Source organism: Frischella sp. Ac48 (genome assembly GCF_019641635.1).
Lineage (GTDB): Bacteria > Pseudomonadota > Gammaproteobacteria > Enterobacterales > Orbaceae > Frischella > Frischella japonica.
Genome location: NZ_JAETXP010000002.1, coordinates 57,672 through 115,342, shown reverse-complemented (window position 1 = coordinate 115,342; position 57,671 = coordinate 57,672). Strand labels below are relative to the sequence as shown.

Sequence of the window (57,671 nt, the reverse complement as noted above, 5' to 3'; positions counted from 1 at the left end):
ACCTTATGAATTAACTATTAAAAAAAATAAAGCACTTATTTTTATTGATGGTGAAGAAAGAGCTAAACGACATTTCATTATGAGTTATTTCTTTCATGAAGAGTCGATTAACTTTTTACAACGGTTAACTTATTTGAATAAATTTAGTGATATCATTAGTTTTGATATGCTTACGATCATTATTTTAGATGAGTGTCGTGAAGCAAAAATAAAGCTATCTGATGTGATGATGCAAAATATCGTTTTGCATCTTTCTTTAAGTATTAAACGCATTCAATCAGGTCTTTCAATTCAAAATTTGCATATGCCGGCATCGACAAAAATGGCATTGGAATATCGCGTTGCAGAGAAAATAATTGAACGAATAGAAACTGTAACGGGCTTTCATTTTCCGAAAGAAGAGCAGATGTATTTAACACTACATTTGATGAGTAAATCAAACGTTATTCAGCATAATTTAGATTCACAACTCTATTCATCTTTAACCAACCTATTGATAAAAATTCAACAAGAAACCGGCTATCTCTTCTTAAAAGATGAACAATTAAAAAACGGTATTCTGCAACATCTCAAACCGATGTTAATACGGTTAGAACAAAACATTAAATTAGACAATCCATTACTTGATGAAATTAAGCGTAAATATCCCGAAGTGTTTGCTTTAGTCAAACATTATTTTCTTGAACTTCCTAGTTTGAGTCAATTTACAGTTCATGATGATGAATGGGGTTATCTAACGTTACATTTTCTTGCTTCAATAGAAAAATTGAAAAATGAGCAAAAGGCAAAAGTGCTAATTATTTGTGCTACTGGATTAGGCAGCGCTCAACTGCTAAAAAATCGCGTTGAAAGTGAATTTGATGAACGAATTAAAATTGTTGCGACCAGAGGTTATTATGAAATTGAACCAGAAATGTTAAATGAAGTTGATTTAATTATTTCTTCAATTGATCTCTCGGCAAAAGTGTTTAAAGTCCCTGTTTTTCATGTTTCAGTCTTTTTTACTGAAGAGGATGTGCAAAAAATTCGTCATTATTTTGCTTCGCGCAAAATGCTTATAACACCGTGTACAGATCCTTTATTGGCACTTTCAGCTGCAAATTCATCTCAACCGACAACGCATTTGGAACATATTGTCGATGATTTAATCGCTGATCAGTTTGTGATTTGTCAAACGTTACCAGCACGAGAACGAGTATTAGAGCAATTATTGGATTTACTCGCGGTTAATGAAGCACACAATTATAAAACGGAAATGAAACAACAAATGCAACACCGCATGAAGTTAGGTGAAATCTTTTTCAGCTCAACCATTGTGGTACCCCATCCAGCAATTCCTGTAGGTAAATTATCTAAAATAGGTATCGCAATGATTCCGCAGGGATTATTTTGGGATGTAAATTACCCGGCGGTGCAGTTTATTTTTATGATTTCACCATCTATTTATCAAAACCCAAATTTAGCCATGATGACAAAAGCGATCGTGGCGCTGATTGATGACTTACAGATGCAAAGTGACATGTTGCAGTGTCAAAATTTTGCTCAATTTAAACCACTTTTTATCCAACTTATTGAAAAAGGAGCCTAGCAATGAATGAAAAAATGACCTCAGAGGATATTCAACTCGTTGCTTTTACTATTATTTTGCATAGTGGTAATGCCAAAATGAAAATTCACAGTGCTTTTGAAGCGATGCGCAAGGCTGATTTTATAGCGGCTAATCAGTTACTGGAAGAAGCGAATGAAGAAATATTACAAGCTCATAAATCGCAAACAGAATTGCTCCAAAATTATGCCAATGGGACAAAAATTGACATGGAAATTATTATGGTTCATGCACAAGATCATTTAATGACAACGATGACCCTACGCGAAATGGCGATCGAAATGAGTTATTTGTATGAACAAAACGCTCAACTGGCAGTAAAAATGCGAGGATAACCAATGAATAGCCCAATGACTGATGCGCAAAAAATCAGCTTTAATAATCTTTATTTTAACCGTTTTTTAGCAATACGTTATAGTACAGCATTTTTTCTATTTCTTAATCTTTATTGGACAATATTTCTGCTAGGTTCATTATCTGTAACGGCGATTTTATCATTCATTTTATTTATAATGGGTGGATTCACTGCTTTTGAGCAAATCAAGCTTTATCGCAATCATAGTAATCGCTTACCTTATGCCAATCTTTTTTATCGTGCATTATTGATAATCCATATTATATCAATGGTTGCCATTTATACTCCTTTGTTTCATGCCTTCTTTCCCTTTTTAAAACATTCACAAGATGCTTTATATATGCTAACGGTTTTATGTGTAACGAATTTATTAATTGTTTTATTAATATTAAAAAAACTAAATAAAATTCAACGTAATGAGGATAAACACTACCAAAGAATCCGAGCTTACGAAGAAATCATTAATTAAATGAGGAAAACAAAATGAATACGGGATTTGTAATTTTACAGAAGTATTTAATGACGCCGATGGCCAAGATTTCACAATTTAAAATTGTGCGAGCGGTTATGGCAGCTGGGATGGCTTCAGTACCTTTTTGTATTGTTGGATCGATGTTTTTAGTTTTTAATACGTTGCCAATGACCTTTACGAGTTTAGAAGGTCTTTTCGAAAAGACAATTTTTAGAATAAGTGATCTTTATATGATTGCAAATACTGCAACCATGGGTATTTTAGCACTGTATTTTAATATCATTGTTGGTTATGAACTCACTAAAATCGAAGCTGAAGAAACAGGATTAAAAGTTAATGCACTTAATGGTGCGATGCTCTCTGTTTTTGCTTTCTTTATGACTTTGCCACAACTAGTTATGCACAATGGCTCAATGGTATTACAAAATGATCCTGATAAATCAGTGTTTAATGGCTTAAGCTTAACACCTTTTATTTCCCGACTTGGTACATCAGGTATCTTTATCGCCATCATCATGGCGATTGTTGCGACCCAACTCTACTTTATGTGTGTGAGACGAAATTGGATAGTGAAAATGCCTGAAACTGTTCCATTAGGCGTATCTCGCTCATTTACGGCACTTATTCCAACCTTTGTGATTGCTTTTACGATTATCATTATAAATGGCATCTTAATTTATTTGGGTACTGATATATTTTATATTATTGGTGTTCCATTTGCGTTTGTTACTGACTTAACCAAAAGCTGGTTAGGTGTTATGGTTATCTTATTTTTGATCCATGCTTTATGGGTTGTCGGTATCCATGGTGCGAGTATTATTGGGGCTTTTATTACACCGATTATGCTTGCAAATATGGCGGAAAATACGGCAGGTGCTGGAATACCCTTTGCAGGTGAATTTAATAATTCATTGGTAATTTTGGGCGGTTCGGGTTCAACCTTATTAATGACCTTCTTTATCGCGTTTTTCGCCAGATCCAGTCAATTGAAAATATTAGGCCGTGCTTCGGTAGTACCCGCTATTTTCAATATTAATGAGCCGATAATCTTTGGTATGCCAATTGTATATAATCCTTATTTAGCGATTCCATTTTTATTAGCACCTATGGCTTGTGGTACACTCGGTTATTTTGCAATAAATACTGAGATTATGAATCCAATCATTGCTTTGGTTCCTTGGCCATCGCCAATGGGATTAGGGGCCTTTATTGGTACTGGCGGTGATTATCGCGCGGCGATTGTGGCAATACTTTCAGCGATTTTAGCGTTATTAATTTATCTGCCTTTTGTGAAATTATATGATAATAAATTGTATAGAGAAGAACAAAATAAACAAGCTAATGAAGCAGTAACAGAATAACGATTTTAAATAATAGAATAAAAAGGAACGTTAATGGATAACCGCATTAGTGTTCCTATTATTTCCGCCAATAATAACTTCGATAATTGACTTATTCTACGTTTGTTTATGATAAATTATGTACGACTCTATCACTCATTAAACAGTTCAATTACAACATAGGATTAAAGATCAAGGTTATAATTGGTTTGACTAATGACTTGTAACATGTCAAATAGCAAATTGTTAACGGGTAAATCACGTTAACAAGACCAGTATGCTAACTATTGTGGATTCCGTGGTTAAAGGGAATTACTAACGTGAGGTAAGCAAATAATCTTACAATATATAAACAAATCAATATTAAACGCATAATAAAAAATTTTATAATCGTGCAAACGGTGACGTTGCAAGAGAATAAAAAAACATATGCGTGATAGCATTTAGCGTTGCTTGCAGATATGTTAGGTATTAAGAATCAAATCTAAGTGTACAGCTAATGGATGCATTCCCATAAAAATTGCTTAAAAACCTTGCCAAAAAGCAGGGTTTTTAAGAGGATTTTTATTGCTGATTTATTATTAGGCAAATCCGTAAACCAGAATAACGATAACGGCAATAGGAATGATAAATTTAGTTAATATAGACCATACTTTAAACCAGAAAGAATCTAAATTTAACTCTTTACAGATCAGCTTTTGGTTCATCATCCACGCACCAAAAATAACCGTTCCTAATCCTGTGATAGGTAACATAATTTTACTGGTCAAATAATCGAGTAAATCAAAAATATTTTTATTAAATAGTTTCACTTCAGCCCATTCATTAAATGAAAGGATACAAGCAATACCTAATGCCCAGATGACCACACTACTTACCACGGTTGCAGTTTTACGGCCCATATGAGTTTTTTCTTCTAATAATTCAACCGTTGGTTCAAGTAATGAAATAGACGAAGTTAACGCGGCAAACGTTAAAAAGATAAAGAATAAAATACCTAAAATACTACCACCGGCCATATTACCAAAAGCAATTGGAAGTGTTACAAAGATCAGGCCAGGACCTTCACCGGGTTGTAAACCATTAGCAAATACCAGTGGGAAAATAGCTATGCCTGATAGCATTGCCACAATAACATCCAAAATAACCACAGTACTCGCAGTTGATAATAAGTTCACATTTTTACCAAGATAAGAACCGTACGCCATCATAATTCCCATACCTAAAGAAAGGCTGAAAAATGCATGTCCTAAAGCGGCTAATATCGCCTTACCACTAATTGCTGACCAGTTTGGCGTAAATAGGAATTGAATCGCATCATAAAAAGCTGAGCCGCTAACATATTGTGCATAACCTACCAATACTAGCAGTAAAACACCCAAACCTGGCATCATGACTTTACAACCACGCTCTAAACCAGCGCCGACCCCCATTGCTACAATAAATGCTGTCGCAAACATAAATACCGTGTGCCAAATTAACAGACTATTAACGTTACCGAGGAAATCAGTGAATAGCTGTCCAGTAATTTCACCATTAGCACCTTCAAATGCCCCTTGAGCGGCAAGAACAATATAATCTGTGGCCCAACCACCAATTACACTATAAAAGGAGAGAATTAAAAATGAACCTAGTACTCCAATGATCCCCACCCAACGCCATGCTTTCGAACGGCCTTCAGAAATAGCAACATCTTCCATCGTATGAATGGGATTTTTTTGCCCACGACGACCAATTAACCATTCTAAAACTAAAATCGGTAATCCAATAATGAACATGAAAAGCAAATACGTGAGCACAAATGCTGAGCCCCCCATTTCACCTGCCATATACGGGAATTTCCAAATGTTACCTAACCCAACAGCAGAACCAGCCGCAGCAAGCATGAATCCCATGCGTGAACTCCACTGTGAGTGATTTTCTTTCATTGTACCTTTACTCATGAATAAGTTTCCTTGATTCTTTTTAATAAATAGATTATTGCAATTAATAAAAAAGATGCTGTTAAAAGACAATTTTTAATCTTGCCATGAAATGATTCTTTAAACAATAAATGATTATTTTTAATGATAATAAGAATTTTAATTTGGCTTATCATTGGTTAATAGAATATAAGTATCTAAATTACGTTATATTAGTAAAAAATTATTAAAACAGATGTTTAATTATATGATTTTTAATTTATTCAATCTATGAAAAACCTGTTATAGAATCATTAACAAAAATAAGCATAACCTAATTAAGTTAAGTTTTTATTTAACTCATTAATCTTATACTTTACATTTGCTGTAAATGACAATATAGTCATTTAATATATATGTTGTCTAATTAAAATAATTAACGAAATCCAGAATGGAAACCACATCTAAAATTCGTCAATGCATCAAAATTGCTACTCAAGGTTTTATTGGTCGTGAACAACTTGCTGAACTTATTATTTTAGCCGCCATTGCTAAAGAACATTTATTAGTTATTGGTCCGCCTGGTACGGCTAAAAGTGCAGTGGTTCGGCGAATGGCTAAAACATTAAATGGCCAATATTTTGAGTATCTTTTGGGGCGCTTTACTGAACCATCGGAATTATTTGGTACAGTAGACCTTAAAAAGCTTCGAGAAGGAACCGTCGAAACAGATACAGCAGGAATGCTACCCGAAGCCGAAATTGTATTTTTAGATGAAGTCTTTTTAGGTTCGACGGCAATTCTTAATACGCTACTCGGTATTTTAAATGAGCGACAATTTAAACGTGGACATACACAAATCACTTGTCCATTAAAAATTTGTATTGGTGCTTCCAATAGTTTGCCCGATGATGATGGACTGTCGGCATTTGCTGATCGTTTCTTACTTCATCTTTTTGTTGACTCGGTAGCTGATAATTTTATTGAAGATTTGTTGGCCGGGGGCTGGCAAGCGGAATATGCGGCAATTGATACTTCACTTTCATTAGATGAGCTCTCAACACTGAGCGATCAAGTTAAAAAAGTAAATTTAGACAAAATTTTTTCACCTTTTGCTGATGCGATTCGCCTGCTTAGACAAAATGGTATTGTTTTATCTGATCGACGAGTGGTAAAAACATTAAAACTTATTGCCGCAGCAGCATTAGTTAATGGCCGTTTTGTAGCGGATAAACAAGATTTGTGGCCATTGTATTATGTGATACCAACCATGGATATGCAGCAACAAGGACAAGAAATTTTAAAAGATATTTTTATGATTTCGAATAATTCTCAACTTTTTAATGCCGCTGAATCTGCAACGCAACAACCCAATGCACGTTTAGAAAGGTTAATTGAGTTAGCAAAAGGTTGTTTAAATAATGAAGATATACACATTGAAAGTGTATTACGGGAAATTGATGCTAATTATGCCGTAAATACCATACCAGAACCGCTCAAGCAGTTAAGAGCGCAATTAATTAATTTGATAGCTCAAAATGCATAGTCATTCCTATATACAATGGCATTGGCAATCCAATAATGATGCGATTACACCCGTTGCAGTAGTGGCATGGCATGATGTTGTCAGGCGTCTGTTAATTCATCTTAATCAGAATTTGCATAAATATGATTTATCCAAATATCAATTTGTTAAAGGTGATAATTTCATTGTGATTATTGGTGAACCATCATTATTACCATGGATTGATGGTGTACAGTATGCGATGTTTGATAGTCAAGAGCCACAACTGTGGTTACCTTGTCATGCTAAGCCATCGATATCATCGACACTTTTAGCCAGAGCAATAAATTATAAATTTAAGTTTAATCATATTCTGTTGTGGAATGATCCCCAAATGGTAATTCCGTTGGAAAAAAAGTGGCCTTTAACTAAAGAGTTTATTGCATATGCCTTGTAATCAAATACCAAAACCATTTCAAGCTTGGCGGCCTTGGTTATCATGGTTTAATGACAGTCTACAACCGAATATTGCCGATCTTATGTTGCAACTCAATCCATTATTAGGCCCCGTTAAGGAAAGCCAATGGCATGACCAACAGTTATTATCCGGTTTAGGTGATTTACATAAGCGTGGCAGCTACGCAAATTTATTAGCAAGTGAATGGTTAATTGCACAAGAAGAGCCGGACGAGTTTATCCGTCGGGCGGTGTCCTATGAACACTTGTTTTTAGCTCCAACCCAAGAAAAATCGAAAGCAAATGGGGTGATTATTGCCCTGTTTGATAGTGGTATTTTACAACTCGGTGTATCACGGTTAGTGCATTTGATATTAATGTTACTTTTAGATATTCGATCGCATGCGCAGGGTAGCCAATTTTATTGGGGCGTAATTCAATCTTCCCCTAAATTAAAGTTATTTCATGATGTAAATGATCTTAAATTACTATTAAATACGCGCACGACTAAGTTAGTCGATAATAACCACCTAGATGAATGGCATAATTATATACAGCAAGCTAAATTAGATTATGATGAGTGTTGGTTGATAGGCACTAATCATCAAAAAATTGACTTGGTTACTCATCAAGTCAATATCGAAAGGTCTATTGAAGATTATAATAAATTATTAGTTAAGATGACCAGTAATATGATGACAAAATGTTGTCAGTTAACCTTACCTAATGAAATCATTTGCGCCAAAATGGTGTTAGGTCAGTTCATGTTTACAGGTCATTATGCTGAAATAGTTAAAAAATCGATTGTGCCAATTAACGTTAACTTTAAGCCACTCATTTCGGCAAATGGTAATCGTATTTTGACCTATAATGGCGACAATACGCATATCTATTTTGTCAATCTTAGCGATTTGATGAAGGTGAAAAATATTTGTCATATTCATCATTACCATCTAAATTATCCAGTGTTAGGTTTCGATTTACTGGGTAAACATGTTGTTGCTTTAATTCAAGACAATAAAACATTTTTTATATGGCAACCCAATAGACCGCGAATTGAAATAGCTGAAGTCATTCATGTTGATAAAAACAACGTTGTTATCGCTTTATTATGGCTATTTAACGGACATGGTACAGATATTCTATTTGTTGATGCGGAAAATAAACTATATGTTCTTTCATTCCTTCCCAAAAGCCAAGAGAAAATCACCAAGATTTATAAAATTGCTGAAAATGTCATAGCCTTGTTTAAATTGAGTGACCATCAGGCATTATATCTATACAACAATGATAAACAACAACTACTGATTAACGGTCATAATATTAACTGCCATTTTTTCTATTGTTTAACAACGTTGCCAAATTTGTCAAACCAACAGTTTTTTATAACTGCCGAATCATTATGGCTACAAGGATTTGGGCGACTCGCTATAGGGCAGGCACAAGAGTGGCAAATTTATACAGCCGAGAATGATTACCAGAGAGTAGCAATACCTAATGAATGGCAAGTTTTTGGTCTATATTATGATAACAAAACAAATCGTACCGACTTCTTGGTAATTAATCAAGACAGAAAGCAAGTCGCATTATTTGATTATAGCAATAATAATATGGATGTATGCTTTCGATCGCCAAATAAAATTATAAACTATAGTTACAATTCGTTAGCTCAATCCTTTTCTGTAACGACTAATATGGGTGAATTAATTCTATATTCATTTGTATCACAATCCGCACGCCTGAGATTATATAAAGCTAATTAATATATGGAAAATATTGTTGATTTTATACCAAATCCAACCTTAAAAGGTGATCAATACATCGCTGGAATATGGTTTCCTACCCAGTGGTTTGATAGTATACAACGCCGGCGTTTATTGATAAAACATTGGTTTTTAGGTTGCACAATCTATCAATTTGAACATGGTGATTTACTTAGATTTCCAACCTTAAGATCATGTGATTGTGATAATTTGGAAGGTTGGCCATTGATATTAGAAAATGGCATCTTATGTTCAACTCAATTACCTAAAAAACTTTTTGCTAAAGTTGCCGATTATCATTTGATATTAATTATTGGTAATCAAATGGCGATGTATCATTATGATGAAGCTGTCATAATTGATCCTGCGCAGTGGGTCGATTTAGCCGAATATCAATTATGCACAACTGAAACTTATGCTGTTAATGTGGTTTATGATGACGTTCCTGATTTTATGGAACAAAGTAAGCCTCTTGAGCAAATATTTGCTGGTAAAATGCCGTTGTCAAGTCCACTTATGCAGCAGTATATCGAGCAACTACAAAAAAACGCTAAGCAAAAGCAGTCTAATCAACAGACTAATACTCCACCACATTTTCAAGCAGCAAAAAAATTTAGGCTAATATGGATTGCCTATGCATTTTTTGTGTTTTTGATTTTTTCCCACCTATTTAATTTGGATCTTAGTTCACTTTATTATGGTTCTTTTATCGACTTTAATGGTTCAGGTTTTACTTACTTAATTATGTGTGTTATTGGTTTGGTTACTATAAAGGTGATTAGAAAGATCATTAAGTTTATTAATATGGTAAAGCAAGGGGAATTTGATAACGTTATAGAAGCAAAAACATTTTCTTATAAAATTAAAAATAATGATTTACCGCCAAATAATAATCACTCGATAAATTCAACAATACCTGCTCGTCAGCGTCCGAAAATAATTAATCCGAGCAATTGGCGTAAGTATCTCACCGTATTTGCACTAATTACAAAACTTAGTCAATTGATTGCTTTTCGGCAAGGCAAATATCTCGAAACTATGCTGAAAAAGTTTGAGCAAGGCGATTTACAAGATGCATTACGTTATGCCATTCCGATTAATGATAATGCATGTTCAACCGGTCAATCTTTTGGAGTACCTAAACCACGTAGTAAATTATCGTTAAGCGAATCGATTTATGGTGAAGCAAGCTCTATTTATCTGCCACCAGAGTTAATTGAGCATTTAAATGTCCTTTATCGGCAGAGTTTCGATAAATTGGCTAAACAAAATAAAATCGAAGACGCGGTTTTTGTGTTAGTTGAATTATTAAATAATTTAAATGAAGCACTGGAATTTTTAGTGCAGCATAAACGTTATGCACAAGCTATGGAGTTGGCGATTACGCGTGATGCTGAACCCGAGTTGATTGTGAAACTTTGCTGTTTGGCAAATGATTGGAATCAAGCAATAATGATAGCAAGGCGAGATAATGTATTTGCTAATACGATTTTGCTACTTGAACAGGAACAGCCGGCTATAGCCAATAAATTAAGAGTAGAATGGGCTAAAACATTAGCTGACAAGGCAGAATGGTTAGCTGCGATTGATGCGATTTGGCCGTTACCTGAATATCGTTATCTTGCTGAGCAATGGTTTAGCAATACTGAAAAACTCAATGCTAAGACAATTGTCAAACGCTTTATTTTAATGCCTGATTCGATTGCTGAGCTTAAAACCAGTTTATTATCCATAAAAAATAATCCTGACGAACATCAATTAAGATTTGATATTGGTAAACAGATATTGTTGCACCAGCAATATATTGATAAATTACGTGTTTTATTACATATGTTTATTAACATAATCATTGCTGATGCTATTACTTATCCCAATCAATTAACTCGAGCTGACATAGCAAAATTGATTGAACTCACAGGCGAGAAAGCATTAAAATTTGATATTCCCATTTCATCATTAATTATGGTCAAACAGCATTCATTAATGGAATCAATTGATCTTGTTAAATACCATTGTCCTGAGATGGGTTATCGAGCGATTCATGATATGGTTGCTTTAGCTAATGGAAAATATTTAGTTGCTTTGGGAGAAGCGGGGATTTTATTAGTAAGCAAAAATGGCAAACAATTGGCTCATTTTATGATTGCGGCGGAATCATTTGTAATTTCAGACAATCGGTTACAAGTTTTAGCGTTGATAAAACGTGATAGTTACTATCGTATTCATAAAGTTGATTTAACAACCGAAAAATCGGTTGACCTTGGTTTGATCAAATTTCAGTTTTGTCAACGGCAATTTGATGGTATTAACTGGACCATTGTTAATAATAACTGTATTGAAGTAATTAATATTGGCAGTACATTATCTGTTGTATGGCGTGTTGATCTTTCACCTAATAAAATTGAACAGGGTGTTAGGGATGAGCTGCGTGAAATTTATGTAACCCGTGTAATCCGTAATCAAAAAAATAAACTTGAAGTATTTACATTTCGTCTTCCACAGCATCGGTTATCTCGTCGATATGATATTAAGTTTATTGAAGATATTTATGGCACTCCTTATGTTGGAGAATATTATGGCTTTTTTCTTGATGCAGAATTAGACATCGTTTTTTATTTAAAATATGATAAATATAAAAGCAGATTGATGTATAAGCGTGACTATCAGTATCAATATATAGGTATTCCTTTAACGATTTCCCCCGAGCAGTTAAAACATTTAATTGTGCTCTCAAGTGGTTTATTGACAATATTGTTAGTTAAACGAGAAGATGGTTCGGGTTGGGATATTTACTTTTATCATTACAGCACTGGTACGATAAAAGCTACCATTGATTGGTCTGGTAGTTGTTCACTTTCAGGCAGATGCGTAGGTGGTCAATGTTATTTTTATGATGATAAAGGTCGTTTATTGCATGTTAATATCAAAGAAAGCGAAGTAACTTCTTTTTCAATTTAGTTTTGATCTTAATGAAGATAATAAGATTAAATATGGCAATTTGTCAGCCAATATTATCTTTATGTGTTATCAATTCGCAATTATCAAAGATAATAGTGTTTATTAACACCTATTTTATCTGATTAATTAATAATAAATGCTTATAACATTTAATAACTACTTTCCTGACTGCTTTTTTCTAGTAAAAAGTGATAGCCTGTTTTCGGTATGCTTTATGAATTTTCTTTTAAATATGGTAAGGCAATTTACCGATCATCAATCATGATAACTGCATTGTTATACGATGTTATCTCTTTAAAATGAATGCTTTTTATGGCGTCAATTTTGCAATACAAACAAAATACAGCAGCGTTACTTAGTTTATTATTTTAAACAATATTCGTAAATATGCATGCTAATATAAGATTGGATTATCTTATCATATAGTTATGTTCATCCCTATGATGAGCAATGCCATGGATATTATTTGGTAGCAAATCAATTAGTCTCATTTTCTTTAATTCCCTAAAATCAACCCTATCAGATTAGATTGAATTCATTTGAATTATGGCAAATATCAAATGATTTGAATTTGCTAGTTACTTAATGATGGAGGATAAGATGGAGAATGAGTCTAACAATCAATGGTTTTTTAAAGATTTAGTTCTTTTAGATAAAAACTTCCACAATGCGGATCAATTTTTTGATTTTACTTTCCCTATTTTAAGCAAGGGTGGTTATGTGAAAGACTCTTTTTTGACGGCAATTAAATACCGAGAATCTGTCTATCCAACAGCATTGCCGACCGAACCTTATGTAGTTGCCATGCCACATACTGATATTGAACATGTTATTAAACCTTTCATCTTTGTTACCCGGGTTAAATCAGCTGTGCCATGGTGCGAAATGGCAAATAATGACAATGTATTAAAAGCAAATTTTATTTTTTTACTTGGCTTTATAGAAAAAAATGGACACATCGATTTACTGCAAAAATTGATGTCATGTTTTGTTAATCCAAGTTTTTTAGCGTCGCTTTATCAAGCAAAAAATACATCTGAAATTCTTAAACTATTAAAATCAAATATAAATTTTAAGGAGTCATCATGAAAAAAGTTATTGTTGCCTGTGGTAGTGGCGTAGCTACATCACAAACTGTTGCAAGTAAAGTTACGCGTTTATTAAAAGAACGTAATCTTGACGATATCAAAGTAGAAGTCGTCGATCTTAAATCAGTCGATACCCATATAAAAAATAGTGCAGCATATATCGCGATAACAAAAATTGAAAAACAGTATCCGATCCCAGTGATTAATGGAATTGCATTTCTAACAGGAATCAACATGGATGCTGAATTACAAAAAATTATCGAGGCCTGTAAATAGGAGTTTAATTATGGAATTTCTTGGAACGATCATAAATTATATTTTGAATTTAGGAGCACCGGTATTTGTTCCTTTCATAATGTTGATTGCTGGATTAATGGTGAGAATGAAGCTGAGAGATGGTGCTTCAGCGGCAATTACCTTAGGGGTCGCATTTGTTGGAATGAGTATGTTGATTGGCTTTATGGTTGATGCTATTGGTGCGGCTGCTCAAACCATGATGGAGCGAACAGGCATCGAGCTCAGTATTGTTGACGGTGGATGGACTACTATGGCAAATGTCTCTTGGGCATGGCCTTATGCATTTTTAATGTTTCCGTTACAGGTTGGCGTGAATATTTTAATGCTAGTCTTAAAAAAAACCGATACGTTTAACGCCGACTTATGGAATGTTTGGGGAAAAATTTTTACTGCTTTCATTGTTGTCGCGGTTGTAACCCCTATTTTAGGTTCTGTTATCGCACTCATTCTGGCATTTGTTGTTGCCACATTGCAAATCATATTGGAACTCAATTCCGGCGATATTAACCAACATCGAATTGAAAAATTAACTGGAATTCCGGGCGTTACATGTACACATAGAATGTTATTTTTTAGTGCAATTTATTATCCTTTTGACCTCTTACTACGTAAAATCCCGGCATTAAACAAACCCATGGATGCAGCAACATTACGGTCTAAACTGGGTATTTTTGCCGAAAATCATGTGATAGGTTTTTTACTGGGTGTGACTTTTGGCATTATTGCTGGTTATGATGTTGCAGCGATATTAATGTTAGGCATACAAGCGGCTACGGCATTAATGCTATTCCCAATGATTTCTAAACTATTCATGCAAGCCTTATCACCTATTTCTGAAGCGATCAGTGATTATATGAATAAACGTTTTGCCGGACGTAAATTATTTGTTGGTTTAGATTGGCCGTTCATGGGTGGGGCTAGTGAAATATGGTTTACGGTGATTGTCGCTATTCCTTGCACTTTGCTTTGGGCGGTTATTTTACCAGGAAACAAACTATTGCCATTTGCCGGTATTATTAATATTGCACTAGTTGTCCCTGCTTATATTTTAACTAAAGGCAATACGTTAAGAATGGTGATATTAGCAATTATTGGTGTGCCATTTTTCTTATTTGTGGGTACTCAGTTTGCGCCAATTATCACAGATTTAGGACTTGCTACCAAAGCGATTGATATTCCAACTAATCAATTGATTTCAAACAGCTCAATCGATGCACCGGTATTTACTTATGCTTCATCCTTTATATGGCAATGCTCACAAGGTTATTTTGTGCCTTTAATCTTGGCGGTGTATTGGTGTATTGGGTATGTGTTTTATGCGCGTGAATTGCGAAAAGAATATTTACAAGAAACCAATCAATAGATGCAGATAAAGCTAATGATTGGCAGGATAGTTAATAAAACTGATGGCGAAGCAAATTGCCATCAGTCAAAAGCAAGAGGCTGATAATGATATGGTGGTTGATAAAAGAATTCATGCCGTTTTAAATGCATTAATAAAAAACCCGAGTATGAGTGGCGTAGAGTTGCAAAATGAATTTGGATTAACTCGTAAGCAACTTAGTTATACTGTTAAGAAGATTAATGATTTCCTGGAATCTTCTAATCTTGAATTAATAAAACGTTTCAAAACTGGAAAATTTAGTGTACCCAAAGTTGTAATTGAAAGATTTCGAGATGACTTGGCTTTTCTTGATAGCAAACGTTATATCTATTCAGAAGATGAACGTATTCATTTATTGCTATTTTTTTTATTAACCAGAACCGAAAGATTGTCATTGATTCATTTATCATCGGCACTTATCGTTAGTCAAAACACCGTGATTAATGATCTAAAAAAAGTGCAAATCATGATTGTGCAATATCATTTACATGTTCATTATGATCGTGAAAATGGTTATCGAATCACTGGCAGTGAAATTGATAAACGTTATCTATTACTTAAATTAATTCATCGCATTATTAACATGCCTGTTGCCGATAAAATTTTTCGGCAACCTAATATTATCCCTCAAGGTAATTTAGAACAAGTCGGTATCGTTTTTAGTGAAATAGAAAAAAAATTAAAAATTGTCTTTACTGACGAACAGTTACAAGAATTAACCTATTTTATCTGTTTTGTGTTACGACGTATTGAAAGTAATAAAAAAATTGAATATCTACCGGAAACTTACAGCGAAGTCGTCAATAGTCGTGATTTTCAATTGATGAAAAAGTTAATTGAAAAATTTGGTATTGTTGATGTTAATGAACAGATTTTTTTAACGGTTTTAGTACAAAGCTCAAATATTCAAACGCTTTCCGACAAATATTTTCATCTTGATGCGGTGTTATTAGAAAGTGTGGTTGAGGTCATTGTTAATTTCGAACAGATTAGTTGTATTACTTTTCAGGATAAAAATGAACTCATTGAACGTATTTATCAGCATTGGAAGCCAGCATATTATCGAATTCGTTATCATATTAACAATATTAATAGTGTCTACGATATTGTATTGCAAGAGTTTGGTCATTTGCATGAAATGGTACGTAAAGCGATAACCCCATTTGAAAAAATTTTACATGGTAAGATGCCGGATGAAGAAATTGCTTTTATTACTGTCTTATTTGGTGGCTGGTTAACACGAGAGGGACTAATTAATCAAATCAAAACTAAAAAAATCGCGATTGTCGTTTGTGAGAATAGTGCAACAGTATCGACTTATCTTTACCTGACTTTACAAGTTTTACTTCCAGAATTGCACTTTTCTGATGCTATGTCTAAACGTGAATTTGAAAAATATAAACACTATTATGATATTGTTTTTTCAACTTCTCATTTAACGACCGATAAATTATTATTTATTGTTAATCCTTCACTTAATAATCTACATAAAATTGCTTTTCGTCATCAAGTTATGGGGACTTTACAAGGCATTGATCCCAGTATTATTCAAGTTGAAGAGTTGATGTCGATTGTTGAAAAACATAGTAGTATTAAAGATCGAAAGACATTACAAAAAGCGTTAACGACGTATCTTTATCATGATGAAGTTAATGAAAATCCTTTACGTATCACTCAGCAGGAAATACCGTCTTTAGCGGATTTGATGCAACAATCTCATATTATAATTGCTCAAACAGCGAATATATCATGGCAAGAAGCATTGAAATTTGCCGCTCAGCCACTTTTAAATAACCAATTTATTGAACCCTATTATCTGGAAAGGATGATACATAAAATTCAGTTTGAACAACCCTACATCATGTTAGTTGATGGTTTGATTATTGCTCATGCCGGGATTGATGATGGTGTAAAACAAGTGGCGATGTCGTTACTCAAATTACCAAACAAAATCGATATTTGTGGTTATATGCAAGCTGATCTAATTGTTGTTTTAGCAACAAATAACCCGCAAAAGCATCTTAAGGCGTTAGCGCAATTAAATGAGTTATTAGAACTACATGATGGTGCCACGCAAATCAGGAATGCAAAACTTAACCATGAAATATGGAAATTATTTGCTAACTATCAATGAATATTTTGCCAATAAAGGAGCGATAAAATGTTAGAAATTCAAAAACAATCTGTGATTGAAATGGCTAAAAAATCAAGTGAATGGGGATTATGTAAACATAAGGCCGGTAATTCAAGTGTACGAGATAAACAAACTGGTTATGTTCTGGTTACACCGACCACCATTGATAAAAAACTCTTAACCGTACGTGATATTGTCGTAATGGATCTCGATGCTAATGTGATAGAGGCTGCATCAGGTTTAAGACCAACTAGCGAGTGTTTAATGCATCTGGAGATTTATAAGGCACGTCCTGATGTTTTTGCTATTTCACATACGCATTCTATTTTTGCTACCTCATTTGCTGTATTAGCAAAACCAATTCCAGCTGTTGTTTATGAGTGTGCAATATTAAATTTAAAAGATGGTATTATTCCTGTAGCGCCATATGGAAGACCTGGGACACCAGAACTTTCAACGAGTGTTATTGAACCCATTAAGCGGGCTGATGCCATATTAATGGAGAAACATGGTGCAATTGCGGTTGATAAAGATCCTTATGAAGCGGTATTAAAAGCGGCTTATATCGAAGAAATGGCCGAGATTTATTATCATGCTTTATTGATTAATGGTGGTAAAGATCCTGGCGGTTTTCCACCGGAAGAACTGCAAAGTTGGGCATATCCTTCGCAGATTAAATTTAAAATATAGCTTTATTTCAAATAAATCACCATTCCGCCGATCATACGGCGGTTTGTTAAAGTTATGCTGTTGATAAATATTGATAGCAATTTTTCAACTGATGAATATTGAAACCTCAATAAACAAATTATAACACGGATGCTAAAATTGTTGATTTTGTTATTTTGGATACGTGATGAGTCAATTTAACCGCGTAAAAAATGTATATTGCGATTAAAGAAGATTGCCAAATCATCTTAAATTAATCAGCAAATTGCGTATAGTGTTTTAGATTAAGTTAATCGCTTTGTTCGAATTGTTAGCGCAAACAAACCGCCGATTATAGCGGCGGTTTGTTTGAGTCATGCTGTTTGTAAATAGTCATTCATATATTTCAGAATAAAAGCCATTGACACCGAACCGGGATCTTTATGACCAATGGATCGTTCCCCTAGATTCTTTGCTCGTCCAAATACCGCTATCATTTGAGCTGTATTTTCAGCACCTTGCATGGCAGATTCGACAATTTTCGGTAAGGCATCAGTCAATTTTGCGCTAGTAAGTTCAGTTGCTGTTTTTGCTGCGGCTGCAAGTGCATCAACCATGGTTTTATCGCCGGGTTTGGCATTTCCTCGTTGATAGACTGCTTGCCAACCATCATTAAGTAGTTTTGATAGTGTTTCAGCATTAAAATCCGTCGTTCCGGCAATACTTTTTCCGCCAGCTCGAAAAAAAGTGCCAAAAATAGCGCCCGATGCGCCGCCCATACTGGTCATTAATTTAGTGCCAATTTGATTGAAGAGATCGCCAAAATCAATAGCGTTAAAATTGGGGTTTTGTAGTAATACGATAATAGCAGCAAATCCGCGTTTCATACCAATCCCATGATCGCCATCACCAATCACTTGATCTAATGCGGTTAATTCAGGTTCACTTTCTACCATTTTTTCGGCGGTAAATAACATCATTTCTCGTACTTGTAATAAATTCATTTTATTTTCTCCATCCTAGGGTATGACAAGGTAGATCATAGAGGTGCTGTAGTTCGTCATCTAATTTAAATAAACTAATTGAGAAACCAGACATTTCAAGTGACGTACAATAATGGCCAACTACCACATCGTGACTAATCATACCACGGCGATCAAGTTCGATACCTACTTTGCGTGTTATAATCAGTAATTCGGTATTGCTGAGTGCGCCTAAGTTATTAATTAATACGCAAACACGGTCATTGTTATTGAAAGGTAAATCAGCACACAAACGATCGATCATCTCTTCGACGATGTCATCACTAGATGTCATAGCTTGTCGACGTAATCCTGCCTCACCATGAATACCAATACCAATTTCGAGTTCGTCAGCAGCTAATTCAAAATTAAAATTTGTTGATTGTGGTAATGCGCAGCCATCAAGTGCGACCCCAATAGTCCGAACATAAGTATTGGCTTTATTAACGACACGGTAAAGATCATCAAGATTATATTTTTCTAATTGGGCAGCCGCACCAGCAATTTTGTATAAAAACATAATTCCAGCAACGCCACGACGATCAGCAATTTTTGACAAGGGAGCAGAAGCTATATCATCGGTTGCCCGAATAGTTTTCGAGACGATATTTTCTTCCACCAAAATTTCAGCAGAAATATCAAAATTCATACCATCTCCAGAATAGTTACCATATAAAAATAGCACGCCTTTTCCTTTTTCTATCGCTCTCGTTACTTCGATAATTTGGTCTGGGGAAGGTGATGTAAAAACTTCACCCAGAGCACAACCATCTATTCCTCCTTGACCGACAAAACCAGCAAAGGTTGGTTCATGACCACTACCACCACCTGAAATGATAACAACTTGATCAGCTTGTATATGATTACCATAGACCGCGCAGTAATCTGTTATTGCAGTTAGTTTGCCATTATAGGCATAAACTAGTCCTTGCATGACTTCATGTCTGACATTATTTAGATCATTAAGTAATTTTTTGGGTTTACGCATTGCTATTTCCTTTTTAAATTAATCACTGTTAATCGTATTTATTGTAGGAAAAAGCGCTGGTTAGAACGAATACAATTAATGACAAATAATCTCCTTTTCATTGCGCATCATCGGGAGGGTGTTGTGGTTCCACGTATTTAAATCAGCAAAATAATGCTAATCAACCTAGAATGTTGTATATGAAATAAGTTAGTTTTAGTATTAAAATAAATAGCAAGATTAATTTCATATGATTGATTTCGCTATAAAAAGGGATAGTGATAATTACTTATTTTTGTATCTACAGTTTTGTTATATAGATTAATTATAAAACCACGTGGTGATTGTGTTGTTGTATTATGACTTATAGAGTGTTATCTGGTTTGAGCAGGAGATTGGTATATCCAAGTAATATCATCATGCTTAGCAAACGCACTTGGGAAAAGATAAAATCCATTGAGTAACGGGAAATTCACATACTGCCATTCTACTTTAAAATCAGGGTAATAACGGCTAATAGCATCGGATAGCAAAGTAGTACAATACAAATGCTCATCTTTTTTGGGCGCAATGATAAAGCTAGCGCCTTTTCGCGTTAAAAGATAGTTTACAATTTGTTGTTGCTGGGTTGTGGTTAAGAAATTCGGTCTGGCGATAGCAAATTTTTCTGCTAGTTTAGGGGTGATAAACTCAGCTAAGCTTGAGATAATAACTTGATTTGAATGATTATGATCATCATCGGTCGTCGCATGAATGATTTGAATTTCTGGATCAACAGCAACAACCATCCCGATATGAGAATATTCGTCACCACTAATCTGTCGGACAATAAGGCTGTCTGTTTGTGTTCCTTTACGGAAAATCCAATCCCCAATTTTTATTAAAGAGGGATTAGGTACTGTTTGCGGTGGATGTGATAACTGGCAAGCCAATCCAAAACAGCTCATAAATAGGATTAAAATAAAAGTATAAGTGAGGAGTTTCATGGATAATAGTTGAATATTAAAAAGGATAACATTATTTTGTCACCCTTTAATTGAAATTAATCTGATATATTTTGTAATTGATTCATCCTATTATTTAAGTTTAATTAACCATTTATTATCAATCTTGATCACAGGAATTTTTTCATTTCGGGTAAAGCCATCTTTAAATGTTATCTTTGTGTTTACCATTGCTGATGTTTTAGCATCGTTAGTATAATCCGTAGCAATATTTTCAACTTTGTCTAGTCCATTGTGTTTTTCAGCAAATTTTTTGGCATCTTGCGCCATTTTCTCAAATTTTGAGACAAATAACTTTTCAAAATCATCAGTTTTATCGCTATCTTTAATATGTATCAATTTAAGAATAGCACTCGCATCACCGGCATAAAAATGTGTTATAAACTTTTCTGACACATTTTCTGGTGTATTAACGTCAGAATTACAAGCTGTCACTAGAAATGCTAACATAAAAATACTTAAAAATTTATACATCAATTTCATTGTTCATATTCCTCTATCTATCATTTTAAAAATACCTAATCTATTTTATAAATTTGGTTTAATAATGAGAATAATAATACTTCATTAACATCGTATTTAAAAGGAATTTCCATATAGTTAATCAACATATTTTATTCAATAATCTGTTAAATGATTTTTTATAAATTTTTATTCAACCACTGAGCATGTAACCATTTCTGAGTTTGTCGACCAGCCCTAATGAAGTCCCATTCGATATTTCTTTCGAAAACCATTACACTTTGATCTGGAGCGATAATGGTCCAAAAATATGATCCTGTGTTTAAATCACGACATTTTACCTTTATACCAGTAATAGTGATTTTTTTGTCGGCAACCATGATGGTCTCATCATGTGTATCAATCCAACTATTTTTATAGTTGACTAATAAATCAGGGGCATAATTTTTTAGAAAATTTAGTGTTATTTCAAAAGCGACTACTTTTGAAACCTGTTGTTCTGACCTAATATATTTAGGTAATAGTCTGACAAATCCAAGTAGCATATCTGAATTTTTATCGATTACAAAAGAGATATGTTGGTGACCAAGATGAGTCGTCTGTTCAGGCTCAAAACGTTTTAATGTGATCGGTTGTTGATTATGCGAGCCTTGTTTTTTCAGGACTAAATTAAAATTCATTTCATCTTGGTGTAACAATTTTTGTAGATTGGTAGCTAATATCATATTTGCCGGTTTTAATGTGGTCGAATCCATTATATTTTCCTTAATATTACTTAATTCCTGAGCAAAAGTGGGGGAAGATAAAAAAACACTAATAAATATTAGTGTGATTAATTTTTTCATAATAAATTGCTATTGATAAGTGCGATTTTTTAAACTTAATATAAGTTTTACTGCATTAAAAATGAGAAAAAATACAATAAAAAAGATTAATGTGTTTGAGTTAAACATAGTTGGTAACACCTAACCTAAACTTGCTCCAATAAATAATATACTTGTATAAAGTGATGTTGCCATGCCTCGATTTTGAATGCCAGAGTTTATTGCAATACAAGTGATCATCGCGGGAACAGCATAGGCAAGATCGAGAATAAAAACAAAATGAATCATTAACAAAAGGTAAATGGGGTTTTGCTGATTATTTAGATAAAAAGCATGCATCGCTAAAGAAATGGCCATTAAACACAATGCGATAACTAATACATATAATGGACTTATTTTTTTGTAGACAAAGCTAGCTGTCAAACTAAACAACAGAGTAAAAATACTGATATTTCTTAATTCTGATATATAAATACTTAACCAATTTTGGTGCAGCACAGAATAAAGCGCAACAAAACTTAACAATACAAACAAAGAACAAAAATAAATTGCCAAGCGTTGTTTATCTAATAATAACTTCGGTAATTGGCTAATCATGATAGTAATCGACGATTTAGTCATTATACTATTTTGATATTTATTTTTGATAATAAGAAAAGCAAATAGCACCCAAAAGATAACTCAACGTCACTGTCCACATTATCAGATAAAGATTATCTGTAATCATTAATGAAATTAATACAAATTTAATTATTGATAATATATCAAATCAGGTATTTATATGAAGTGATGATGGTCAATGCAGAGTAAATATCTGCATTGACATTAGCAATAACTATTTTTTATCATCTAACGCTGCAGCTTTTCTCACTAATTGTACAAATTCGCTGCGATATCCGTGAGGGTCCTTACCTTTGGCGTTATTAGCCCAACTTGCTATTTGTTGATAAGATGTTTGAGATAATTCAGGATTATTGCGTAACTTTTGCCCAAATGCAGCTACTGCTGCTATAAAGCGCGTTTCGCTACTTGCTTTATCAAAGTTGCTAACCAATGCTTTCTTTTCTAATGGTAGAGAAACTAGATTACTTTTCTTATCCTTTGGTGCTTTCCAACGCAGTTTGAGAAATGCGATTTCATTACTGTTGATAGAAATATTTGGCTCAGATTTTTTTGCTTGGTAGCGTAAAGGATCAATACTTGGCGTATTACCGACTAAAGTTAGCTCATATAAAACGGTGGTTTTTTTACCAGCACCGATATCACCAGCATCCACTTTATCATTGTTAAAATCTTCTTGTTTTAACTGTCGTTTTTCATAACCAATTTGACGATAATCCAACACGTATTGTGGGTTAAATTCTATTTGTGCTTTGACATCTTTAGCTACTGTGACTAAAGTTGCACTCATCTCTTCTTGTAATACTTTTTGGGCTTCTTTTAGACTATCAATATAGCTATAATTGCCATTACCGGCATCAGCAATTTGTACCATCAATTGTTCATTGAAATTATCATCACCGAAACCGAGTGTAGATAACGTAATGCCTTTTTCTTTTTCACTGATAACAAATGCTTTCAACTCTTCGGTACTACGAATTCCAACATTGAAATCACCATCAGTCGCCAATAATATTCGGTTAATGCCGTTAGCGACTTTGTTTTGTTCGGCCATTTTATACGCTAATTTAAGCCCTGCGCCACCAGCAGTGCTGCCACCAGCCTCAAAATTGTCAATTGCAGCCAAAATTTTTGCTTTATCACGACCTGATGTTGGTGGCAAAGCAACACCTTCACTTCCTGCATAAGTTACAATCGCCACTTTATCTTCCGGACGAAGCTTATCTACTAATAACTTTAATGATTTTTGTAATAATTCTAATCGGTCAGGACCATACATGGATCCCGATGTATCGACTAAGAAGGTAAGATTAGAAGGTGGGAGCTTTTTAAAATTAACATCGTTAGCTTTAATATTTACCTTTAATAAAACTTTGTCTGCATTCCATGGGCTTGGGGTTAGTTCATAAGCTACTGAAAATGGCGAACCTACTAACGGTATTAGATCTTCATTTGGAGCACTTGGAAAATAGTTAATAAACTCTTCTACTCGTACTGCGTCAGGATGAGGCATACGGCCTTGCGACAAAAACCGGCGGCTATTAGCATAACTTCCTGTGTCCATATCGAGACTAAATGTACTTACAGGTTCGTTGGCAACTTGTTTGATTGAATTATCAGTATAGTTTTTATATTGCGCTGTGTCTGATGATATGTATATGTCATTAATAAACCTTTGTGTCGAACTATTGCTAGTAACCAGAGTATCTGAAAACTCACCCATTCGGTAATTAGGTTCTATCAATATGTTAGAACTGTTTTCTGAATTGTAAGCCGGTTTTTTCGATGCTTGAGAACTGTTTTCCGAGTAATCATTACCACAAGCAGTTAATATTCCGCTTAATAATATTAAGATAAAATTTTGTGCCAGCGTTTTTTTTTGAAATTTTATTTTTGACATAAATGACCCCTTTTCTGAAAATAAATTTTGGTATAGTTTTGCATGGAAAATGTATAAAATCCAATCAATTCTGCTTATAAATCTTTTGATCTATTGGTAACATAATTTTTTTATTTAATTAGCAGCCAAATTTAAAATTTAACGTCTTCGCTATTAAATTTTTTGTGATATACATAACCTTTTTATGGGATTATTCATTTTTTTGCCAACGCAATAATTCAATGAATGCGGTCATCGCCGTAGTTTTATGTTTGTTGGGTGGGTAATAAAGGTACATCGGTGGATAAGTAATGGCTGTTTTATTTAACAATTCAATCAATCGTCCCGCTTGTATATCGGCTTGTACGCTGGTACGTGGTAGCCAAGTTATTCCCAATCCATCTATGGCAGCTTGTTTAATTAAATATTGTGAATTGAAAACTAAGTTTTCTGGAACACGTATTTTATGTAATTGTTTTTGTTCAATAAACTCCCATTCGCTGACTCTAAATTCTGGATTAAGCGCGATCACAATACAACGATGGTTGGTAATTTCTTGTAATTGTTTGGGTTCACCGTATTGACTTAAATAGTAAGGTGAAGCAATCAGAGCCATCGTATTTTCAGCTGATATCGGTACTGCGGTCATGTCTTGAGCCAAGTCTTTACCTGAACGGACACCAAAGTCAAACCGTTCCGCCACAATGTCACAGTAATTATTATTAATAAAAATTTCAATTTCAACACCGGGATTTTGCGCTAAAAAGTGATGAATTTTGGGATAAATTAATTCAAAAGCTGGACGTTCCGGACAATTAATGCGAATTTTCCCACTCATATTATGGGTATAATCAGAAAGCGCACATAACTCTTGTTGGATACAGGTGAACATTGGCATAACGCGTTCCAATAATTGTTGACCTGCTTCGGTAGTCGAAACTGCACGAGTGGTACGATTTAATAATTTTATTTTTAACCGCCTTTCTAGCTCATTTATTCGATGGCTTAAGGCAGAGGGTTGTACATTCAGGATTGCAGCAGCTTGCGTAAAACTACCTAATTTAGCAATTTGCAAAAAAGCATAAAGATCATTGAAATGTTTATGACTAGTCATTGTTATCCCATTAATGAATTTTACTCACAAAGCCATGTTAATTATCTTATATTATCATGGTAATGTTGTCTGCTTATAATAAATTACATTCATTATTTACGGGAATAAAACAATGAGATACTTAAAGACAACACTATTAGTCACGCTATTAGTGACAACATTAGGAGGCGATGCTATGGCTCAAGATTATAAAAATAATCCATTTACACTAACGTATGAAAATGCCTTAACTAAAAATGAATCAGGTAAAGTTAATATACATCCCGTGAAATATAAACAACACCAAACCAATATTGACGTAGTTGCAAACGTGTATACGCCAGCAAATTATAATCCTATAAACAAATATCCGGCTATTGTCGTGGCTCATCCAAATGGTGGTGTAAAAGAACAAGTGTCTGGGTTGTATGCACAAAATCTTGCCGAGCAAGGTTACATTACTATTGCTTTTGATGCGGCTTATCAAGGCGGAAGTTCAGGAACACCACGTTATACTGACAAACCACAAAATCGTATTGAAGATATTCGAGCCGCAGCCGATTTTATTAGTCAATATCCTAGTGTAGATGCTCATCACATAGGTTTGTTAGGTATTTGTGGTGGCGGTGGATACTCGATTAAAGCAGCTCAGACCGATAAGCGTTTTATTGCTGTGGCCACGGTGAGTATGTTTAATACAGGTGATGCGCGACGTAATGGTTTTATGCGTAGTCAAAAAGAGACAATCCAACAGCGTTTGAGTGATATTGCCAAAGTCCGGGCACAAGAAGCCGTGGGGGGGGGAATTCAATATTCTCCTTCATTTGGTCAAAATATGACTCCTGAACAAGTGGCGGAATTACCTTTTGAAATGTATCGCCAAGGTTATGAATACTATGCCAATACGCATGCTCATCCAAACTCGCAAACGAATAATACGATCGATAGTTTTCAAGATTTAATAGCGTTTGACGTCAATACTAATGTTGAATTAATTAGTCAACCTTTATTAATGATTGCTGGTGAGAAAGCGGATTCACTCTATATGACTCAAGAAGTTTTTGCTAACGCAAGTGGAACCGACAATAAAGAATTGTTTCTTGTGCCAAATGCAAGTCATATAGAAACATATTGGAAACAGCCTTATGTGCAGCAGATAACTGATAAATTAACCACATTTTTTGGTGATAACTTAAAATGACAATCAAAACAGTTAAACTATTTACATTACTTTATTTTTTGCTATTTAATCTAAATCTACAGGCAGAAATAATGGATACTCAATTAACATCAAGTAATACATTTATTTTACAGTCAGCTGATAGCGATCATTTTACTGGCAAGGCAGCCTTTATCCGTTATCCATTAATGCCTAGTCACGGTGATGTAGCTCCAGCAATTGTCCATTTTGAACCAAATGGATTTACCAACTGGCATGCACATAGTCAAGGGCAGTATTTAATTGTGATAGAAGGGACGGGACGTTTTCAACAGTGGGGAAAACCAATTCAGCTGATCACCCAAGGTGATGTGGTATGGATTGCGCCAAACGTTAAGCACTGGCATGGTGCCGACGAATATACAGCAATGAGTCATATTGCAATCAGCCCGGCAAAGGATAATATGGTTACTTGGATGGAAAAAGTCCAACCGGAAAGTGTTAATAATTCCATAAAAATTGAAACCACCAATAATCAACAATTAACGGCTAAGCAACTTGTTGTAGTTCCCCTTGCGATCGCCGTGACCGAAGGCGACCAAATTGTGGTAAAAAAATTTATTGAACAAGGGCTAAAAATAGGGCTGACAGTCAATGAACTTAAAGAGTTGGTGTCACATCAGTTTGCTTATATTGGCGCACCTAAAACCTTAAATGCTATGATCACCTTGAAAACGGTGCTTGAAGAACGAATTAAGCAAGGTATCAATGATCCACAAGGTTCACTACCAACCCAATTAGGGCGTGTTAATTATTATGAACTGGGAACACAAAAGTTAGCGCAACTCACTCATCGTCCAACTAAAACAGCTATTTTCGATTTTGCCCCAGCGATTGATTATGCCATTAAAGCACAATTATTTGGCTACCAGTTTAGTCGTGATAATTTAGGTGATTTTGAACGAGAATTGGCTACACTGGGAAGTTTGATCGGACTAGGCACAAGTGTAAATCCACAATTACGTTCACATTTAACCATATTACGAAACCTTGGTTTAACCGAAACGGGTATCAATCAACTTATTACTCAGGTTAGCTCTGAACAATTTACAAACTTGCATCAAGTATGGAATGAGATTAATAAATAATATGTTATTTAAGTGAAAATAATAACCAATTTGGTCTAACGGTAAGTTAAAGCCAAGTGTCTTTAGCAAAGCGAAAATTCTCTTTACTGATATATAATCGAATATGAGTTGCCATTATTCGTAAAAAATAACCCGTTAATATCATACTATTGAGGGGTTTTTTATTGATAAAGCGATTTTATAATGTAAATGTTATTTAATGGAAAACAATTATACTAAAATGGCAATTCCTGACGGATTATTGTTTGTTTTGGCTAGTTTTGAACGTTTATTAACTTTTTTAAGCTAGTGGTAAAAATCAATATGATTAAATTTAGTCGAATCTAAAAAACATTCACGCATGAAAGCGACTATCAATGGTAATAATAAATTTATTACTATATAATTTATGCTCATTTAATATACGATTAATTATAAAATTTCAAGGAATTGTGAAATGTCTAATAATATAGTTTCTTACGTTGATAGAGCGGTACAATCATTAAATAAAGTGGGTATAACTGTTAAGCCACAAGCTGATGCTCCAGTTTTAAAATTACTAGATAAAATTGCAGAAATTGATAAGAATCGTATTGTTGCTATTGCTCGTACTTTGCAACAACAAGGCGCCTTTAATGAAGTGGTGCGAGAGCAAATTGATGGTATGGCAGTTTCTCAGCGTTACACGAAAATTGTTAGTAATTTTGATAGTATTCGTACCGATATGGAAAAGATGGTCGGTTGGTTAGATGATGGACGCTTAGATTTTTTTGAAAAAGTTAAAATAGGTTGGATGACCCTACAACGAGGCTCAATTCCTGATCGCTTTAATGCGATCAAAAAGACCTATCTGGAAGTATCTAAAGATACCAATCATCAGATAGAGCGCGAGCGCGTTATTTTAGATGCCTATATCGATTTTCGTTTTGGTTTAAAGCAAGCACAAATCGCCGCAGAGGAGGTGGTGCAAATTGCCGCAGCTCGTCTCGAACAGTGTAAAGAAGAATTAGCTTTGGCGATGGCGGCAGTTGATGAATATCATTCAGATGATCATGTTGGACGAGCACGTTTAGAGCTTGCTCGTGATGAGGCGTTACGTAATGTCCAACAAGAAGACAGTCGTTACCAAATTGTTTTAGATTTGTCCAATAACTTAACCGTTTCCTATAATTCGGCTGAAGCGGTTTTTGCCCGATTACAGCAAACTACATCTGTTAAAGAACGTGTTTATCAACAAAGTGTCAGTTTCTTTTCCACAAATGAAATTGTTTTCACGGCATTAAGTGCTTCGATAACATCATTATCAGGTTTAAGTGAAAGCACTAAAACGTTAGAAGCAATGAAAGAAGGTATGAATAAAGGCATTGAAAGTATTGCTTCAATGGGGAATAAGCAACTTGAAGAAGGGTTAAGAGCAGGATATGGATCAACGATCAAAGCTGATTCTTTACGTTCTTTGGTTGAAGCGATAGTTAATTATCAAGAATCCAGTCATCAGTTGATTACTGAGCTTAGAAATGAATCGTTCAATAATGCTAAAGAAATTGATCGTATCGTAGAAGTTGGGAAAGAACGCTTTAATAATATTTTGTTAAAGGTTAATGTTTAATGTCAGAATTTAAACTCAGTGACCAACTTGGTGCAATGGCAATCATTGATGAACTTTATCAAAAGCAGCAATTATTACTTGAGCACCTCGATCGGGAAACACTACATCGTAATTTACAGCGAGATATCAAAAGTTACTATCAAACTCAAGGTTTACCTATTAATGATGAAACCATAGAGAAAGGAATTAAACTTTGGTTCGATAAGCGATTACGATTTAATGCACCTAGCCATTCATGGTTTCAAGATTTATTGATTTACTGTTACATAAGCAGAAATATCATAGTTTTTTTAGTTGTTATAGTCTTATTTATCTGTACAGTAAGTCATTCTTCTAAAGTTGGACGAGTAAAACAATTACAAAATGATATTAATACCACTTATAATCATATTCAAGATAGCAAACAATCTTTAGATACTTTAAATAATGAGTTTATTGAACTGAATAAACAACCGATTAACTTTGTGCTTGTACCGGCAAAAAAATTAAAGGCAATTATTGTAGAAGCACTTAATCAAGACGATATTACACCCCTTACTAAACCGGTATTTGATTCATCTTCTGCTATTAAAAAAGATACCCTTAATCAACTTCAACAGATCGATATTTCAGTAAACAATAAGTTAGCCAAAATTAACTCAAAATTATTGGAATTACGTAATTTACTTGCTACAGATCAACAATTAGCTAAATTAATTTTGAGTGAACCTTTTATCAATGCCTCTAAGCAATACCCAATTTTACAAGTTACAGTTGATGCGGTTCTTGATAGCCTTAATCGTGGTGAGAAGACGGTCGATCTTACACGTCTAGAAACGCTCTATAGTACAGTTGAACGCGCCGAAGCGATCAAAAATAAAATACGCGCAGACAATATTCAATTGCATAGACTTAATGTACCTGAGTCTGATATGGCGCCGGTTACATCACTACAAACCGCGTTAAAAGCCGATTTAAAAGAACTTAATTTCACCAATGTAGAGAATTATCAAACGATGATAGCTTACTATATTAAACTTGCTCAAACGCCGTTAAATCTGATTGTTGTCGATAATCCAAATTATAAATCAGGTATTGTTCGAACCCATGATGATACTCATGGTCAATCTTGGTATTTAATTGTTACGCCAACATTACCGTCTGGAATAGCAATGCCAATATGGGTAAAAAGTATCGAAACTGGTGAAATGAAATTAGTCAGTATGTTTGGTCAACAAGTTACTCAAGACATATTTAACGTGGTAAGAGCTGATAAGGCACAAGATGGACACATTGATAATAACTTGCTTTGTCAAAAAACAATTGGTCGATTGACTTTTGTTTGCCCAAGTTCAGTGAAACCAGGCAGAATTTTGGAGTGGTAAAATATGCAGACCAAACAAATTGAAAATAGTATTAAGTTGAAAGCTAACAATGTTATGGCTTCTTTAAATTCGGCTAATAAAGAGCGGCAAAACATTCATCAAACAATGCTGAACTTGAAAAATGAGCAGGTGAAAATTTATCAAAAAATAGCCACGATTTATTTATTGGAATCGCCTGATAATCATAATGCCCATATACAATCTCTTATTAATCAACTACAAGAATTATTCAGTATGTTCAATAAGAGATCTCAAGAATTAGATCAACTTATGCTACATAGTCAACATAACCTGTCAAGCTTATTTGCACGAATAGATGAACTATCAATCCAGAAGGTCAGGCAACTAGAAAATGATCTTGAATATGTAACATTATTTAATCGCTTTAAAGAAGCAGAAGAAAACCTTAATAACGAAACGATAAATTTTCAACAAGCACAACACGAATTTTCAGAAAAATTGGCTCAATATAGTCAAAACCGTTGTTACAACTATCTATTAAAAAGAAATTTTGGTGAGAATAATTATAAAGGTTTTGGGATTTTTCGTAAGTTAGATGCCTGGGCGGCGAGATGCGTTAATTTTAGTGAAAATTATCAAAATCAAAAAATACTTAAGGCACTACTAAAAGAGTCTCAGTCTCGTTATGATATTAAAAAAGGCTTATATCAGGCTGCATTAGAACCAAAAGAAAACAAAGAACGTATCGTTGAAAATAGCTTACACCTTCCTCAATTAAGAAGTGAGTTGGCACAAACGGAACAGATGTTAGCACATTATAAAAAACAAAAAGAAAAAAACAATCAAGATTTCAATGATACTAAATTGGGTAAAAGTAATCAATTTCAGGATATATCCAATCAACTGGCGCAATTTTTACAACGACAATCTCAATACACCCTTATGCATTTGACCTTGCAAACCAAATCAGCTGAAGATGATATTCTACTGAAAAATCTTCAGAAAGCAGATAAGCAAATACAGCAGCTTGAAGAGCGACTCCCGGCATTGCAACAAACTATTCAACGATTAGAGCATACCTATAACCGTTTTAACCAAGTACTTTATATTTTTAGCAAAAATAATATTCCAAGCTCCTTTTATGAATATGATCTTTCACCGTCTAGACTTGATAAGATTTTAAACAATTTATTCGATGAAAATGTGTTTCCTCAATCCATTGTTCATGCACTCATTGCTTATCGCATACGAATAGACAGAACGGTCTCATCAACAACAAAATATCGAAGTGGTTGGTCTATTTCCAATAATAAAAAGGAACATAGCTCGTCTTGGAGAACATCATCGAGTTCCTCATCTCGATCTTCAAGTGGTGGTGGTTTTTCATCAAGCTCTTCATCAGGTGGTGGGGGATTTAGAACTACCGATAGCTTCTAAATATTTTGGCTTATTTACCGTCTCAATGTGAGGTTACGTTATAGTATTTGATAAAAGATGACTATTTTTCTGACTGAAAAGCCAATCTCGCTCACTTTTAAGATTACAGGCATAATCAAACGTTTAAAAGATTTTCTAAGTATCGCTATAAGATGAGATAGAGGTCATCATGATGAATTTATTGTTTTAATGCAATTTCATTTCATGTAACTTTAACTATAACCAGCCATTAAGCGAATGACAGTAATGATTGGTGTTAAACGGCATATACAATTGATGAAGACCTTGTTTATCTCTACCTTAATAATCATAGTTGTGATACGTTAAGGCGATGATGTTGGCGATTTAAAGGTATCAGCATCATCAGAGCACTCATAAACATGAATATTGTCATGATAATAATCATTACCCATGGAGAATCATTAGAAAACCATACCAATAGTAAAGTTGAAATAATCCCGCTACCATACTGTAAAGAACCAATCAGGGCTGAAGCTGAACCGGCTATTTCAGGAACCAGATCCAGCGCTGCCGCTGTTGCACATGCAGCAATGATACCATTCATTGAAAAAAAAATGAAAAGCATGGTGATGATGCTATAAACTCCCCCGATATGCCAATTGAATAAGAGTACTAAAATAACTAATGCAGCCATTGCAATCATAGTCGATGAACGCAGTAAAAAATTAAGACTATATTGGGTAACCAGATAACGGTTTAGTACACTTAATGTCATGATACCAACAATATTAATTGCGAATAACCAACCGTAATATTGTTCGCCAATACCATAAAAAGTGATATAGACAAAGGGCGAATCGACAATAAAAGTATAAACCGCCACATAGAAGAAAGTGACACATAATGTATAGCGCATAAATTGCCGATGACTTAATAACTTATAGTATGTGGCAAAAATGTTTTTAATTTGCAGATTGACTCGTTTCTCGGGAAAATGTGTTTCTGGCAGTAAAAAGATACTCAACAATATTACGACACCAATCAAGGTCAATAACCAAAAGATACTATGCCAAGTACTGATTTGTATCAATTGCCCACCAATCAATGGACCGGCAATAGGAGCGATCGCCATGACAATCATTAATGTCGATAATACCTGAGCCGCTTTCTTTTTTTGATAAAGATCACGAACGATAGCTCTAGCTATCATTGGTCCAGTACAAGCACCAAAAGCTTGAAAAACCCGCCAAAATATGATTTGCTCAATGTGTTGTGAAAGCGCACACCCCACAGAGCCAATGATAAACAATATTATGCCAATAAAAAGTGGTTTGCGTTGACCAATGCAATCACTTATCGGTCCCCAGACTAATTGTGCTAAAGAAAAGCCAATAAGAAACCCAGTTATAGTTAATTCGATATTTCCTGACAGATCATGCTGCATTTGTGGCATGGCTGGTAAATAAATATCAACCGATAATGATGTCATTGCCATTAATGTAGCAAGGATTAGCATAACTATGCGATCATAGAATGTTTTGTTTGTTTTCAATAACGTCTTCATAACTTTTTAGCGTGATTAGTAGCGATGAATGCCAATCCAGATAAATCATAGAATAAAAGCGCAAATTGCATAATTGAGATGGTAAAAATTTACTAAATATTTAATGCAGCTATATTGTTAATTAACTGAATAGATTGTAATGCTAATTATTAGCAAGATAAAGCAGTAATTTATGAATAATATCATGAATTAAATTCACACATAATGTAAATTATAGCAATTTTACGCTATCACCATTCATAAATAATGTGTCATCAGTTTGCACTGACTTCAATTGTGGAATTTTATTCACAAGTCATTTTCATTTGTCGTCTTATCAGCTCTATAATCGTAGCTGAATTGGGCGTAGCCTTGATGATTTTAAAAAGTTTAAATCATATGTTTACAATACCGTTAAACCGATTGTCAATTATACAGATTCTAAATATTTATTTAACATGGGTATTTTTCATTGAAAGAGCGCTATTTCCTACAATAAAAAGAGATGCAAAAAAGGGATGCTTTGGCGTAATCAATTTGAAAGAATAATTATTATGGTATTTAATAACCTGCGTATATATTTTATAAACAGGTCTTGTAAATGTGATTATTTAGGTGTTTAATGACCCACTTAATTCCGTCGATTGGAAGTGTTTAGTTTTAGTAGAACAGTATGTAAAATTTCAATAATTCAATAATAAAAAAGTCAGGAAAAAATAATGAAATATTTTGCTTGGTCCATTTCGCTTTTAGTTGGACTTATGAGTTTAGGGCAAGAGATGCTCTGGTTTAGAGTCTTCAGCTTTATTTTGGGTGGACAACCTTTTGCTTTTGCTTTGGTATTGGTTTTATTTCTATTAGGTATTGCCTATGGGGCCGGGCGAGGTAAGATGATGTGTACCCGTTATTCAAATCTTTTCTTTGTCGGTGGAATAGTCTTAACTATTGCTGGCTTTACTGACATAATGATTCCATTTATAATACAATTTACACTTCAAGAAAACTCTATACTATTTTCGTTTTTCATATGTTGTATTTTAATATTTATCCTAGCCACTTTAATGGCAATCTTATTTCCAATTGTACACCATTTAGGTACTAATATTGCTAATGGAAAAATTGGTTCATCTGTTTCTAAAGTCTACTTCTTTAATATAATTGGTTCAACGCTAGGTAGTTTATTAATTGGTGGTGTTCTTCTCGATTATATCTCTATTTCATCGATGTTTATTATAACCGGTATGGTTTGTGTCACATTAGGCAGTTTGATGATAATAAAAAAAACAGCTGTTTCTGTCACAACTGTTGTTATACTTGGCAGTATTTGTATTGGTTTAGTAGATAAACATACTAATTATATTTTTGCAAATACCTTTAAAAATCTCTCTGTCAATAATTATGTTGAAAATCGCTATGGTGTAATTCATATTGTTAATGATGATAAGAAAGGCAGAAAAAATATTGTACTAGGTAATAATGTTTATGATGGGATTATAAGTATCAATCCAGACGATGATATAAATGACCTAAATCGGCTTTATTTATTAGCAGCAGTCCATCCTAGTCCTAAAAAAGCATTGGTTATTGGGGTTAGTGGTGGGGCATGGACTCGCGCTTTGTCAAGTTTTCCAACATTACAAACCATTGATGCTATTGAAATTAATAAAGGTTATCTAGACATTATTAAACAACATCCTGAAGTTTCCCCAATATTAAACGATCCTAAAATTAATATCTACATTGATGATGGCCGACGGTGGCTTAAACGAAATTGTGACAAAAAATATGATTTAATCGTTATGAATACAACTTACCATTGGCGTTCAGGTGTAACTAATCTTTTGTCGCAGGAGATGATGGAAATTGTCAAAAATTCATTAAATCCTAATGGTATTTTGGCATTTAATAGTACGCGCTCACCCGACACATTAAAAACTGCACAATCGGTATTTAAATATGCTTATTGGGGGACGCTCGGTTTTATTTATGCGTCTGATTCGATGATCAAACTTGATGAAGTTGTTGCTGAAGCTAATCTTAATAAGTTAATTTTAGACGGTAAACCGTTATTTAGTGAAGAGTCCAAACAACGTGAATCTGGTGCTTACAAAAAAACATTAATAACAAAACTGTTAAACTTAGGTGAAGTTGAAAAACTTTATAATTTAGATCGTGATACGGAAATCATTACTGATAGTAATATGATAACTGAATATAAATATGGACTTTGGAATAAATAAGGAACCTTTTATGTTAAGCAAAAAACGATTACTACTGCTAAGTATTTTATTTTTTATTTCCGGAATGAGTGGTTTAACTTACCAAGTTGCTTGGCAACGCGCACTTTATTCGGCTTTTGGATCTGATGTGGATTCAGTTGCGATTATCGTATCAGCATTTATGTTGGGTCTGGGTTTAGGAGCACTTGCCGGCGGGAAAGTGGTGGATAAATATCCTGATAAAGCACTTGAGTTTTTTTGTTTTAGTGAATTTGGAATTGGGTTATTTGGATTAATTAGTTATCAACTTATTTTATTTTTCGGTGATATTTTTATTGTCTATAATTTATTAATTGTTGCGATTGTTAATTTCTTATTAGTCCTTGTTCCTGCAGTTTTAATGGGGGCTACGTTACCAATATTAATCACTTATATAGCGCAGTTTTGGAAAAACATTGGCCAAACTACCGGACATCTTTATGCTATCAATACTTGCGGTGCAGCAATAGGTGCGGCTTTAACAGGTTTTATTTTATTTAACTATTTTGAGTTGAATGTGGTAATCATTTTTGCTGCGATAGGTAATTTTATTGTTTCTATACTTGCTTATCTATTTTTTAAAAAAGCACAGATAGAAAAGAGTTGATCGAAAGATAAAAGATTAAAAGCTCTGCAAGATAATCAATCAGCGGAAATGATCGCTGATTGATTAACCTGCCAATAGAAGTTATTTTTGTCAATTATTCAATAAATAAAAAGATTTTCCAAAGTAATTGCTACCCTGCAGTGTAAGCTAATTTTCGTGATACACAACTTATCCTTATTTCTGATATTTTATATCCTTCATTTTTTAGCTTTAGCATCACGAAATAAACTTTATAATACCTAAGATAACTTTTTATAATTAAACACGATTAAAAAATTCTTATGATAATCTAATTAGTGTTTGAACGTAAAATATAGCCTTGCACCATGATTTAATCTTAGATGCTTTAATCTAAATTACACTATAGACAATCGCTTTTTCTGCATATTTTATTATTTTCTGTCAGTGATAAGGGCAAGTTTAATCCTAAGCGGTTTCTTTAAATCATATATAATGCTATTTTTATTTAGTATATGATTTTTATCATTATTGATGTGTGATAAAGATAAAACATCTAGAATCTTCTATGTCGATTTCGCCACAATTTCTTCTTTCATCTATAAATTTTCTTTTATCATTCAAACGTTTTAAAAGAAAAATACTAATTCTTAAACATACTCGACAATTACCATATCGATCACTTTATTTAGTATCAAACAGATAAATAATCGTATTTACAGATTTTATATCGTTGATGTTTAAACTACTTTCTAGAATGATGTTTCATGAAAGGTAATAGACTTTTACAGACATCAATTTATCAATACTAGCTATTTATTAATTTTTCTATAATTTTCTATGCTAAAAAGTTATAAATATAAAATCATTTGAACATATGATCTGATATAGATAACTTGTTAATTTCACTATATGAGCGAGCTAATTGCTTCGTACGTTCAATCATCTCTGTACGAACGCGTTCAGGCTCTAAACAAATACATTTATGGCCTAAGCTTAGTAAAATGCCATAACTGTAGTCATCATCAATAAAGTCAAAATTTACGAGATACTGTTGTGCATTTAATTTCTTAATATCTTTTTCGTCACAAAAATCTAAAATACGTTCCAAAAGCGATTCATCTATTAATAATTTTATTTTAAAAATCTTTTTTTTCATATCCGTTTCGAATAAAGAAAATACTTCAGGCGTTGTCTGCCTAATAAATTTAGTATTTGTTTTTCTAATGTTTGACATTTTCGACAACTTAAATACACGAAAATCATTTTTAGTTAGGCAAAAAGCTTGTAAATACCATGCTTTTTCCTTAAAAATAAGTTGATATGGCTCAATTAAACGTGAGGGTTGTTTATTCCTAACACTTAAATAATCAAACGATAAAAGCAGTTGCTCTTTCAGTGCCAGTCTTATAATAGATATTTTGTTATCAATATTTTGTTTGGAAAACCAAGGTGATAAATCAACATTAAGTTGATTTAAGTTATTTGTCACTTCATCAAGTTCTTGCTCTGATAAAAAACTCTTTATTTTCTCGAGTGTTCTTAAATTTTCACTTTCTTTTAAAACCGGTGAGGATAATAAGTTAAGGCTTTTTAATAAAACAATGACATCTTCTTTAGTGAATAGACCTTTATTAATTTTATAATTTTTTAAAATACTTATTCCACCTGCACTTCCTTGAAAGGTAATAATGGGTATTCCAGCTCTCTCGATAACTTGTATATCTCGGTAAATAGTACGCAATGATACATCTAATTTATCTGCTAATTCTTTACCAGTTATTTTTTCTCTTTGAAGCAATACCATGATGATAGTAATTATACGATTAATTTTCATGCTTTATGTTTGCAAAATAATTTAGATTGAATTTTAAATATGACATGCAGTTGTCAGCAATGCTACATCAAAATAGAGATAACTAAAATTCTTTAAACTAATTTTTATCACCAAAAGGAAAGAAAAATGTTTAAACCCAATAGCGTTATTGTTTATGTCAAAGATGTCGATGCTAGCACAGAGTTTTACACAAAAATACTAGGGCGCCCAGCTGTTAAAACTTATCCTGGTTTTGCTGTATTTTTATTAAATGATAATTTTATTTTGGGCCTTCAAGAGGCTGATAAAATAACGCCAAAGGCACCCAATCATTATGGTGGTTTTGAGCTGTCATTTAGTGATGTAACAAAAAATGAAGTAGATAAGATTTATGCGATGTGGAAAGAACTAAACGTCAAAATTGAACTCGAACCTCAAATGCTCGATTTTGGATACACATTTGTAGGAAATGATCCTGATGGTCATCGACTCCGTGTTTGTGCTACCGATACCTCAAAGTTTGAATAAAAGATCATTTTAAGAATAGCGGCAACTTTATTGTATAACCACAGTATTAGATTGAATTTATAATATGAAAAAGTATGGTTAATTACTGGAGTTGCTGTTGTTTGTGATTTGTATAGACATAATCGCCATTTACTCAGCGTAATAATTATAACCCGTTGTATTTCTGATTAAATTATTTAATACAGAATAAAAATAAAAAAAAATAATTTTATCTTTTAGAACGAAAAAGTATGGATATGCCAGGAAGGATATAATTTAGCCAACATTAGGGCATTATTACACTTGTTTCAAAACACAAAAGCCTTAAAAAAATTATGAGGTTCATATCATGTTCATTATGTTTAGATGATTTATATCAATTCTTTTATAAACTTCCTGTTTAAATGTAATTAACTAATTGCTAAATATTTCTTGACAAAAAATATACTTTATTAGATTCTATCAAAAATAGTTAGGCGTCTAACTATATTACAAAGAAGAAATAATCATGAAATTGGAAAAAAAATACACATCTTTAGCGAGTATTATTAAAAAACACAAAGTGGCTAATATATCAGCAGTAGAAGCCTGTTTTAGCATACTTTCTACAGGAAAGAAAATAGACAAGCAATGCTCTGAACGATTGAATGATTTTCGGTTATCTGAAGGTCGTTTTATGGTGCTCGTTCTTTTATTTGAGTATAAAATGCTCACTCCGCAAGAAATTGCTACTTTAAGTGGCGTTACAAAACCGACGATAACATCTTTAATTAATTCTTTAGTTAAAGATGAATTAGTCAATAAAACTGATGCCCCTGTTGATGGAAGAAAAATTAATATAACTCTGACCCATAAAGGTCAAGTTTTAATCCACAAAATATTCAAAGATCACAGTCGTTGGATTGCTAGCATTACACAAAATCTCACTGATTCTGAAATTGAAACACTCATTGGTATTTTAAATAAAATGTTTCAACTTAAAGAGGATTAATTTAATTATTACTTACACCGACTGTATACCGTCATTATAAGTTAGTATTTTATAAGTGACATGTCATATAGAAAGTTAATTAAACAGATTAAAACATCCTATTACGCAACAATTTCATAACTAGGACATCACGAATAATGAATCGTATTGACATGTTAAATAACGGGCTTGAAGCCACAACTCATCTCAATGAATGCTTACAGGTTGACCAAGAGCATTTATTTAAAGTGATTCTTACGCCATTTTGTAATGAACAATTATTAAACAAAATGTTGTCAGTTATGAATATGAATAATACTGCATCTGGTATTTTGTCTAAAATGAAAATAATAGGGAAAGTACTTGCTGACACATTCGTTAGTTATAACATACAAGATGAAATATACCGTTGTTTATCACAACATATATCTGACACAGCCCGAGGATGGGCATGTTTTATTCTTCCGGAAAAGAAACCCCCATTATCACTACAAGAATTACTTATCCAGATTCAACCTTATGCTAAAGATAACCACTTCGGTGTTCGTGAATGGGCTTGGATGGCGGTTCGTGAAAAACTATGTTCAGATTTAACTGTTTCTATCGAATTACTATCTTCTTGGGTAACAAATCCGAATCCCTACATTAGACGGTTTGCTGTTGAGTGTTTGAGACCTAGAGGGGTTTGGTGTAAACATATTACCGAGTTAAAAACACAACCTGATATTGCGCTTCCTTTACTTGAACCATTAAAAAATGAATCAGAAAAATATGTCCAAGATTCGGTTGCAAATTGGTTAAATGATGCAAGTAAAACTCGACCAAATTGGGTCTCAGATCTATGCGAACGATGGGTATTTGAAAGTAATACAGAATTTACAAAGCGTATTGTTAAAAAAGCGATGCGTACAATTAATATGCCACTTAAAGGAAAATAACAATGAAATTAAATGAAAAACTTCAGCTTATACAAAAAGAGATGGCTCAAAATGTACCTGTTGATATTTTAAATGCACTTAGACAATCACTTCAGAACTTAATTGAGCAAAATTTAGAACATCATGCTCTTAAAGTCGGTGATATAGCTCCTGATTTTACGTTGCCAGATGCCGAAGGATTACCTGTTTCACTATATGATGTATTACAAGATAATGCCGTAATACTTAGCTTTTTTCGAGGTAATTGGTGCCCGTTTTGTATGGCTGAACTAGCACATTATCAAGAAGCTATTAATAACAATCTTATCGATAGTACAACGGTTATTGCAATAACCCCTCAAACTATCCGTTTTAATCATGATATAACGATACAAAATAACCTTGATTTTAGAATACTTTCAGATAAAGGTAACGAAATCGCTGATAAATATGGGCTTGCCTACATACTACAAGAAAATATTCGTAAAATTTATAAAAACCTGGGTGCAGATCTAGAATTATTTAATGATGATAAAAGCCATAAATTACCTATTCCTGCAACTTATTTTATTGATAAAAATAAAAAAATCATATTTTCTTCGGTTTCTACAAATTATATGGAAAGAGTTGATATTTGTGATATTACATTTCAAAAGTAATTTGCATTAATTTATACAGAATTAAAGAAGCTAGATGAAAAGGAATAAATTAATCATAATTGTTAATGGGAATAAAGCAATTACCGCCAAAAAAGACCATTGAGTAATCAAGAAAAATTTATGAAACAGCTATTTGTGGCTACAACGAGACCTAAAAGTCTAGTTAATGGTATAAATAGATTATATGAATTTATTAAGAGTGTTAATTTGAATATTTGGTTAGTCAACAAATTTGATGGTAATATTAAAGTCGATATTCATCAAACAATGAATCAAGATATAGAATATTAATAATGTGAATACGTTTAGACCAGCATTTACAGTATATGATTTTGAAAGGTTTCTGTCAGATTAGTTCTGGTCTAAATTGTATAGTTTTCCAAAAGTAATCTGATAATGTATCTTGCAAGATGGTTCTGTGCGAAACTGTATTAAATTTTGTGTAAATCCAAATTAGATATATTCTAAGGATTTATTGATAACAAAAGAAATTCAATATTAACGGCTAAAATTAAAACGGAACAAGATATAAATTAATTTTCAACTATGCTCAAAAACATACTATAAAGCAACTCTGAAATGCTGAATTATAAGAATATTTAGGTTTTGTTAAGAATGATTCATCGTCCTCCATTAATAATCCTGCCCAATATGATTTCATGTTTTTATAATAATGCTTTCATATTGCTCTGGCGATATCTTACCGTTGGCTGAATGACAACGAACACAAATATGATAGATTTCAATATATATAAAAATAGTGTTTTTATTTATTAAAACCTATAAAATGTCAACCAATCCCTCTCAAGTACTAAGTAGTTTTATTTTATTACTATCAACATTACATATCTTTAATTATTAAGGCTAGTTATATCAATATGTTTCTATATAATACATGGTAGTGATTATTGGAGGTTTATTATTAAAGGATTTGGGCATGACTTATCAGTTTAATAAGCCACGCTGGATGCGTGATTTAATTAGGTTTTTACATTTAAAGAGCCAGTTTGTATTGTCAGGTAATATCAGGGATTTACAAGCGTGTGAAGTAGCTCCTGGGGTTATTACACCACAAACATTTGAGTTGGCGTTATATCGTGCTCTCCGCGATGTAGGGTATAGTCAAGTATTGATTTGGGATCCTTTATCGGGGTTTTATGGTTTACAAACGCCAGATTTACCAGCTATCGATATTGATAAATTATTACAACAAGTAGGATTAACGCCAGAAAAAGGGCGGGCTGCTGCAGGCATTGATTTATTGGGAAATGCATTAGAAAATTTTGTTAATCTTAATGACGAGCCTGTTGCATTAATTATTGATTTTGCCTCACAACTGACCATTCGTGCAGATAACTTAAGTGCAGCAGAACATCAGCTGTTTACGCGGGCATTAGTACTCTCTCATCGAGTGAATGCAAGACCAGCTGGTACAAATCGTACGCCCTTTTTTAATACTGTACTTTGGTTGGTCGAAAAAGAGGGAGATTTACCTGACTGGTTATTAGTAAATAATCCACGAATTCGTCATATTCCAGTTTCTAAACCAGACAGCGCTGCTCGTCGAGCATTAGCCTCTGGATTAATAAAAGGTATTCCTGGTTCGCAACAAACTTCGCCAGAATTGCTGGCAAAAGCGGAAACAACCTTTGTTAACAGTACAGAAGGGATGTTATTGCTGGATATGAATGCCATTACGACATTGGCAAGAGTAGAGAAACTGAGCATTGATGATATCAATGATGCCGTAAGGCGCTATAAAGTAGGTGTAACGGAAGATCCTTGGCAGAAAATTGATCGTGAAAAAATAGCACAAGCAGATAACTTTGTGTATCAACGAGTTAAAGGACAAAATCATGCGGTTGTCCATATGCTCGATATTATAAAGCGAGCGATTACGGGTATCGGTGCTAATCGAAGAGGAAATAGACCCCGTGGCGTAGTGTTTTTAGCAGGTCCAACAGGTGTAGGTAAAACTGAGCTTGCCAAAACAATTACGAGTTTACTCTTTAATGATGAAAGCGCATACATTCGCTTTGATATGTCTGAGTTTAGTTCAGAATTTTCAGATCAGCGTTTAATTGGTTCACCTCCCGGCTATGTGGGCTATGATGTAGGAGGGGAGCTAACCAATGCAATACGAGAAAAACCGTTTAGTGTCGTATTATTTGATGAGATTGAAAAAGCTCATCCTCGGGTTATGGATAAATTTTTACAAATTTTAGATGATGGTGTTCTAACTTCTGGTCGAGGTGAGCGTGTTTATTTTTCAGAGACACTCATCATTTTTACATCCAATCTTGGAATTTATAAACTGACCGAAACAGGTGAGCGCATTCCTAACGTTACTGCTAATGTTCAATTTGATGATGTTCAAGCCAGAGTAAAAAATGAAATTGAGCGGCATTTTAAATTTGTTTTAAATCGCCCCGAAATATTGAATAGGATAGGCGAAAATATTATTGTCTTTGACTTTATTCGTCCTGATGTGGCGGAGCAAATATTCCAACAAATGATCGATGGTGTGATTGAAGATTTACAATCACAAGGGTTAATTTTATCCTTTACCCCAGAAGCATTAGACAGTTTGAGAAACATTGCTTTAGCTGATTTATCAAATGGTGGTCGAGGAATACGTAATCACATTGAGGCTTATTTATTAAATCCATTGGCTCGTGAGTTGTTTAAGTTAAACCCTCAAACAGGTCAAACATTAGTGGTAACTCAGTTGCAAATAGGACAATTAATTTTGGAGTAAATGGTGTTAACAGTTGGTATCTCGCGTATTCATTTTCCAGTAACAACACTAGGACCAGGTAGGCGACTTGGTATTTGGTTTCAAGGTTGTAGTTTACGTTGTGAGGGTTGTATTTCAGTTGATACATGGGCAACAGCAAAAACGTTAATTCCAATTGAACAACTGATGATGAAGCTTTCCTCTTACCTACCTTTGATTGATGGGATTACTATCTCTGGCGGGGAACCGTTCGATCAATTTGAGGCGTTATTGGCTATTGTGGTTCAGTTACGCGAAAGAACAAAGGTCGATATTTTAGTGTACACAGGGTATGCCGTTGAAGATATTACCGATCAGTTACAGCAAATTAAACCTTACATTGATGTGTTAATCAGTGACCCCTTTCAACGGCAGAGTTCACAAACTTTAAGGTTAAGAGGGAGTGATAATCAAAGGTTACATTGTTTTACCTCACAAGCTGTAGAAAAATTTGCCTATTATCAGCAAGCAGTTACAACTGAGGATAAAGTATTAGATGTCATGTTTGATGCAGAAGGTGTTGTCTGGTTTGCCGGCATTCCTAGGCGCGATGATTTCGTAAAATTACAAACTCTTTTAAAGCAACAAGGGCACCAGATAAAAGTGACCGCTGATAAAACAAAGTATTAAGGATTTCAGAATGGCAATGATGCGGTTTTGTCCTAATTGTCAAACAGAGCGATCTCTTCATGAGATTTTCTGTGAAGGGACTATTAACGATGAACCCTGTGGTTGGGATTTGTCATCAGTAACTATTAGTGAAACAGGATGGCGCCCCCAGAGCGTTGTAACGGTCAATGATGTGTTGCCAGAAATCACTGTTTCACATTGTGTTAATGGCCATATCATGGATACAGGTGATTTAATTTGCATGGAGTGCGGTGCTGATTTAGCCGAGATAGATAATTCAGAAAATCCAGAACGAATATCTTCTAACCATGAAGAAACCATAACAGAGTCTGATATTACAACCATTGATGATTGGCAGTTACTGCAACTTATTAGTCAAACAGATGGCGTGCGTGAACGTTATTTGGTCAAAAGATTACATGATGAAAAACGTGCAGTTCTAACGCTCTATCATACTGGTGCTGAGCCAAATATTGATGTATATGAAGTCTTGCGTAACCTTCCTCGTGAGCATGTGCCAGAAATTATTACTAAAGGTCGTTGGAACGACCAAGCTTATGTTGTGGCTGAAGAATTAACAGGTGGAGTATTAGCTGATTTGGGGATGGTCATTAATGATATGGATACTATTCGCCATGTCATGACAGAGCTAGGTCAAGCACTAAATGCTTTTACCGCAGCCGGTTTACGTCATTGTGATTTAAGACCTAATAACTTATTAGTGCGAACAAAAGAACCTCTGGATTTAGTGATTACGGGGTTTGGTTCAGCAAGGCTCTCAGAGTTTGATCTAGAAGTCATATCGCCTTTGGCAACTACTTTTTATACTGCGCCAGAAGTTGTAGCAGGTGGTGTGAGTGTCGCTTCTGATTGGTGGAGCTTGGGTGTTATTCTACTAGAGCAATTGACACAAGGTAAATGCTTTGAGGGCGTAAATACACAAGCGTTTATCATTCAAGTACTGGCTAGTGGTGTAGATATTCCAACCACATTAGACCCTCGGTTACAGTTGCTATTAAGAGGGCTATTGACTAAAGATCATCATCGTCGCTGGCAATGGTCTGAAGTTCAAGCGTGGATTAACGGCGAGGATGTAGCTGCTCCAGAAATTGTGCAAGCGGCTGCGCAAGAAGTTGATCTCGATAAGAGTATTTCCTTAGGTGGAAAAAGTTACCATAGAGTTAAATTATTTGCATTAAATGCAGCTAACCCTGTTAATTGGCAAGAAGCGACAGAGCTTTTGTCTCGAGGTAATTTGGTGACATGGTTAGAGCAAGCAGATTTTGACGCCACGAGTCTAGCCACTATCAGAGAGGTTATGCGTAAGCCGGATTTAACATCGGATATGCAATTGATGGTGGTATTAAAGATTTTAAATCCTGACATCCCACTCATTATAGCCGGTAATATTGTGACGCCAAATTGGTTATTGCAACATCCTAGTGATGGATACCAGCTTATTTCAGGGGTTATTCCAAGTTTACTAAAAGCGTCTGAGGTGTGGTTATGGCATTTACATGAGCGAGCTAATACAGTTCGTCAGCGAGCTTTGAACTTACAAATAAAACTTGATGAAGAAGTTTTAAGAATCCATTTGTTATCTGCTTCTCGAGCCCAATTAGCAGCCATATGGTCGGAAAAAAGTGCCCTGTTTCCGGATGCAAATAACGCAGGGTTACTGTCATTATTAGAGCGACGTATCATTAGCGAAGAGGATTTCATTGTTTTACTCAGTGCTGAGCTTGGACAGTTTAAATCATTAGATACAGTACTTAAAGAGTCACTCAAATTAGGAAAGAAATTAAACATTGATATGGTTGATGATGAGGCGTTAAGAAGGTTAATCGCGCAACCACGTTTGACTCTTTATCAACAGTTAAATGAACTAATAGAAGGGTTTGCCAGCACGGGGGTGGATGAAGTCGACCAATGGGCAGAACAATACCGTCTTGAAAAACGCATGCCATTACCGAAATTGTTGGTTTTATTAAGTATTGGACCTGAAAAATGGGTTAAGCCCCATAAACGGCAGTATACCTCTCAGATTATTGATTTTTTCCATAAAAAAGTCACTACGTCTATATTAAAAGGCCCTTTAGTGAGAATGCGTCTAGGAATGTACACTGCGCGTGTCGATATTAATTTATTAGGTACAGAAAGAACGTCTGCCAATAAATTGTTAGATCATATTGTACAGCGCAATAGCCGACCGCAAGCTATTGATCTGGAAGCCTTTCAAGCCAACAACTTTATCGAGTATCAGTTGCGTAATTTATACCGTCAATCCAATCTCTATAGAAGAGATACAGGGATTAATGGATTGTATATGGGATTCCCTTTTTTGCTTTATCAAGAGCCTAATAGTTATCGATTACCTCGTATTGCTCCGCTATTACTTTGGCCCATTAAGCTTAATTATGACATGGGCGTTCCTAACCGTATTACTTTAGCATTTGATACTGAACGTGAAGAAATCAGAGTTAATCCTGCATTAGAAGGTATATTAGGAAAAGCGTTGTATGAAGATTGGAAAAGCGTTATAGATGAGTTATTAGCGAGATCTGCGCTGACGACACTCGAAGTCATGGATACATTGACTCATTTGGGGCGTGTATCGTCTCGGCAAGTGCAAAATCTACCTATTAATTTTGACACTGAACGTGGTCAAGTCTGCTTTGCATGTTCGGCTGTGTTATTTGATGTGAACTTTTTAGGTCAATCCATCGGTGAAGAACTTAACCGTTTAAAGAAATTATCCCCTGTTAATACTGCGTTAGAAACAGCACTGCGTTTAAAGCCTTATCAAGCAGTTGCTGAGATTCCTGAAAAGCCAGCAGAGTTAGATCGCTATTTTTCCGTGTCCAGTGACCCTTCGCAAGAAAATGCCGTTTTGCAAGCACGACAAGACTCAGGACTCTTAATTGAAGGTCCTCCTGGAACAGGGAAAAGCCAAACCATTGTAAATATGGTGGGCGACGCGATTGGCCGAAATAAAACTGTGTTGATTGTTTGCCAGAAAAAAGCAGCATTAGAGGTAGTATATAAACGCTTAGCCGCGGAAGGGCTAGATTCTCGCAGTATTATGGTCAATGATGTTAATGCAAATAGAAATTCGGTGATTAGTAGTATACGAGAACAACTGGGATTATTATTTAAATTCCCTGAAAGAACGGATTGGATCGAAAAACGTAAACTAGTTGCAGCCAAAATTACAGATTTAGAAAATCGTTTAGATAATCATCACGAGGCACTACATCAACAAGATCCTCAAACGGGGTTAAGCTATAGAGAATTGATTGCTGATTTAATTGGTGTTAATAAAAACTATCAGTTATTTGCAGCTCCTCAAATAAGATCAGTGATAAGTGATTGCGATCCACAACAGTTAATAGCATTAGAAAATGAGTGTGCACCACTAGTGCGTTTTTGGTTGCCTGCCTGTTACGAAAATAGTCCTCTAATTCATTTAAAAGTATTTTCCCATGATTTAGCGACACTAGAAGATTTTAAAAAATTCTTTAGCCATTTTTTAAGTGTTGAACAGCTAAGAATGAGTCAGTTGACTAATCATACGCGCTTTGAAGTAGACAACCCAAAACCCTACCAGCAATGGATTGAAGCAGAGGGGGATCATTTTCTGACGATCTCAGAAAGTATTCGCGCACGTTTAGTAAAATGGTTGACTTTTTTTAAGTTGGGTGCTGATTCTTCCGCTGTATTAGAAGGCGATTTACTGATTAACCAACTGACTCTATTGAAAGAGCGCTTAGCACTGTTAAATGAAAGCTATTGGTGTGATTTATCCCTTAAACTTTGTTTGTTAGAGTTAGATGTATTAAATGATTTATCAAATAAAGCTCGACTGATGTTAATGCCTAGACCATGGTATAGTTTCTTAAGTATTAAACGTTATAGATCAAAACAGGCGTTATTAGCATTTTTAGCATCACAAGGCGAACTGCCGAATTTGGAGGGCATTCCTAAGCTTTATAATGCATTGGTGCTTGAGCAAGAATATCGCCCCATTCGTCAAGAAATACAGACTATATGCGCTAGACTACAATTGCCTGTGCCTGATAACCGTACAAACCTTAATATAAAAAATGTCGTCAATGAAACATTAACAAGTTTGCAAGAGGTAAAAGAATGGGCTAAAAGAATTATGTCAGCACCTCACTGTGAAGAAGTTGAAAAGTCAGTCTTACAAAGTAAAGTGGCATTCGAACACTTATTAAATGATTATCATACCGCTTTTGAAAGATATGCTTCACGTAAAGCTTCTTTAGAGGCATTATTGCCGTTAGTGAGTTATTTTGAAGATACTCTCTATGGAAACTGCAAAACGTCCATCGAAAAATATGAAATTTCTCCGCTGTTGCTGATAGAAATTAACCGTGTACTTGATACCATGGAAGCTTACCAATATTTTAGAAAACGTGTTCCACAATTATCAACCAAGGCTATTAAGTTGTTTGAACGTTTAAGGCTCTATCAGGAAGAATTAACTCATTTACCCACTACAGCGCTTGATAAAAGTTTTAGACAATTATTAAATTATGAGGCTAAACAGACATGGAAAGCGCGTATTGAGCAAGATAACCCTGTATTGCTAACCAATGAGGATGAAATTCAACAACAAATTCAGGCTTTAGCCAAAGCTGACGAAGAGATCCGTGAATTAAATAAAACCTTATTTACGCACAATATTCCTGTCGGTAAGTTAGCGAGTGCTAGAGAATGGGAAGATATTACACGATTAACCGGGCAGCGTGCAAGAAGATTGCGTGAGTTTGTAGAACAAGGTGTGCAGTTAGGGCTTATGAGTTTAAGACCCATTTGGTTAATGAATCCTGATATTGTGAGTCGGCTATTGCCTTTAAAAGCAGGCTTGTTCGATGTGGTCATTTTTGATGAGGCTTCACAAATGCCTGTCGAATATGCAATACCATCACTTTATCGCGCTAAAGTGGCTGTCGTGAGTGGGGATGAAAAGCAAATGCCACCTAGCTCTTTCTTTAGTGCTCAAGCAGAGCTTGAGGAAGATTTAGATCTTAATTTAAGCGCTGAATTAACCGATGAAGAACAACAAGAGGTATTACAAGGCAAATGGGACTCAAAAGAAATTACGGATTGTCCTGATTTATTACAGCTTGCTCGTTCAGTATTACCAACTACAGGCTTGCAAATTCACTATCGTTCGGAATATCGAGAGTTAATTGATTATTCGAATGCTGCTTTCTATATGAATCAACTAAATATACCCGTTCGGCATCCGTTAGATACGATTAAACAAGCACAGCCTTTAGAGTATATATGGGCTAATGGAGTATATGAACAACAAACAAATTTAAAAGAGGCCAAAAAAGTTGTTCAAGTGGTGGACAATATTTGGCAGCAGTCATCGGGCAAACGTCCTTCAATAGGCGTGGTTACATTTAATAAAAAGCAAGCAGACTTAATTGAAAAGTTCTTTTATGAAAAAGCAGCTGAAGATGAAACGTTTGCCACCATCTTCAAAGAAGAAAATCAACGTATGGACAACGGCGAAGATATGTCCATTTTTATTAAAAATGTTGAAAATGTACAAGGCGATGAACGTGACATTATTGTGTTCTCGACAACTTTTGGATGCAATGAGAAAGGAATCTTTAGACGTAATTTCGGCGTATTAGGACAACAGGGGGGAGAAAGGCGGCTTAATGTGGCCATTACACGAGCTCGTAAGAAAATAATTTTAGTCTCCTCAATGCCGATAGACGATATTTCTGATATGTTATCTGGCAAACAGAGCCCAACTACACCTAGGGATTATTTACAATGCTATTTAGCTTATGCTAAAGCATTGTCAGAAGGTAAATTTGACTACAGTAAAGATCTACTTAATCGAGTTACGGGTTATAGCCAGTTGGTTATTGATAGAACAGAGACTATGCAACAAGATGCTTTTCTTGATGATGTAGAAGCCTATATCCAGTCTTTGGGGGTAGGATATATGCGTCAATCAGGAAATGGGGTATTCGCATTAGATTTTGCGATTGAAGACCCAGCAACGAAACTATACAGTATTGGGATTGAATGTGATGCACCTATTAACGCATTGTTAAATCATGCTAGATCACGTGAAATTTGGCGACAATCGGTTTTAAAACGTGCAATTCCTAATATCATACGTATTTCATCACATAATTGGTATGAAAATAAAGAACAAGAAAAGAAACGTTTAAAAACGTTGGTTGAAACTGTATTAACATCTGAGGTAAGTCAATGAGTGGCCCAAAAGTTGTCAGAATTGTTACGCTAGAAGAAATGACGGCTACCAGCAAAGGGCATTTGGCCCGTCTGGATCAATCGATTAAGCAATGGCAAAAAGCAATGGATAAGCTGAATGAAACAGATGAAAAGTTTTATGAAACAATCATTGCAAAACGAAAAACCTTTGATCAAATGTTAGAAGAGCAACGTTTCTCAGACATACAAAGACTTGTACCGATTGAAATAACCAGTCTAAGTGACGATATCGCACAACGTCGACAATTAAAGGTCGCTGCCAAAAGTCAGCAAGCTATTGAAGAAAAGCAAGCAAAAGAAAATATCAAAGCTCTGGTTAATTTATTAAATAATAAACAAGTAGTACTCACCGATCAATTCAATAACGAATTACAACAAGCGATTAAAGGTAAATATCAGGGTAATATTAATCAGCTTTTAACGAAAGCCTTTAATTTACTCACGCCTAAAAACACCAAAGAACTTTCAGAAAAGCAACAAGCTTTGCTGGATCGTATGGTGGTTGATGACAACACGCAAACCTTTGCAAGCTGGTTAGAACAACAAAATATTGCATTGCAAAAAGACCCTTATATACAAAAAATTGAACACTATCTTGCAGAATTATCACTTGAACAAAAAGAAGTTTATGATGTATTTATTGAGCGCTTAAACAACATTGAGCAGGAGTTACAACCTAACCGTAAGAAACTACTACTGGATAGTATTATTCTAGACTTAGCTCAAGCGGTTAATGAGGCCAAGGAACGTGGAGTTTTACAAGCACAATTGGAATTATTAATCGCTGAATTACAACAAAAAACAACGGAGCCTTTAGATTTTGATTTTAATAAACTTGACACGATGAGTGTTAAAGAATTGAAAATATTAATAGATAATTGTGAACATACGCTGGCAAAAATCACAGAAAAAACAGAAGCGATGTACAGACAGCAAGTTATTTTACAGGGACTGGCTAGCTTAGGATATGAAGTACGACACGGAATGGATACACAGTGGGCGAAAGATGGGCGATTAGTTTTGCGTAATCCTTCTACACCTGGTTACGGCATAGAGTTAGCCGCAAACGCTGAGGTGGCACGCATGCAGGTACGAGCAGTTAAATTGACTTCCGAAAATAATCAACAACGTGATAGTGATATTGAAACCCTTTGGTGTAGTGATTTTACCAAGTTACAGCAATGGTTAGCCAAACAAGGTTCTGACTTAATTATTGAAAAAGCATTGCCGGTTGGTGCCGTTCCTTTAAAATCTGTTATATCAGAGGAAATTGATTCTTTACAAAAAACGACGGAGCAAAAAACTTTATCTTCTAAAAAAATCTAAAAACAGTATCTTCTGGAAAGTTATTTTTTTTTTGTGGCAAGTTGAACATTAGGTAAATTGCTAGATAATTCTGAAGATTTTTGGGTTTATGATGATAATACAATGGTGAAGTATTTCTTTTTCATTCATTTTTATCCAAATATTTCAAAATATACCCTCGTCAGCCCACTTTTCCCAAAGTTTATAATCGTGTTCTAATTCCTGCTCTGTTTCATAAAAATAAATACTTTTGTATCTTTCCTTGAATTTTTCCAGCTTTTCTTTATCTTTCATTAAATAATAAAATTTGTAAATACTTCCGTATTCATTGATAACCTCCACAGGATTTGGTTGTTTACTACTTGAGGTATCAAACCGGATATATTCTTCACATACTTCGATAGCCCTTTCATATTTACCTTGTCTTGCTAGTGCTTCTTTTAGCCGTGAATAAACAAAGGCATACCAATCTAATATAATGCTAAGCTTTTTCTTCATAGAGTAAGTATCTTTATCTGAATCTCTGTGAGTGATCATATATTCACAATTTATTTCCATCTCCTGATCATTTTGTAGATGTTTATCATATAATCGGATTAAACTCATTCTTGCACTATGAAAATCAGGATCAATGTTTAGGGCTTTTTTGAAATAAGATTCTGCTTCTTCATAATATAATCGGATTAAACTCATTCTTGTATTATGAAAATCAGGATCAGTGTTTTGGTTTTTTTTAAAATGAGATTCTATTTCTTCATATTTGGCATTTTTTACACAAATTAATCCTAACAATTCAAATGCTTCTTTTGAGTTGGGTTCTGCTTCGATAATTTCTTTAGCATAATATTCCCCTGAATCTTCACCTCCTGCTTCAAAATACGCAGATGCTAATAAATATTTATATTGAAAATTATTCGGATACTCATCTACTATCTGATTAAGATTTCCAAGAATCTCACCAAATAGTCCTTTTGCACCTAATCATTCTTTTTCTTTATATGCTTTAATTTCTGCTAAAATTTTTTTTATATTTCTATCCATTACAAATCTAATTTTTAACCTAATTTACTATTTCCAGGAGGAAGAGCTTCATGTCGATTTAAATAAAATGATATTAACATTTTTCCAATATTTTTACCTTCCAAAATTCATGTACTCGCGTATCATTATTGAATGATCTTTGTAGATAAAGAATATAAATAAGATTTTGAATCTCAAGAAAAAGGATTTTTTTAAGATACTTAAAAAGAAGCAAAGCTAGAAAATTATAATCACGGAAGTATAATTAATCAAAAAATCGAGAAAATGGGAAATTTTATAAATTTACTAAAGACAAAGATCCTTTAGAAATTGAAAAATAGATTGATATATCAAGATTAATAAAAGACGCACAATGAAAAAATTAAAAATAATATTTTTACTCTTATTACCTTTATTTGTATTTTCTTGTGATTTAGAATCTAAAGAAAATGATAGTCCTGTTAATACGATTACTTTTAAACAATCTAATTTTGATGATACTGATATTATTTATAATATTTTATCTGAAAAACAAGGCTTTATAGAAAAGTTACAACTTATTGTAAAAATTGATAGTAGATTAAAAAATTTTAGCAAAATAGCAGATATTAAGCATATAGATCTAACTATAGGTAATATGGAAAAATTAACTCATCTACAGTCTGATGCGGATGAAATAAAAACATTTACCAATATTCGAATGGATAAAGAGCATGAATTATTAATTTTTGATATAAATTTACAAACTCCAATTTCAAAAGACATTAATATTATTACCATATTTTTTCTACTAGATAATAGAGAAAAACACGTTTTAGAAAATACTGATCCTTTCTATTATAAAAATAGCGTTAAATTACTGGGAGTAGAAAATACATTTCTAGATCAAACTAGTTTCAAGAACGCAAATGTACTTATAAAAAAAATAATAAAAAATAAAAATATAAAGGAAATTGAATTAACTATAAAAGTTACTGATCAATCTATTGATGATATCAAAGATATCAATGTTAACCTCATATCAAATGGTGAATTATATAATTTAGATTTTATTCATAGTATTTATATAAATAGTGTGGCTGAAAAAAATAAAAGTCATGGTTGTAAGTTACTTGGTTTTAACAGACCAGACAGATCATATATTGTCTACTTTATTGATATTTCTAAATTAAAAATACAGAGGATTGACTCGATTGCAATAAAACTTAATGATCACCATTATTATTCAAATAAGTTATAAATCATACAAAATAGTAAAAGTATATGATATAAATAATATAAAAAAACATCTATTCAACAACAAAAATTATAGACATGGAAAAATAGCTATTGGCAGAATGTCGAGGTTTTGGGAACGACAATTCAAAAATGCTGGCTAAATATCTCATTGAGTCAGCTTTTACACTTCTTAACAATAGATATGGAATCATAGGCAGGTTTACCGTATTTGCTGTGAATTATCGCTTAACCTCCGTATTAATCCTCGTAAGCGTTTAAAAAGAGAAAAAACAGAGCCCTTAATGATACCTAAAAGCATTAACGAATGGTAGTCAATGGATTTTATGCATGACCAGTTTTCTGATGTTGACCGTTGTCGCTTATTCAATGTCATTAATGATTTTAACCAAAAAGGTTTAACGATTTATGTTGATTTTTCATTGCCAGTATTGCGTGTCATTAGGTCATTAAATCAAATTATTGAATGCGCGATACGCTGTGATAATGAGCCTGAATATTTTAGCCATCAATTAGAGAGCAGGGCTAAAAAGCACAAAATAACATTATGTTTTATCCAACTAAGCCACTTGTTTGGCATATTCAACAGGTGACAAATAATTTAATGCACTATGAGGTCGAACATAGTTGTAATGTTTGCGCCATTTATCAATTTCATAACGTTCTTCTGCTAGGCTCCTAAACCAATGCTAATTTAGGTATTCATTTCTGAATTTACCATTTAAACTTTAACAAAGGCATTTTGCGATTGCTACCTTGTTTTTTCTGATGTTTTTCATGGCCTAGATGCAGTGCCATTTCTTCATTTAACGCCGTTTCAATCACCAATTTATTCATAAAACCCGTTAATTTGCCTAAATCTTCCTGAGTTTTTATGCCTTTGACGAGCTCTACAGCCATTTCTCTTAGTTTTTTTTGTCTATTTATATCTACCCATTTTTTACTCGTTAGCGTAGTTCAAAAATAGACAAATACACAAATTTATTTATAGGGTCGATAATTAGAAGCAGGTTATTACCAGATATTCCTTCAATAAGTGGTGATGACAAGAAAACAATTTCTGCACTACAAAGTGCTACTACAGTTTATTCTTATCTCTTATTTAATGATACAAAAAAAATCAATTCTTATTATTAAATACACTTTTATCAGAGTCCTATTTCAGGTAACCTTATCGTTGCTTATGCCCTGAAATTATATCAATCAATACTGGGCGTTCAAGTTGGATGATGCCTTGGTATTGTCCAAATTCGGGATATTTTTCGTATAAGCCGGAAAAGTCCAGTGTTTGATTGCCTTCGTAATCTTCGTATTTCCTCTTAGAATCGATATATTTTCGGGCTGCATAGGTTCCGTCCTGATCAAATACAAAGTGGATCCGGTACTCTTGGTCTTCGCTGCTGTTTCCTACAATGTATTGCGTAAACCAAACTTCTTCTAAAAATAGGGTGCGGTCTTCTTTTACTTCTCCAAAATGATATTTTAAATATGTTCTTCCTTCATTATCGATAAAATGAACCCCAATATATTGATTTCTTGGCACGATGGTAACAAAACAATCGGGGTAAAGTGATTGTTTGGACTGTAACACGCAAAACTCATATCCCAATAAATGCTCGTGGTTGTATTTAGCAACTTCTTCGGAAGTGAGCTGGCCTTTTTCTACTTTTTTCTCAAATTTAGTTTTATTCCATGCATCCCATAGTGCAACGGAGCTACCTTGATCTTTTATTTTCTGCAAATAAAATCCTAAATACTTGACTACCATAGCCAACCTCCTTTATCTGTTATATTTATATCGTTTGCCTGATATATCTCTTATTATGGCAGCTTTTTTTAGTCTCGTAGTTTAAAACTTCTTTGAAAATTTTTCTGTGTGTTTGGCTACTTCTCATATCATCTTTTCTGGTAATTCGTTTTCTCTTCTTGCAAGAACTTCGACATGTTGTTCGCTATGTGTGATAACTGTTGAGCAGGCGTATTTGCCCGTGAGTTGCTTAATAAATTTCTTTGTTTTTTTATTTATATTTTTAGAACTGAATAACTTTTTTGCTTATTATTTTTTCTAAGCCATATTATTTGCTTCTATTCTTCTGAATCTAGCCAATTTTTAAATTGCATAAATTGAGTTGCATCATTTAGTCTTTGCGCATTAGCTTTTTCAATTTCTTTGTCATCAAAATCACTAATACCAAACATTAATACAAATTCTCTGTTTAAATTTTTAAATAGTGATTCCTGTTTTAGTTCCTGCAAAACTTCTACTGCAATGTTTAAAATTTTATCTTTATGTTTTTCAAATAATTTTTGATTATCAGATATTTTTCTATGTTCATTTAATAGTTCTTCATTTACTTTTGCAACGTGTATTTCGTTTATCATTTCATATTGCCATTCATTAATACTCCATTTGAAGTAATCATCATAGCCCTTTTCCTCTTGCTGTAACTCTTTTAAATGGTTTATGGTGTTACAACAAATTGACATGCTCATAACCGACTCATCGGTATATATACCAAATCCGCAGATTTCTTCTGGTTTTAAGTTTTTAGCACACTTTAAAAAAGTCGCTTTAGTTATTTTTTTAGGTTTTCTTTAAATTCTGAATAGTTCATATTTGTTTTTCCAGATATTATTATCGAATTTGGTGACAGAATGACTCGTCACCTCTAACTGGCAAATACGTAAAAACTAGGATGGGGTCGTCTTTTTTATCATTTTTTGCCGGTGAAAGATTATGCTTTCGAGAATATCCTTCGTATAGCTTTTCTTCTAATTCTTCCTT

General features: G+C 33.9%; 44 protein-coding genes and 2 pseudogenes (1 of these 46 only partly in view). 31 read left to right on the top strand and 15 right to left on the bottom strand.

Annotation, left to right across the window (positions count from 1 at the left end; translation table 11 throughout):
* The 4 genes in view from JMI89_RS02335 to celB are tightly spaced (at most 14 nt apart) and all read left to right on the top strand, a layout consistent with a single transcriptional unit that may run on beyond the window.
* Positions 1 to 1,588 carry the 3' portion of a transcription antiterminator gene (locus JMI89_RS02335; protein ID WP_187755853.1) on the top strand. Its footprint begins 422 nt before the window's first position, so only the last 1,588 of its 2,010 coding nucleotides appear in the window; its start codon lies off the left edge, out of view; it ends in the stop codon at positions 1,586 to 1,588.
* A gap of 2 nt (positions 1,589 to 1,590) precedes the next feature.
* Positions 1,591 to 1,941 carry a PTS cellobiose transporter subunit IIA gene (locus JMI89_RS02330; RefSeq protein WP_220679246.1) on the top strand — a complete coding sequence of 117 codons (351 nt, stop codon included), beginning with the start codon at positions 1,591 to 1,593 and terminating at the stop codon, positions 1,939 to 1,941.
* A gap of 3 nt (positions 1,942 to 1,944) precedes the next feature.
* On the top strand, positions 1,945 to 2,430 hold the full coding sequence (locus JMI89_RS02325; protein ID WP_220679245.1) for a hypothetical protein: 486 nt from the start codon (positions 1,945 to 1,947) through the stop codon (positions 2,428 to 2,430).
* Positions 2,431 to 2,444: 14 nt separating this feature from the next.
* A complete protein-coding gene (gene celB, locus JMI89_RS02320) occupies positions 2,445 to 3,794 on the top strand; it encodes a PTS cellobiose transporter subunit IIC (protein ID WP_187755851.1) in 1,350 nt (449 codons plus the stop codon).
* Between the two features lie 560 nt (positions 3,795 to 4,354).
* Here celB and JMI89_RS02315 read toward each other — a convergent pair.
* Positions 4,355 to 5,716, bottom strand: coding sequence for a sodium-dependent transporter (locus JMI89_RS02315; protein WP_187755850.1), 1,362 nt, complete (start codon positions 5,714 to 5,716; stop codon positions 4,355 to 4,357).
* Between the two features lie 409 nt (positions 5,717 to 6,125).
* Here JMI89_RS02315 and JMI89_RS02310 point away from each other — a divergent pair, with 409 nt between their 5' ends.
* The 9 genes from JMI89_RS02310 (at position 6,126) to JMI89_RS02270 (ending at position 17,948) form a co-directional block, all read left to right on the top strand.
* Entirely contained in the window at positions 6,126 to 7,220 is a 1,095-nt protein-coding gene (locus tag JMI89_RS02310; protein WP_220679244.1) for an AAA family ATPase, read from the top strand.
* Entirely contained in the window at positions 7,213 to 7,635 is a 423-nt protein-coding gene (locus tag JMI89_RS02305; protein WP_187755848.1) for a hypothetical protein, read from the top strand. Before JMI89_RS02310 ends, JMI89_RS02305 begins: the two co-directional genes overlap by 8 nt.
* Positions 7,625 to 9,397, top strand: a complete 1,773-nt coding sequence (locus tag JMI89_RS02300; protein ID WP_187755847.1) for a hypothetical protein — start codon at positions 7,625 to 7,627, stop codon at positions 9,395 to 9,397. The genes JMI89_RS02305 and JMI89_RS02300 overlap by 11 nt, the downstream gene beginning before the upstream one ends.
* Before the next feature lie 3 nt (positions 9,398 to 9,400).
* Entirely contained in the window at positions 9,401 to 12,355 is a 2,955-nt protein-coding gene (locus JMI89_RS02295; protein WP_220679243.1) for a bpX6 domain-containing protein, read from the top strand.
* Positions 12,356 to 12,955: 600 nt separating this feature from the next.
* The gene (locus tag JMI89_RS02290) at positions 12,956 to 13,444 is read left to right on the top strand and encodes a PTS sugar transporter subunit IIA (protein WP_220679242.1); all 489 of its coding nucleotides are present in this window, start codon (positions 12,956 to 12,958) and stop codon (positions 13,442 to 13,444) included.
* On the top strand, positions 13,441 to 13,719 hold the full coding sequence (locus JMI89_RS02285) for a PTS sugar transporter subunit IIB (RefSeq protein ID WP_187755844.1): 279 nt from the start codon (positions 13,441 to 13,443) through the stop codon (positions 13,717 to 13,719). Before JMI89_RS02290 ends, JMI89_RS02285 begins: the two co-directional genes overlap by 4 nt.
* A gap of 10 nt (positions 13,720 to 13,729) precedes the next feature.
* Positions 13,730 to 15,103 (top strand): PTS galactitol transporter subunit IIC, encoded by a 1,374-nt coding sequence (locus JMI89_RS02280; RefSeq protein ID WP_187755843.1) that lies wholly within the window; start codon positions 13,730 to 13,732, stop codon positions 15,101 to 15,103.
* 43 nt (positions 15,104 to 15,146) lie between these two features.
* A complete protein-coding gene (locus JMI89_RS02275; RefSeq protein ID WP_220679241.1) occupies positions 15,147 to 17,258 on the top strand; it encodes a BglG family transcription antiterminator in 2,112 nt (703 codons plus the stop codon).
* Between the two features lie 27 nt (positions 17,259 to 17,285).
* Positions 17,286 to 17,948 carry a class II aldolase/adducin family protein gene (locus JMI89_RS02270; RefSeq protein ID WP_187755842.1) on the top strand — a complete coding sequence of 221 codons (663 nt, stop codon included), beginning with the start codon at positions 17,286 to 17,288 and terminating at the stop codon, positions 17,946 to 17,948.
* 332 nt (positions 17,949 to 18,280) lie between these two features.
* On the opposite strand, the gene dhaL is transcribed toward JMI89_RS02270, so the two are convergent.
* From dhaL to JMI89_RS02230, 8 genes are all read right to left on the bottom strand, one after another.
* Positions 18,281 to 18,910, bottom strand: a complete 630-nt coding sequence (dhaL, locus tag JMI89_RS02265) for a dihydroxyacetone kinase subunit DhaL (RefSeq protein ID WP_220679240.1) — start codon at positions 18,908 to 18,910, stop codon at positions 18,281 to 18,283.
* A gap of 1 nt (position 18,911) precedes the next feature.
* Positions 18,912 to 19,916: a dihydroxyacetone kinase subunit DhaK gene (locus JMI89_RS02260; RefSeq protein WP_220679239.1), complete on the bottom strand. Its 1,005-nt coding sequence runs from the start codon at positions 19,914 to 19,916 to the stop codon at positions 18,912 to 18,914.
* 353 nt (positions 19,917 to 20,269) lie between these two features.
* Positions 20,270 to 20,827, bottom strand: a complete 558-nt coding sequence (locus tag JMI89_RS02255) for a YiiX/YebB-like N1pC/P60 family cysteine hydrolase (protein ID WP_220679238.1) — start codon at positions 20,825 to 20,827, stop codon at positions 20,270 to 20,272.
* 144 nt (positions 20,828 to 20,971) lie between these two features.
* Positions 20,972 to 21,382 carry a DUF4878 domain-containing protein gene (locus JMI89_RS02250; RefSeq protein WP_187755838.1) on the bottom strand — a complete coding sequence of 137 codons (411 nt, stop codon included), beginning with the start codon at positions 21,380 to 21,382 and terminating at the stop codon, positions 20,972 to 20,974.
* Positions 21,383 to 21,540: 158 nt separating this feature from the next.
* Positions 21,541 to 22,206 (bottom strand): hypothetical protein, encoded by a 666-nt coding sequence (locus tag JMI89_RS02245; RefSeq protein ID WP_220679237.1) that lies wholly within the window; start codon positions 22,204 to 22,206, stop codon positions 21,541 to 21,543.
* A gap of 120 nt (positions 22,207 to 22,326) precedes the next feature.
* Positions 22,327 to 22,806: a preprotein translocase subunit Sec61beta gene (locus JMI89_RS02240; RefSeq protein WP_220679236.1), complete on the bottom strand. Its 480-nt coding sequence runs from the start codon at positions 22,804 to 22,806 to the stop codon at positions 22,327 to 22,329.
* Positions 22,807 to 23,020: 214 nt separating this feature from the next.
* Positions 23,021 to 24,706: a VWA domain-containing protein gene (locus JMI89_RS02235; RefSeq protein WP_187755835.1), complete on the bottom strand. Its 1,686-nt coding sequence runs from the start codon at positions 24,704 to 24,706 to the stop codon at positions 23,021 to 23,023.
* 190 nt (positions 24,707 to 24,896) lie between these two features.
* The gene (locus tag JMI89_RS02230) at positions 24,897 to 25,799 is read right to left on the bottom strand and encodes a LysR family transcriptional regulator (protein WP_187755834.1); all 903 of its coding nucleotides are present in this window, start codon (positions 25,797 to 25,799) and stop codon (positions 24,897 to 24,899) included.
* A 112-nt stretch (positions 25,800 to 25,911) separates the two neighbouring features.
* Here JMI89_RS02230 and JMI89_RS02225 point away from each other — a divergent pair, with 112 nt between their 5' ends.
* The 5 genes from JMI89_RS02225 (at position 25,912) to JMI89_RS02205 (ending at position 32,435) form a co-directional block, all read left to right on the top strand.
* On the top strand, positions 25,912 to 26,979 hold the full coding sequence (locus JMI89_RS02225) for an alpha/beta hydrolase (RefSeq protein ID WP_220679235.1): 1,068 nt from the start codon (positions 25,912 to 25,914) through the stop codon (positions 26,977 to 26,979).
* Entirely contained in the window at positions 26,976 to 28,085 is a 1,110-nt protein-coding gene (locus JMI89_RS02220; protein ID WP_220679234.1) for a cupin domain-containing protein, read from the top strand. Before JMI89_RS02225 ends, JMI89_RS02220 begins: the two co-directional genes overlap by 4 nt.
* 436 nt (positions 28,086 to 28,521) lie before the next feature.
* On the top strand, positions 28,522 to 29,673 hold the full coding sequence (locus tag JMI89_RS02215) for a hypothetical protein (protein ID WP_220679233.1): 1,152 nt from the start codon (positions 28,522 to 28,524) through the stop codon (positions 29,671 to 29,673).
* The gene (locus JMI89_RS02210; RefSeq protein WP_220679232.1) at positions 29,673 to 31,037 is read left to right on the top strand and encodes a DUF6384 family protein; all 1,365 of its coding nucleotides are present in this window, start codon (positions 29,673 to 29,675) and stop codon (positions 31,035 to 31,037) included. Before JMI89_RS02215 ends, JMI89_RS02210 begins: the two co-directional genes overlap by 1 nt.
* A gap of 3 nt (positions 31,038 to 31,040) precedes the next feature.
* Positions 31,041 to 32,435 (top strand): hypothetical protein, encoded by a 1,395-nt coding sequence (locus tag JMI89_RS02205; RefSeq protein ID WP_187755829.1) that lies wholly within the window; start codon positions 31,041 to 31,043, stop codon positions 32,433 to 32,435.
* Between the two features lie 307 nt (positions 32,436 to 32,742).
* Here the strand turns inward: JMI89_RS02205 and JMI89_RS02200 are convergent, their stop codons facing one another.
* Positions 32,743 to 33,960: a multidrug effflux MFS transporter gene (locus JMI89_RS02200; protein WP_370633696.1), complete on the bottom strand. Its 1,218-nt coding sequence runs from the start codon at positions 33,958 to 33,960 to the stop codon at positions 32,743 to 32,745.
* Positions 33,961 to 34,658: 698 nt separating this feature from the next.
* Here JMI89_RS02200 and JMI89_RS02195 point away from each other — a divergent pair.
* Entirely contained in the window at positions 34,659 to 36,179 is a 1,521-nt protein-coding gene (locus JMI89_RS02195) for a fused MFS/spermidine synthase (protein WP_187755827.1), read from the top strand.
* Between the two features lie 10 nt (positions 36,180 to 36,189).
* Positions 36,190 to 36,804: an MFS transporter gene (locus tag JMI89_RS02190; protein WP_187755826.1), complete on the top strand. Its 615-nt coding sequence runs from the start codon at positions 36,190 to 36,192 to the stop codon at positions 36,802 to 36,804.
* 823 nt (positions 36,805 to 37,627) lie between these two features.
* Here the strand turns inward: JMI89_RS02190 and JMI89_RS02185 are convergent.
* Positions 37,628 to 38,599, bottom strand: a complete 972-nt coding sequence (locus JMI89_RS02185; RefSeq protein WP_220679230.1) for a YafY family protein — start codon at positions 38,597 to 38,599, stop codon at positions 37,628 to 37,630.
* Positions 38,600 to 38,725: 126 nt separating this feature from the next.
* Between JMI89_RS02185 and JMI89_RS02180 the strand changes: the two genes are divergently transcribed.
* The 9 genes from JMI89_RS02180 (at position 38,726) to JMI89_RS02140 (ending at position 52,651) form a co-directional block, all read left to right on the top strand.
* Positions 38,726 to 39,106, top strand: a complete 381-nt coding sequence (locus tag JMI89_RS02180; RefSeq protein WP_220679229.1) for a VOC family protein — start codon at positions 38,726 to 38,728, stop codon at positions 39,104 to 39,106.
* A 487-nt stretch (positions 39,107 to 39,593) separates the two neighbouring features.
* The gene (locus tag JMI89_RS02175; protein ID WP_220679228.1) at positions 39,594 to 40,076 is read left to right on the top strand and encodes a MarR family winged helix-turn-helix transcriptional regulator; all 483 of its coding nucleotides are present in this window, start codon (positions 39,594 to 39,596) and stop codon (positions 40,074 to 40,076) included.
* 137 nt (positions 40,077 to 40,213) lie between these two features.
* On the top strand, positions 40,214 to 40,993 hold the full coding sequence (locus JMI89_RS02170; protein WP_220679227.1) for a DNA alkylation repair protein: 780 nt from the start codon (positions 40,214 to 40,216) through the stop codon (positions 40,991 to 40,993).
* A gap of 2 nt (positions 40,994 to 40,995) precedes the next feature.
* Positions 40,996 to 41,631 (top strand): peroxiredoxin family protein, encoded by a 636-nt coding sequence (locus JMI89_RS02165; RefSeq protein WP_187755821.1) that lies wholly within the window; start codon positions 40,996 to 40,998, stop codon positions 41,629 to 41,631.
* Between the two features lie 120 nt (positions 41,632 to 41,751).
* Positions 41,752 to 41,922, top strand: coding sequence for a hypothetical protein (locus JMI89_RS02160; RefSeq protein WP_220679226.1), 171 nt, complete (start codon positions 41,752 to 41,754; stop codon positions 41,920 to 41,922).
* 646 nt (positions 41,923 to 42,568) lie between these two features.
* Entirely contained in the window at positions 42,569 to 44,389 is a 1,821-nt protein-coding gene (locus JMI89_RS02155) for an AAA family ATPase (protein WP_220679225.1), read from the top strand.
* A gap of 3 nt (positions 44,390 to 44,392) precedes the next feature.
* Positions 44,393 to 45,037 (top strand): 4Fe-4S single cluster domain-containing protein, encoded by a 645-nt coding sequence (locus JMI89_RS02150; protein WP_220679224.1) that lies wholly within the window; start codon positions 44,393 to 44,395, stop codon positions 45,035 to 45,037.
* A 16-nt stretch (positions 45,038 to 45,053) separates the two neighbouring features.
* Positions 45,054 to 51,305 carry an AAA domain-containing protein gene (locus JMI89_RS02145; RefSeq protein WP_370633698.1) on the top strand — a complete coding sequence of 2,084 codons (6,252 nt, stop codon included), beginning with the start codon at positions 45,054 to 45,056 and terminating at the stop codon, positions 51,303 to 51,305.
* Positions 51,302 to 52,651, top strand: coding sequence for a hypothetical protein (locus JMI89_RS02140; RefSeq protein WP_220679222.1), 1,350 nt, complete (start codon positions 51,302 to 51,304; stop codon positions 52,649 to 52,651). Before JMI89_RS02145 ends, JMI89_RS02140 begins: the two co-directional genes overlap by 4 nt.
* Before the next feature lie 144 nt (positions 52,652 to 52,795).
* On the opposite strand, the gene JMI89_RS02135 is transcribed toward JMI89_RS02140, so the two are convergent.
* Positions 52,796 to 53,422 (bottom strand): tetratricopeptide repeat protein, encoded by a 627-nt coding sequence (locus tag JMI89_RS02135; protein ID WP_220679221.1) that lies wholly within the window; start codon positions 53,420 to 53,422, stop codon positions 52,796 to 52,798.
* A 601-nt stretch (positions 53,423 to 54,023) separates the two neighbouring features.
* Here JMI89_RS02135 and JMI89_RS02130 point away from each other — a divergent pair.
* Both JMI89_RS02130 and JMI89_RS11840 read left to right on the top strand, forming a co-directional pair.
* Positions 54,024 to 54,890, top strand: a complete 867-nt coding sequence (locus tag JMI89_RS02130; RefSeq protein ID WP_220679220.1) for a hypothetical protein — start codon at positions 54,024 to 54,026, stop codon at positions 54,888 to 54,890.
* Positions 54,891 to 55,071: 181 nt separating this feature from the next.
* Positions 55,072 to 55,446, top strand: a pseudogene (locus JMI89_RS11840) (IS3 family transposase); the annotation flags it as partial.
* On the opposite strand, the pseudogene JMI89_RS02125 reads toward JMI89_RS11840, so the two are convergent.
* The 3 genes and pseudogenes from JMI89_RS02125 to JMI89_RS02115 form a co-directional block, all read right to left on the bottom strand.
* A pseudogene (locus JMI89_RS02125) lies at positions 55,447 to 55,634 on the bottom strand (transposase); the annotation flags it as partial.
* Between the two features lie 423 nt (positions 55,635 to 56,057).
* A complete protein-coding gene (locus tag JMI89_RS02120) occupies positions 56,058 to 56,654 on the bottom strand; it encodes a hypothetical protein (protein ID WP_220679219.1) in 597 nt (198 codons plus the stop codon).
* A gap of 317 nt (positions 56,655 to 56,971) precedes the next feature.
* Entirely contained in the window at positions 56,972 to 57,466 is a 495-nt protein-coding gene (locus JMI89_RS02115; protein ID WP_220679254.1) for a DUF4303 domain-containing protein, read from the bottom strand.
* Positions 57,467 to 57,671: the final 205 nt, after the last annotated feature.

Excerpts from the sequence above, each read along its gene's own strand:
- JMI89_RS02175 (WP_220679228.1), top strand. The coding sequence starts at position 39,594 with ATGAAATTGGAAAAAAAATACACATCTTTAGCGAGTATTATTAAAAAA.
- JMI89_RS02185 (WP_220679230.1), bottom strand. The coding sequence starts at position 38,599 with ATGAAAATTAATCGTATAATTACTATCATCATGGTATTGCTTCAAAGA.
- JMI89_RS02205 (WP_187755829.1), top strand. The coding sequence starts at position 31,041 with ATGCAGACCAAACAAATTGAAAATAGTATTAAGTTGAAAGCTAACAAT.
- JMI89_RS02250 (WP_187755838.1), bottom strand. The coding sequence starts at position 21,382 with ATGAAATTGATGTATAAATTTTTAAGTATTTTTATGTTAGCATTTCTA.
- JMI89_RS02215 (WP_220679233.1), top strand. The coding sequence starts at position 28,522 with ATGTCTAATAATATAGTTTCTTACGTTGATAGAGCGGTACAATCATTA.
- JMI89_RS02305 (WP_187755848.1), top strand. The coding sequence starts at position 7,213 with ATGCATAGTCATTCCTATATACAATGGCATTGGCAATCCAATAATGAT.
- JMI89_RS02260 (WP_220679239.1), bottom strand. The coding sequence starts at position 19,916 with ATGCGTAAACCCAAAAAATTACTTAATGATCTAAATAATGTCAGACAT.
- JMI89_RS02295 (WP_220679243.1), top strand. The coding sequence starts at position 9,401 with ATGGAAAATATTGTTGATTTTATACCAAATCCAACCTTAAAAGGTGAT.
- JMI89_RS02200 (WP_370633696.1), bottom strand. The coding sequence starts at position 33,960 with ATGAAGACGTTATTGAAAACAAACAAAACATTCTATGATCGCATAGTT.
- JMI89_RS02275 (WP_220679241.1), top strand. The coding sequence starts at position 15,147 with ATGGCGAAGCAAATTGCCATCAGTCAAAAGCAAGAGGCTGATAATGAT.
- dhaL (WP_220679240.1), bottom strand. The coding sequence starts at position 18,910 with ATGAATTTATTACAAGTACGAGAAATGATGTTATTTACCGCCGAAAAA.
- JMI89_RS02190 (WP_187755826.1), top strand. The coding sequence starts at position 36,190 with ATGTTAAGCAAAAAACGATTACTACTGCTAAGTATTTTATTTTTTATT.
- JMI89_RS02325 (WP_220679245.1), top strand. The coding sequence starts at position 1,945 with ATGAATAGCCCAATGACTGATGCGCAAAAAATCAGCTTTAATAATCTT.
- JMI89_RS02210 (WP_220679232.1), top strand. The coding sequence starts at position 29,673 with ATGTCAGAATTTAAACTCAGTGACCAACTTGGTGCAATGGCAATCATT.
- JMI89_RS02290 (WP_220679242.1), top strand. The coding sequence starts at position 12,956 with ATGGAGAATGAGTCTAACAATCAATGGTTTTTTAAAGATTTAGTTCTT.
- JMI89_RS02145 (WP_370633698.1), top strand. The coding sequence starts at position 45,054 with ATGATGCGGTTTTGTCCTAATTGTCAAACAGAGCGATCTCTTCATGAG.
- JMI89_RS02230 (WP_187755834.1), bottom strand. The coding sequence starts at position 25,799 with ATGACTAGTCATAAACATTTCAATGATCTTTATGCTTTTTTGCAAATT.
- JMI89_RS02155 (WP_220679225.1), top strand. The coding sequence starts at position 42,569 with ATGACTTATCAGTTTAATAAGCCACGCTGGATGCGTGATTTAATTAGG.
- JMI89_RS02160 (WP_220679226.1), top strand. The coding sequence starts at position 41,752 with ATGAAACAGCTATTTGTGGCTACAACGAGACCTAAAAGTCTAGTTAAT.
- JMI89_RS02130 (WP_220679220.1), top strand. The coding sequence starts at position 54,024 with ATGAAAAAATTAAAAATAATATTTTTACTCTTATTACCTTTATTTGTA.
- JMI89_RS02220 (WP_220679234.1), top strand. The coding sequence starts at position 26,976 with ATGACAATCAAAACAGTTAAACTATTTACATTACTTTATTTTTTGCTA.
- JMI89_RS02235 (WP_187755835.1), bottom strand. The coding sequence starts at position 24,706 with ATGTCAAAAATAAAATTTCAAAAAAAAACGCTGGCACAAAATTTTATC.
- JMI89_RS02170 (WP_220679227.1), top strand. The coding sequence starts at position 40,214 with ATGAATCGTATTGACATGTTAAATAACGGGCTTGAAGCCACAACTCAT.
- JMI89_RS02330 (WP_220679246.1), top strand. The coding sequence starts at position 1,591 with ATGAATGAAAAAATGACCTCAGAGGATATTCAACTCGTTGCTTTTACT.
- JMI89_RS02165 (WP_187755821.1), top strand. The coding sequence starts at position 40,996 with ATGAAATTAAATGAAAAACTTCAGCTTATACAAAAAGAGATGGCTCAA.
- JMI89_RS02240 (WP_220679236.1), bottom strand. The coding sequence starts at position 22,806 with ATGACTAAATCGTCGATTACTATCATGATTAGCCAATTACCGAAGTTA.
- JMI89_RS02300 (WP_187755847.1), top strand. The coding sequence starts at position 7,625 with ATGCCTTGTAATCAAATACCAAAACCATTTCAAGCTTGGCGGCCTTGG.
- JMI89_RS02270 (WP_187755842.1), top strand. The coding sequence starts at position 17,286 with ATGTTAGAAATTCAAAAACAATCTGTGATTGAAATGGCTAAAAAATCA.
- JMI89_RS02195 (WP_187755827.1), top strand. The coding sequence starts at position 34,659 with ATGAAATATTTTGCTTGGTCCATTTCGCTTTTAGTTGGACTTATGAGT.
- JMI89_RS02245 (WP_220679237.1), bottom strand. The coding sequence starts at position 22,206 with ATGAAAAAATTAATCACACTAATATTTATTAGTGTTTTTTTATCTTCC.
- celB (WP_187755851.1), top strand. The coding sequence starts at position 2,445 with ATGAATACGGGATTTGTAATTTTACAGAAGTATTTAATGACGCCGATG.
- JMI89_RS02310 (WP_220679244.1), top strand. The coding sequence starts at position 6,126 with ATGGAAACCACATCTAAAATTCGTCAATGCATCAAAATTGCTACTCAA.
- JMI89_RS02140 (WP_220679222.1), top strand. The coding sequence starts at position 51,302 with ATGAGTGGCCCAAAAGTTGTCAGAATTGTTACGCTAGAAGAAATGACG.
- JMI89_RS02180 (WP_220679229.1), top strand. The coding sequence starts at position 38,726 with ATGTTTAAACCCAATAGCGTTATTGTTTATGTCAAAGATGTCGATGCT.
- JMI89_RS02225 (WP_220679235.1), top strand. The coding sequence starts at position 25,912 with ATGAGATACTTAAAGACAACACTATTAGTCACGCTATTAGTGACAACA.
- JMI89_RS02285 (WP_187755844.1), top strand. The coding sequence starts at position 13,441 with ATGAAAAAAGTTATTGTTGCCTGTGGTAGTGGCGTAGCTACATCACAA.
- JMI89_RS02120 (WP_220679219.1), bottom strand. The coding sequence starts at position 56,654 with ATGGTAGTCAAGTATTTAGGATTTTATTTGCAGAAAATAAAAGATCAA.
- JMI89_RS02315 (WP_187755850.1), bottom strand. The coding sequence starts at position 5,716 with ATGAGTAAAGGTACAATGAAAGAAAATCACTCACAGTGGAGTTCACGC.
- JMI89_RS02280 (WP_187755843.1), top strand. The coding sequence starts at position 13,730 with ATGGAATTTCTTGGAACGATCATAAATTATATTTTGAATTTAGGAGCA.